Here is a 57,063-nt window from a genome sequence, read left to right as displayed (position 1 = left end):
CACCGCCGAGCAGGAGCTGGGCGAATACCGCGAGACCAACGCCGAAGACGTGGCCGACATGCTGAAGAACGCCAGCTCCGTCATCATCACCCCGGGCTACGGCATGGCGGTGGCGCAGGCCCAGTACCCGGTGGCCGAGATCACCCAGAAGCTGCGTGATCGCGGCGTCAAGGTGCGCTTCGGCATCCACCCGGTGGCCGGTCGTCTGCCTGGTCACATGAACGTGCTGCTGGCGGAAGCGAAAGTCCCCTATGACATCGTGCTGGAAATGGACGAGATCAACGATGACTTCGCCGACACCGACGTGGTGCTGGTGATCGGTGCCAACGACACCGTCAACCCGGCCGCCATGGAAGATCCGGGCAGCCCCATCGCCGGCATGCCGGTGCTGGAAGTGTGGAAGGCGCAGAATGTCATCGGCTTCAAGCGCTCCATGAACACTGGCTACGCCGGTGTCCAGAACCCGCTGTTCTTCAAGGAGAACACCCAGATGCTGTTTGGCGATGCCAAGGCCAGCGTCGAGGCCATCCTGAAGGCGCTGTAAGCGTTGACCGGATGAGACAAAAAGGGGGCTTCGGCCCCCTTTTTTTAGGTTCATCGCGGCTTTCCGGGGAAGGCCGCCTTGATTTTCAGAAAAAAGTATTCTGAGTCCCTAAATCCATATGCCATGCGCTTTATCACTTTGATCTTGTTGTTCACCCCTTCCAGCACACTCGTGTGCATCGGGTAGTTTGCACTCGCCAGGATCCCCCGCATATATTTCGATAAATTTCGACCAAATCGTTGCAGCGGCGCTAGCCCGCTTTCCTTCACCTGCCGCATCCAGCTCCGCCATCGTCGCCATCCTTCCCACACGCTCGGCGCATACCAGATGCCCTTCAACGCCTCTTTCAGCACGTACACCATCGCCAGCGGTTGATTCGCCGCCAACAGCTCCTGCAACTTCACATCCTGTTTTTCACTCAGCTTCGCCCGATTACGTAGCAGCAACCAACGCGCACTTTTGACCACTTTTCGCGCCGGTTTATCGCTTTTCAGTGCATTCGCCTGCTCCACTCGCACCCGGTCCACCACCTCTCGGCCATAGCGAGCCACCACGTGGAACAGGTCGTAGACCACCTCCGCCTGCGGGCAGTGTTGCTTCACCTCCAGGTCGAACGCCGTGTTCATGTCCATCGCCACCGCCTCAATCTGCTGGCATCGCTCGCCGAGCTGCTCGAAGAAGGGACGGATAGCGGCCCGACTGTTGCCGTGCCCCACCCACAGGACGCGGGTTCGCTCGGCATCCATGATCACGGTGGCATAGCGGTGTCCCTTGTGCAGGGCAAACTCATCCATCACCAGCCGCCGCACCTCCCCAAGTTCGATGGTGCCCACACTAGTCTGCAAACGGCGCTTGTCGATCTCCTTGATGGTGTGCCAACCGACCCCGGTGAGCTGGCTGACATGGCGGATGGGGAGGTACTGAACGAGCGCTTCAATCCAGCACTGCATGCGCCGGGTGAGGCGGGAGCCAGAGGGGAGCCAGTCGATATGTTCACTGACGCGACCACAGCGCAGACAGTCGACGCGGCGAACAGGCAGTTGTAACCAGACTTGTCGGTCAAATAGGTCTCGCTCACGCACCCGGCGGATACGTTGGTCGTGGATCAATGGCGTGGGTTGCAGGCATCGGCGACAACGGGGCAAGAAGTCGGCGCGAGGCTCAAGGGTAAACAGGGTGTGATGGTTGGCAGAAAGCGCTTGGGCGATGACGGTATAACCTGGCCAGAAGGAGGTAATATCAATATGATGCACGGCGACAGCAGGGTGATGGTGGTGGTGTGTTTGGCGACAACCAGTTTACCAGCACCCTGTCTGTCAACTTCCACTTTCCCAGGATCCCGCGAAGAACCTTTTTTTAGGCGCTGTCCCAATTACATGTTGAAAGGCTAACCTTGAAGTAGGTCATCACCCTGAGGGCCTCCATCATGGATACCCAAGCCTTTCAACATCTACTGTCTCTCTTTCCACAGCTCACCATGCGCCAGCGTCGCCTCGCGCAACATGAACTCACTACCCCTCACCCAATCACCTCGCTGGCCGCTCAACTCCCCGCTTGTCGATGTCGCCCTCACTGTCAGGCCGAGGCTACGCAGTTGGCTCCCTGGGGTTGGAGTCGAGGGCTGCGTCGTTATCGCTGCAAGCAGTGTCTGCTCACCAGTTCCGTTCTCACCAAGACGCCTCTGGCTCGACTTCGCAAGGCACAATGTTGGGAAGACTACGCCCAGGCCCTCATCGACGGTCTGACCGTCCGACAGGCTGCCGTCCGCTGCGGAGTCTGTAAAAACACCGCCTTCTTGTGGCGTCACCGCTTCCTGAAAGCCATGGCGAGTCACCAGGCGGCACGGGAAGGGGGTATCGTCGAGGTTGATGAGACCTTCTTCTTGGAGTCGTTTAAAGGGCAACGTGGTTTGCCCCGCCCGGCCCGCCACCGTGGGGGCAAAGGCCGTACCCGAGGCACAGGGCCGGATTACATCCCGGTGATGGTGGTTCAGGACCGGGCTGGTCACCATGCGGATTTTCAGTTGGAGAAAATGAATGCCGAGACGGTGATAGCTGTTTTGACACCCCTTGTCTCGTCAGATGCGGTGTTGTGTAGCGACGGCTCCGGGGTGTATGCCAGTTTCAGCAAAGCGCAGGGAGTGACCCATCAGGTCGTGCGCAATCGCCAAGGCGAGCGTGTGGTTGGCGCGTACCATATCCAGCATGTAAACGGATATCACCGTCGGTTGAAAGAGTGGATGGAGCGGTTCCATGGGGTAGCGACCCACTATCTGAGAAATTATCTGGGTTGGCGAAGGATGTTGGAGCGCTACGGGCGGGAAGTGAATGTGCCACGTTGCTTGCATGAGGCGCTGGGGCGCCCCATGCAACACGTAATTGGGACATAGCCTTTTTTTATGACCAGAGTGGATGACCGTGGCAGGGAACAGACAGGCGGTGGTGCCTGCCTGTCCGGACTGACTGGCGAGCCCTGGCTCAATTAAAGTTGAGCAAAAGCACCAAAAAACCACCTTGAAGGCCTCTCATGGGGCCTTTTTGTCATTTCAGTCGTGATTTTGCTCACATTTTGTGGTGTTGTCTCACCAGTCGGGCATAATGCCCGCGCAAAAAGCGGATTTGCTCAATTTTATTTGAGTCCGCTTTGAATATCCTTACCCAACGTTGACCGGATGACCCCATGACCGAGGTAGCTCCCTTGCGCGACGCCAGCACACTGACCGATGAAGAGCGCCATCTGATTGCCAGCTTCGAGCCTGCGGTGGCGGCGCTGTCCGCCCTGTTTGGCCCGGGTTGCGAGGTGGTGCTGCACGCCTTTGACAGCCTGCATGCCTCCGTCATCAAGATTGCCAACGGCCACATCACCGGCCGCCAGGAGGGAGCGCCGGTCACCGATTTTGCGCTCGACAAGTTGCACAGTGCCGCCGGCAGCCAGTGGAGCAGCTATTTTTCCCGCACCCGGGAGGGCACCCTGCTGAAGTCCTCGTCCATCACCATCAGCAACCGCGAGGGCAAACCCATCGGCATGCTGTGCGTGAATTTCAGCCTGGACACGCCCCTTGGCAGCCTGCTCGACACCTTTGCCCCGCCCGCAGTGCCCCCTGCCCACGGCACCGAAACCTTCGCCAGCTCGGTGGATGATCTGGTGGCGCAGGTGATCGCCAAGGTGGACAGGGATCCCGGGCTGGGCAGCAACGTGCGCAACAAGGCGATCGTGCACCGGCTCTACGACATGGGCATCTTCGAGATCAAGGATGCCGCCCAACTGGTGGCCGAACTGCTCGGTATCTCCCGCCATACCGTTTACCTGCATATCCGCAATCACAAGGCGGAACTGGCCGAACAACAATGACGAGCCCGCACGCGGGCGACATGAACATGAGACACATCGCAATGAACGCACAATGGACCGACTTTATTACCCTGCTCAAGCGTGAAGTGGTGCCGGCCCTCGGCTGCACCGAGCCCATGTCGGTCGCCCTGGCGGCGGCCAACTGCCGCAAGCTGCTGGGCCAGGTACCGACCCGCACCCGCGTCTGGGTCAGCGGCAATCTGTTCAAGAACGGCATGGGGGTCGGGGTGCCCGGCACCGGCATGATCGGCCTGCCGGTGGCCGCTGCCGTCGGCATCACCGGTGGCAACCCGGATGCCGGGCTGGAGGTGCTCAAGAGCCTCACGCCGGATCAGGTCGAGGCGGCCAAGGGGCTGCTGCCCACCATAGAGGTGGATGTGAAGGATGTGCCCGACGTGCTCTACGCCGAGGTGCTGGCCGAAGTGGAGGGGCACAGCGCCCGGGTGGTGATCTGTACCGACCATACCCGCATCGTGCTGATGGAGAAGGATGGCGAGGTGCTGATGGTGCAGGACAGTGCCCCCGGGGTGCAGATCCAGCCAGCCAAGGCCGGCAAGCCCGCCATGACCCTGAAGGAGATCGTGGCCTTCGCCCTGGAGGTGCCGCTGGCCGAGATCGACTTCATCCGCGAGGCGGCCACCATGAACCAGGCGCTGGCGGACGAAGGGCTGCAGGGCTATGGCCTGCGCATCGGCAAGATCCTCACCGACCAGGTTGAACGCAAGCTGCTTTCCGACGATCTGATGACCCTGGCCATGCGCCTGTCGTCTGCAGCCTCCGATGCGCGGATGGATGGCGCCATGCTGCCCGCCATGTCCAATTCCGGTTCCGGCAACCAGGGCATTGCCGCCACCATGCCGGTGGTCGCCGCGGCCCGCTTCCTCAAGGCCGATGACGAGCAGCTAGCCCGTGCCCTGGTGATGAGCCACCTGGTGGCCATCTACATCAAAGCCTACCAGAACAAGCTCTCCGCCCTGTGTGCCGCCAGTACCGCCGCCATGGGATCGGGGGCCGCCATCACCTGGCTGCTGGGGGGCCAGTTCGAGCAGATCAGCCACTGCATCAACAACATGATTGGGGATGTTTCCGGCATCATCTGCGACGGCGCCGGCAGCGCCTGCTCCATGAAGGTCTCCACCTCCACCTCGGCGGCGGTGAAATCCTCGCTGATGGCCATCAACAATCTGCGCGTGCCCCAGAGCGAGGGGATCGTCTCGGACGATGTGGACCAGACCATCGCTAACCTGGGCCGCCTCTCCAGGGAGGGGATGCTGGATACCGACATCGAGATCATCAACATCATGCGGGCCAAGCAGCAGGGTAAGCACCAGTGACCCCGGAGTGCCGCCGTCGGCCATAAAAAAACCGGAGCCAGTGGCTCCGGTTTTTCATTGTCCGTTCGCTACTCAGCCGCGACCGAGACGGTTGTCCGGGTAGTTCTTGGCCAACACTTCGCGGGCATGCTGGGCCAGGGTCGGCATCTTCAGGGTGTCATAGGCGTTGACCATGATTTCCAGTGCCTTCTCGGTTTCCACCGTGTCGGGATAGGTCTCGACGATCAGCTTGGCGCGGTTGGCGGCGGCGATCAGGGCGTCACGCTTGACGTAGTACTCGGCTACCCCCAGGTCATAGCGGGCAAGACGGTTCTTCAGGCCGATCATGCGGGCACGGGCATCGGCTGCATAGCTGCTGTTGGGGTAGTTCTGCAGCAGGGTCTTGAAGTCCTGGAAGGCCTGACGGGCGTAGGAGGGGTCCTTGTCATCCCGATTGATGCCGAGGAAATCCTGGAAGAAGTTGTAATCCGCCGCCATGTTGGTCAGGCCGCGCATATAGAAGACGTAATCGATGTTCTTGTGCGCCGGGTTCAGGCGGATAAAACGGTCGATGTTGGCGATCGCCTGGGCGGTATCATCCTGCTTGTAGTAGGCATAGATGAGATCGAGCTGAACCTGGTTGGAGTAGGCACCGAACGGGTAACGAGAGTCCAGCGCTTCCAGCAGTTCGATGGCATTGAGGTAGTTGCCGGTATCCAGTTTGATGCGGGCTTTCTGGTACAGAACTTCCGGCGGTTCGTCGGGAACCTTGGGTTTGGTGCTGGAACAGCCAGTGATCAGAGTAGCGACCAAGGCGAGCGACATCAGCAGGTGAGACTTCTTTCCCATCAACAACATCCGGTCCATTTCCACGAAATTGGCAAAGTATCCGTTATGCTTGGCTAAAAGAAAAGCTAGAATACCCGGATTATTTCGAATTGATACCCCCGCTCAAGAGACCATACATGAGCCAGCATATTGAACTGACAGGCGAATTTCAGGATCACCAATTCGGGCAACGACTCGACCAGGCCCTGGCCGAATTGTTTCCCGACTACTCCCGGACCCGCATCAAGGAGTGGATTTTACAGGACAGAGTGACCCTGGACGGTCAGGTTGCCAATACCCCGCGCGAGAAAGTGGTGGCCGGGCAGCAGGTACATGTGAATGTGGAACTGGCAGACGACACCCGCTGGGATGCCCAGAACATAGAGCTGAACATCGTTTATGAAGATGAACACATCCTGGTGATCGACAAGCCGGCCGGCCTGGTGGTTCACCCGGGCGCCGGTACGCCGGACGGCACCGTGCTCAACGCCCTGCTGCACCGCTACCCCGGCATCGCCGAGGTCCCCCGTGCCGGTATCGTGCACCGTCTGGACAAAGACACCACGGGGTTGATGGTGGTGGCCAAGACCATTCCCGCCCAGACCCACCTGGCGGAAGCCCTGCAGGCACGCCAGATCACTCGTGAGTACGAGGCGATTGCCATCGGTCACATGACCGCCGGCGGCACCGTCGATGCCCCCATCGGTCGTCACCCGACCCAGCGTACCCACATGGCCGTAGTGCCCAACGGGCGCGAGTCCGTCACCCACTACCGGGTGCACGAGAAGTTCCGTGGTCACACCCGTCTGCGGTTGCGGCTGGAGACCGGCCGTACGCACCAGATCCGTGTCCACATGGCCCACATCAAGCATCCGCTGGTGGGGGATCCCGCCTACGGCGGTCGTCTGCGTCTGCTGCGCAACGCCACCCCCGAACTGACCGAGGCCCTGCGAGGTTTCCACCGTCAGGCGCTGCACGCCACCATGCTGAAGCTGGCGCACCCCATCACGGGTGAAGTGATGGAGTGGCACTCCCCCACGCCGCAGGACATGGTGGCGCTGATGGAAGTGCTGCGGGCGGATACCCTGGCCAATCCTGACGATCTGGTCTGGAACTGATCCCGAGGGCGGCCTTGCGACGATTCCTGCCGTAACCTGCCCTCCATGATCTGATGCGGGGCCCCTTGACTGGTTGCAGCCAAGGGGCCCCGTTTTCATATGAACGAAAGGAGCCACAGATGAACTGGATCACACCCGACTGGCCCGCGCCGGGCAATGTCAGGGCTCTCTCGACCACCCGGGACGGCGGCACCAGCGAAGGGGTCTTTGCCGGTCTGAACCTCGGGGCCCATGTGGGCGATGCACCGGCCAGGGTCGAGGTCAACCGCGCCCGACTGCAACAGGTGGCGGGGATCCCCGGCACTCTCAACTGGCTCAACCAGGTACATGGCATCGCCGTCCATCCGGTGAGCGACCGTTATGAGCGCGCACCGGATGCCGATGCCGCCTGTACGCATGAGGCGGGGCAGGCCTGCATTGTGATGACCGCCGACTGCCTGCCGGTGCTGTTCTGCGATCGGGCAGGCACCGTAGTGGCGGCGGCCCATGCCGGTTGGCGCGGATTGCTGGGGGGCGTATTGGAGGCAAGCATCGCCACCATGGGCTGCGAGCCTGGCGAGATCCTGGCCTGGCTGGGCCCGGCCATCGGTCCCGCCGCGTTCGAAGTGGGTGGCGAAGTGCGTGAGGCCTTCATGGCGGAGCAGGCCGAGGCGGCGGCTGCGTTCGCCCCTTCGTCCATCGAGGGGAAATGGCTGGCGGACATCTACCAGCTGGCCCGACTGCGCCTCGCCCGCGCCGGTGTCACCGCCATCTATGGCGGCGAATACTGCACTTTCAGCGACAGCGAGCGCTTCTACTCCTATCGCCGCGACGGGCAGACGGGTCGCATGGCCTCCCTTGTGTGGCTGGAAAAATAGCCGAAGAGGCGCTCGCGAGTGGCCGCAAGCGCCTCTTCACTCCTTGGTGATGGCCCTTTGGCGACCATGTCTTGCTGCCGAGCAGGCTCAGGGTGCAGGCTGCCATTGCGAGGTCGTTTTCCCTCGGCCACCGCTATTGAGGAAAAAATAAACAGCCACCCCTTGAAATTGCCCTTCAAGACCACATCTTCCTTGTCAGAAAGCGATGTTGTTGCCGCGCATGCGGCGTCTGTCTTGAAGGGGGAGTGCAATGCGCCTCGATCGCCTGACCAGCAAATTCCAGATTGCCATTTCCGATGCCCAGTCTCTTGCACTGGGTCGTGACCACCAATTCATCGAACCCGTCCATCTGATGAGCGCCTTGCTCAATCAGGACGGCGGATCCATTCGTCCGCTGCTCACCCTGACCGGGCTCGACATCAATACCCTGCGCTCGCGCCTCGGCGAGGAGCTGGATCGCCTGCCCCGCGTCAGTGGGGTGGAAGGGGACGTACAGCTCTCCAACGGCCTCGGCCGCCTGCTCAACGTCTGCGACAAGCTGGCCCAGCAGCGCAAGGATCAGTTCATCTCGTCCGAGCTGTTCGTGCTGGCGGCCCTGGACGAGAAGGGGACGCTGGGCGAGCTGCTGCGTGCCCAGGGGCTGACCAAGGAAAAACTCGAGGCAGCCATCGACAAGGTCCGTGGCGGCAAGAAGGTGGAGGATGCCAACGCCGAGGAGAATCGCCAGGCGCTGGAGAAGTACACCATCGATCTCACCGAGCGGGCCGAACTCGGCAAGCTCGACCCGGTGATCGGCCGGGATGACGAAATTCGCCGCACCATCCAGGTGCTGCAACGCCGCACCAAGAACAACCCGGTGCTGATCGGCGCACCCGGCGTCGGCAAGACCGCCATCGTCGAGGGGCTGGCCCAGCGCATCATCAATGGCGAAGTGCCGGAAGGGCTCAAGAACAAGCGGGTGCTCTCCCTGGACATGGGGGCCCTGGTGGCCGGAGCCAAGTATCGCGGCGAGTTCGAGGAGCGGCTCAAAGCGGTTCTGAACGATCTGGCCAAGGAGGAGGGCAGCGTCATCCTCTTCGTGGACGAACTGCACACCATGGTCGGTGCCGGCAAGGGCGAGGGTGCCATGGATGCGGGCAACATGCTCAAGCCCGCCCTGGCCCGCGGCGAGCTGCACTGCGTCGGGGCCACCACCCTCGATGAGTACAGGCAGTACGTGGAGAAGGATGCCGCGCTGGAGCGCCGTTTCCAGAAGGTGCTGGTGGAGGAGCCCTCGGTGGAGGACACCATCGCCATCCTGCGTGGCCTGAAGGAGCGCTACGAGCTGCACCACCATGTGCAGATCACCGACCCCGCCATCGTCGCGGCGGCCCAGCTCTCCCACCGCTACATCGCGGATCGCCAGCTGCCTGACAAGGCCATCGACCTCATCGACGAGGCGGCGGCCAGCATCCGGCTCCAGATCGACTCCAAGCCGGAATCCCTGGACCGGCTCGAGCGGCGCATCATCCAGCTCAAGCTGGAGCAGCAGGCGCTGATGAAGGAGGACGATGACGCCAGCCGCAAGCGCCTCGATCTGCTCAATCAGGAGCTGACGGAAAAAGAGCGGGAATACAACGAGCTGGAAGAGGTGTGGAAGGCCGAGAAGGCTGCCCTCGCCGGGACTCAGCACATCAAGGCGGCACTGGAGCAGGCCCGTCAGGATCTCGAGGTGGCGCGCCGCGCAGGGGACTTGGGCCGCATGTCCGAGTTGCAGTACGGCCGCATCCCCGAGCTGGAGAAACAGCTGGATCTCGCCACCCAGGCCGAGATGCAGGAGACCAGCCTGCTGCGCAACCGGGTCACCGACGTGGAGATCGCCGACGTCCTGGCCCGCTGGACTGGCATTCCGGTGGCCCGCATGCTGGAAGGGGAACGGGAGAAGCTGCTGCGGATGGAGGATCAGCTGCACAGCCGGGTGATCGGCCAGGAAGAGGCGGTGGACGCCGTCTCCAACGCCATTCGTCGCTCTCGTGCCGGGCTGTCCGACCCGAACCGCCCCATCGGCTCCTTCCTCTTCCTCGGCCCCACCGGGGTGGGCAAGACCGAGCTGTGCAAGGCGCTGGCGGAGTTCCTGTTCGATACCCAGGACGCCATGGTGCGGATCGACATGTCCGAGTTCATGGAGAAACACAGCGTGGCCCGTCTGGTGGGGGCGCCTCCGGGATACGTGGGTTATGAAGAAGGCGGTTATCTGACCGAGGCGGTGCGTCGTCGCCCCTACTCGGTGATCCTGCTGGACGAGGTGGAGAAGGCGCATCCCGATGTCTTCAACATCCTGTTGCAGGTGCTGGACGATGGCCGCCTGACCGACGGTCAGGGGCGTACCGTGGACTTCCGCAACACGGTCGTCATCATGACCTCCAACCTCGGGTCGGATCTCATCCAGGAGCACCACTCCGAGAAGGATTACGACGAGATGAAGACCATGCTGATGGAGGTGCTGACCCGCAGCTTCCGGCCGGAGTTCATCAACCGGATCGACGAGACCGTGGTGTTCCACCCGCTCGGTGAGGAGCACATCAAGTCCATCGCCCGCATCCAGCTCAAGAGCCTGATGAGCCGTCTGGAGTCCCAGGGCTTCGAGGTGGAGGTGAGCGAGGAGCTGCTGACCAAGCTGGTCCACGCCGGGTTCGATCCCGTCTACGGGGCGCGCCCCCTCAAGCGGGCGATCCAGCAGAAGGTGGAGAACCCGCTGGCCCAGGCCCTGCTCAGCGGTCGGGTCATCCCGGGCAAGACACTGCGGCTGGGGGCCGACAGCAACGGCCTCACCATGACCCAGTAATGGGATTGTCGATGAAAAACGCAGGCCTCGTGCCTGCGTTTTGTTTTCTGAGGGATTGAGATGCTGACGTTTTCCGTGCTGGTGGATGACGACGTTCATCTGCCTGGCTGTCTGCCCGAGCGAGGGTTGGCGCTGCTGCTGGAGTGTGACGGCCTCAGGGTGCTGTTCGACAGCGGCCGTGGCCGGGCGCTGTGCCACAACGCCGCCGTGATGGGGATCGATCTCGCCTCTCTCACCCATGTGGTGCTCTCTCACGGTCATTACGACCATGTGGGCGGGGTCGGCTCGCTGCCCGCCTATCCAAGACCCATCCCGCTCATCGCCTGTCCGGACGTGTTCTGCGAGCGGGGCTACTTCCTGTCGCTGCCCTTCTGGCGGCGCAACCTCTATCGCCTGTCGGGGGCGCTGGCTCGGGAGTCGCTGCCGGCCAGAGGCTTGCTTCCCCACTGCTCGTCCGAGCCGGTGTGGCTCTCGGATCGTTTGGTGTTCCTCGGCAGCATTGTGCGGCGCGACCGGGCTGCGCCTTCGCTGCTCGGCTACATAGTGCGGGGTGGGCGGGTGGAGAAAGACCTCATCAGCGACGACTCGGCGCTGGCCTACAAGAGCGAGCAGGGGCTCATCGTCTTTATCGGCTGCGGTCACGCCGGGGTCGAGAACATCATCGAGTGGGCCAAGGAGGTGTGTGGTGACGAGCGGATCCACGCCGTCATCGGCGGCCTGCACCTGAAGTTTTCCGGCCCAGAGCGGGCGGTGGCGCTCGGAGCCTATCTGCAGGAAGAGGCGGTGGAGCGGTTGTTTGCCTGCCACTGCACCGGCAGCAGAAAGGCGGGGTTGCCGCGGCAGCACCAGATCGGGGCGGGTTTTGAGCACAGTTTTTCGGCGTAAAAAAAACGGCAATCCGAAGATTGCCGGGAGGAATGTATTCGATGCGATCTGACGTGGGTTGAGCGGATCGCAGGGGCAAGCCCCAGGGTCGGCAGGTACAGTCAGCGACCATGCCCGCCTTACAGTCAGTCGGGATACGCTCTCCACCCCGGCTGACCAGCTTCGCTATCGCGTCTGTCCCGCGCCGTGTTGCCGCGATAGGAGGACAGATGCAATCAAATCAATTCGTTACAGCATGTCTGGGATGGCAGCCTTCATTTCAGATGGCCAGACGCCGACCTGTACCTGACCGATGTGCTCTTTTTGCAGCAGCAGCATGGCCAGACGGGATTGGCCGATGCCGCCGCCGATGGTCTGCGGCATGCGTGCTGCCAGCAGATCCTGGTGCCAGTCGTATTGCAGGCGATCCTCGTCCCCGGTGATGGCCAGCTGACGGCGCAGGGCCTCTGCGTCCACCCGGATCCCCATGGAGGAGATCTCGAAGCTGTCTTCCAGCACCGGGTTCCACACCAGGATGTCACCGTTCAGACCCGCCAGCCCCAGCTCGCTCTCGCTGCTCCAGTCGTCGTAGTCCGGGGCACGGACGTCGTGGCGTTCGCCGTGAGAGAGGACGCCACCGATACCGATGAGGAAGACCGCTCCCAGCTCTTTGGCGATGGCGCGCTCGCGTCCCTTGGCATCGAGGTCCGGGTAGCGGGTCAGCAGCTCTTCACTGTGCAGGAACTGGATATCCGCCGGCAGGAAGGGGGTCAGCTCATGCTCGGCACAGACCGCGCGCTCGGTGGCCTTGATGGCGGCCCAGATGCCGCGCACCGTCTCCTGCAGATAGGCCAGATCCCGGCGCTCGCCCGGCATTACCTTCTCCCAGTCCCACTGGTCGACGTAGACGGAGTGAATGGGGCTGAGACGATCCTCGTCCGGACGCAGTGCCTTCATGTGGGTGTAGATGCCTTCACCCGGGCCGAAACCGAAGCGACCCAGAGTCTGGCGCTTCCACTTGGCCAGGGAGTGGACCACTTCATAGCTGTGCTCCGGCAGGGTTTTCACCTTGACCTGCACTGCATGCTCGCAGCCGGAGAGGTTGTCCTGGGTGCCGTCACCGACCCGGCTCAGAATGGGGGCTTGTACCTCCATCAGGCCGAGTTGCAGTGCGAGTTGGCGGGAGAACATCTCTTTGACGAAGCTGATCTGCTGTTGGCTGCGGATGTAGTGCTGTTTCATGCTGAATTACCTGTCGTGAATCCGTTGAATGCGGTGATTCTTCAACAGAATGCCAACTAAATTCAATATTCGATAATTGAAATAGGCTTTGTGTGTTTTTTTCTTCAAAATAAGCCATCAATTAATGATGAATCATTAAAAGGAGCGCAAAAAAGTGTCAGAAAATTATCGGATCGATAATCTCGATCAGGCCATCCTCTCCGCCCTGATGGAGAATGCGCGCCTGCCTTACGCCGAGCTGGCCAAACAACTGCTGGTGAGCCCGGGCACCATCCACGTGCGGGTAGAGAAGATGAAGCAGGCGGGCATCATCGAGGGAACGCGGGTGCAGGTGAACCCCAAGAAGCTGGGCTACGACGTCTGCTGCTTCATCGGGATCAACCTCAAGAGCGCCAAGGATTACCCGTCGGCCCTGGCCAAACTGCAGGCGCTGGACGAGGTGGTGGAGGCCTACTACACCACGGGCCACTACAGCATCTTCATGAAGGTGATGACCCGTTCCATCGACGAGTTGCAGACGGTACTGATCCACAAGATCCAGACCATCGACGAGATCCAGTCCACCGAGACGCTGATTTCGCTGCAAAACCCGATCCTGCGGGATGTGAAGCCCTGAGTCGGGTGGTCTGAGGGGGGCGTAGAGATCCCTCTCCCGTGCGAGACCCTGTTCGCGCAGCAGAATGCGACCCTGTGGGCTATGACACCCTGACCGGTGGATCAGGGTTCGATATAGGGGATGCCGTATTTGTCGTAGAGGGCTTTGAGCCGGCCGTCCCGCTTCATGTGCAGCAGTTCGGCATCATAGGCGGCCATCAGGGCCGGGGTGTCGGCATCGGCCCGGGAGCGGGTCCAGACATTGAAGTAGGGGCTGGTCTTGAGGGGCTTTGGCAGGTAGTCGAGCTTGCCTTCCAGTCCCTCCTCTCTTATCTGGGTGAAGGCGGTGACCAGGGACATGGGCACCACGTCGATGCGACCGGCGATGAGTTTGCGCAGTTGCAGCTGGTTGATGGGGATCTCCTGGAAGTGATAGCTCGGGTCTGTCATGGCCGCCGCGAGCTCGGGGGTATAGGAGAAATCCCGGGTGACACCGATACGCCAGGGTTTGAGATCCGTCAGATGGTCATAATGGATCCGGCCTGCGGACTCCTTGCGTATGAAGAAGTGCCAGCTATGGAGCATATGGGCCTGTTTGGGGTAGAGCAGATAGGCCTCCCGCTCCGGTTTGTAGGAGTGGGTCAGCAGCAGGTCATAGAAGCCGCTTTCGGCATTGCGGGTGAGCCTGGCCCCCGAATCGATGAGCTCAATCCTGATGGGGGTATGGAGCGTGCCGAAGATGGCGGTGACGAGATCCACATCCAGCCCGCGCGGGTGTCCCTGTGCATCCAGCCACTTGAGAGGGGGCTCCAGGATGCCACCAATGACCAGCTCCCTGGCTGACAGCCAGCAGGGCAGCAGCAAGCAGAATACGAGCAAGCGTCGCACGTTACATCTCCTGAGCACTCGGGACGGGGTCGCATCCGGCAGGGACTGTGACCGGCACCTATCTAACTAGAGACGACCACGGATGGCAAACCCTGAAATGGGGAGGGGACAAACGAACGGTGCCGGTGGGAGGGGGGGCGGGCTGTCTCGACAGGCCGCCCCGTGGCAGAGTCGGGCGGGATGGACCAGCCACTCGCCAGCTGTGGGCGGGAGGGTAGTCGGCATGACACGTGTGCGAGGTGGCCTGCCTCAGGTTGCCTGACACTGTTTCATCTGGGTGTTGAGGGCCTGCATCACCTGACGACGGCTGATGATGCCCGTCACCTTGCCTCCCTCCATCACTGGATAGACCTTGGGTCTGGCCCCGGCCATCTGGCGGGCGAGATCCACGATGTTGTCATCGGGAGAGACGAACAGCGGGGCCCGGCTCATCAGATCTTCGACCAGAGTACGGGTGTCGCAGTGATAGCTGCCCGTGAGCAGGGCGGGAATGCAATCCTGCTCGGAGAGAAATCCGACGAGGTGCTGATGGTCATCCAGTACCGGCAGGCCCCCCAGGTTTGCCCGATGGAGTCTGTCCAGCGCCTCGGCCAGACCGAGGCCGGGGTGCAGTGAGTGGGTCAATGGCTGTATATGATCGCGAATTTGTAGCATGATGGTGGCTCCATGGGGGTCGATGGGGCCACTATGCCCGGTGGCCGTGAAAGGGGGCCAATGGGTTTTGCCTCGGACATCGATAGGTCATGGCCGATGAATGGGCCCTCCGTGCGATCCTGCATGGATCGGGGAGGGCGACAACCACAAGGAGAGGGTATGCGTGCATTGGTAACGGGCTGTGGCCGTCGCCTGGGATTCTATCTGTGCGAGCAGCTGGTGGCCGCTGGCTGGCAGGTGACGGGCAGCTATCGCAGCGAACGGCCCGAGCTGGATCGTCTGCGAGATGTGGGCGTCGAGCTGGTACAGGCGGACTTCACCCGGGAAGAGGAGGTGGGCGCCGTGGTGACGGCGCTGGCGGCCCATGAGGATCTTGCCCTGATCATCCACAATGCCTCCGCCTTCGAGCCCCAGGCTGCGGATCCTGCGGTGCAGCTGGCCCAGTTTGATCAGTTCTACCGGGTACACATGGCGGCTCCCTTCCAGCTCAACCGGGCGCTGGCCCCCGCCCTTGCTCGCCAGCCCAACGGGGGCATCATCCACATCACCGATATCTACATCCATGCCCCGGCGCCCCAGTTTGCCGCCTACGTGGCCACCAAGGCGGGAGCCCATTCCCTGGCCATGAGCTTTGCCCGCGAACTGGCACCCGCCGTGCGGGTCAACACCATAGAGCCTGGCCCCATCCTGTTTCTCGACGAGCACGGGGATGACTGGCGCCAGCAGGTGCTTGCGAAGACGCCGCTGGCGCGGGAAGGGGGCCTGGAGCCCATCTGGCAGGCGGTACAGATGCTGATGAAGAACGACTACATGACCGGGGCCAGCATCCGGGTGGACGGGGGGCGCGCCCTCGCCGTCATCTAGGGCAAGGCGGGCCGCCATGACATGAGGCGCCTTTGGGCGCCTCATGTGTGTGAACGGCTCAAGGGTGCCGGATGGCGGCGTGCCGGGAAGGGGGGCCGGGGTGGCCGTTGCCGGGAAGCAGGGCCTCGTCTTGCTGGCAGAGATGGATGGGGGCCTGGCCGATGCGCTGCTTCGCAAACACCTTGCTGCCCGGCAGGCCGAGGGTCACCTTGCCGGAGTCCACACTGCCGCCCTGATACATCTCCGCCAGCAGATCCCCCAGGTAGGCATCCACCCCGGCCTCGGCGAAGTCATCCCGTTCGCCGCAGGCCAGTATGTCGATGTCCAGTGGCCTGTCCGCCACCTTGCACAGGGGGTTGCTGCGATCCCGGCCATGGGCCAGCTCCATGGTGACAAACTCGGTCTTGAGCTGGACGGGGGAGAGGTCGCTCTGGACGACGAACAGGCAGTTGAGGAAGTCGTGGCGCGAATGCATGCCCACGGGCTTGGTCTGGATGACGGAACTCAGGTGAAGGCGACCAAAGCGGGCCAGCAATTCGGCGATGGCCTGACTGACGTGCAGGGCGGGGTCGAGATTGGATCCAATGCTACAGAGGTAAAACATGCTTTCCATTCCTTGGGTTGGGCTCGTCTGAAATATATACGCAGCTCACGGTTATGGGATTCACTATGAATTAACATGTCGTTATCTGTTGTGATCCAACGCTGATTGGCAGAAAGGAGGTTTGCATGAGCGTAGAAATGAAATGGGCACTGTTGGCCGCGTCAGGGGCCCTTGCCATGATCATTGTCATCTGTGTGGCGTCCGTCGGCCTGGCGTGAATCCGGCCTCGGTGAGCAATCAAACCGGCTTTATGGCCGGTTTTGCTTTTTGGGGCAGTGCGGATATGCTGGCTCCCCCATGACGAATCGAGACCGCAGAAGATGACCAAGGTTCGGCCCCGCTCCCTGCTCCAGGTAGTACTGATGGGCTTCGTGCTGGTGCTGATGCCCCTGGGGGGCATGATCTGGCACGACAGTCAGGCTCTCTCCCACCTGGGCCAGCTCACCAGCGACGAGATGGAACGTGCGGTGCGGGACACTCGCCGGGCGACGCTGCTCTCCACTCAGGCCATCGATCTGGAGCGCACCCTGCGCCGCTATGCGGTCCTGGGTGATGACCGCATCCTGGCCAGTTATCGGCAGCAGCTGGTGCGCTACCGGGAACTGCTCGCGACCCATCAGGACTCCATTCCGGATGCCGAGGTCTACGGGGATCTCGAGGCGGCGCTGGTCTGGCTCGACGGCCTGCAGGATCTGCGCAAGGCCAGGCAGGAGGCGACCAGCCCCCGTTTCACCGACTTCAACGAACTGAACCAGCAACTGGAGGTGGTCACCCGCAGCCAGGTGGATGATCACGTGACCCGCATGCGGGGCGCCATCGTGGAGCTGAAACAGCAGATCTGGTGGGTCAGCGGCTTCGTGGTCGGGCTCAGCCTGCTGTTGGTACTGCTCTTTACCTACCTCATCATCCATCCGGTACGTCAGATTGAGTCGCGGATCCTGAGTCTGGGCGCAGGCGTTGAGCCGGATCAGCGCCCGGTGGATGGCCCGGCCGAACTGGTGCTGCTGGGGGAGCGGATCAGCTGGCTGCACGACAAGCTCAAAGAGTTGGAACAGCAGAAATACCAGTTCCTGCGCCACGTATCCCACGAGCTGAAAACCCCCCTTGCCGTGCTGCGGGAGGGGGCTGATCTGCTCTCGGAGCAGCTGGTGGGGCCCCTCAACGGGGATCAGCAGGAGATCTGCCAGATGCTGGAGGAGAACAGCCGCCGTCTGCAGACCCTGATCGAGCGGCTGCTCGACTTCAATCGCCTCAGCCAGCAGGAGGTGTTCACCCTGTCCGAGGTGCCCCTGGCGCCCTTGTTGTCAGACTTGTCCGAAGAGTACCGGCTCGCGCTGGAATCCAAGCAAATCAGTGTACACTTGCCGCCCGAGCCCATCAGCCTGCGGGCAGAGCCCTACCGCCTGCGACTCATCCTCGACAATCTATTTTCCAACGCGGTCAGCTATGGAGCCAGGGGCGGACAGATCTGGATCCGCGCCGGGGCGGGGGCGGGCGGCGGCTGGCTGGAGGTGGCCAACGAAGGGCCTGTCATCCCGCCAGACGAGCGGGAGCGCATCTTCGAGCCCTTTGAACAGGGCAGCATAGTGCGCCAGGGATTGCTGAAAGGCTCCGGCATGGGCCTCTCCATTGCCCGTGAGTCTGCCATGAGTCTGGGCGGCGAGCTCAGGCTGATCGAGGATGCCCAGGCGGATGTCTGTTTCCGGCTGGATTTGAACGTGCGCCCGAGCTGACGGGCGTGGCGGCGACCCCGCAGGTGCGGGTGGCGCCTTGACACCGAATATTGAGAGGAGCGGGCAGGTGCCTGTTCCCCACCAGGATCTGAAGTGACATTCAAGATGAAACGATTTGTGATTCCCGTATTGATGATAGGCCTGCTCGCTGGCTGTTCCCTGCTGCCTTCTACCAGCCTCACCGAGCCTTCCCAGGAGGCGATCGCCAGGCGGATGGAGTTTGCCAACAAGGAGATGCAGGTGCGCCTGCAATACTCGGACTGGCTGTTGGCCAGCCATCCCCAGCAGCGGATGCAGGAGCGCCAGCGACTGGCCGGCGCCACCGACCTCGAGAGCCGGGTCAGCCTGGCCATGGTCAACACCCACCCGTCCGAATCGGTGGCCAGCCGCCGGGCCGGGCTGGATCAGCTGAAGGCTCTGTTGCCGGAGCTCGGTCTCGATGCCCAGGCCTTCCTGCGCAGCTGGATCGCCCTCGGGGAGGAGCTGCTGGTGCGAGACAGCCGCCGCGACGATCAGAGTCAGGAGGTGAAGCGTCTGCGCCAGCAGATAGAGCAGCTCTCCGCCATCGACGAGCAGCTCAACCAGCGTAAGCTCAATGGGGGAGGTCAGCCATGACAGCTTCGGACCGCGCCGCAATGACCGCGTTTTTCGCCAAGAGGGGGTGAGAGCATGAGCCGTATTCTGCTGGTGGACGATGATGCCAGCCTGCTCAAGCTGATGAGCATGCGCCTGCGCAGCCAGGGTTACGAGGTGGATACCGCCGACAGCGCCGAAGGAGCGCTGGACAGGCTGCGCCAGCAACGGGCCGACCTGGTGCTGAGCGATCTGCGCATGGGGGGCATGGACGGGCTGGCGCTGTTCGAGCGGATCCAGTCCCAGTGGCTCGGCATGCCGGTGATCATCATGACCGCCCACGGCACCATTCCCGACGCCATCCAGGCGACCCGCTCCGGGGTGTTCAGCTTCCTCACCAAGCCCATCGACAAGGACGAGCTGCTGGTCACCATAGAACATGCTCTCAGCCTGACCCGTCCGAAGCAGCAGCAGGAGTGGCAGTCCCTCATCCAGACCCGCAACCCGCAGATGGAGCAGTTGCTGATCCAGGCGAGCAGCATCGCCACCATGGACGTGCCCGTGCTGATCCTGGGCCCCTCCGGCGCCGGCAAGGGGGTGATGACCCAGGCGCTGCACCAGGCCAGCCACCGCCGCGACAAGCCGCTGCATACCATCAACTGTGCGGCTCTGCCCTGGCCCGTGCTGGACTTGCAGCTGTTTGGCGAGGATGGCCAGTCCGGCCTGTTTGCCGAGGCCAAAGGCGGCACCCTCTTCCTCGACGAGATAGGGGATCTGTCGGAGTCACTCCAGGCCAAGTTGCTCCAGGTGCTGGCGGAGTATGGTCAGGGCACCCCCGAGGTGCGGGTCATCAGCTCCAGCCATCAGGATCTGGTGACCGCCATGGAAGAGGGGCGTTTTCGCGAGGATCTCTTCTACCGCCTCAACGTGGCCAACATCACCCTGCCGCCGCTGAGCGCCCGCAGCGAGGATATCCCCCTGCTGGCCCGTCAGGCGCTGGACGATTACCGCAACCGTCACCCCGATTGTGCCGCCCTCGGCTTCTCGCCGGAGGCGCTGGCCCTGCTGGCCGCGGCGGCCTGGCCCGGCAACGTGCGCCAGCTCTGCGGAGTGGTGGAGCAGCTCGCCAGCCTCTGCTGCAGCCCGGTGATAGGCGCGGCCATGGTGGAGTCGGCCCTGAGTGGCGGTGGTGGCGGCATTCCCTCGTTCAACGAGGCGCGGGCCGAGTTTGAAAAGGAGTACCTGATCCGCCTGCTGCGCACCACGGAGGGGAACGTGACCCTGGCGGCCAACATGGCGGGGAGAAACCGCACCGACTTCTACAAGCTGCTGAATCGGCACGGCATCGAGGCGGCCAACTTCAAGTCGAAGGGGTAAATGACAGAGGGGCGGCCCGTCGATGACGGGCCGCCCCTCTGGTTTCCGACCGAATCGGCCTCAGGCCGGGTCGCTGACGCCGCCGGTGGAGAGGGTCTTCTGGGAGAGCCAGAGGCCGCTCGCCTTCATCAGATAGCCAAACAGGGCGCCGATGATGAGGGAGGGCAGAATGAGCCGCCACTCGCCTGCGGCGCCGAAGGTGGCACAGCAACCGGCGAAGGTGCCGGGAATGTAGGCGAGCCACTGCTGCCTGGCCTGCACGCACATCAGGGTGGCCACCACCCCTGTCATCAGATAACCCGCCATGCCGGCCCCCCACCAGGTCTCCCCGTGGATCAGCAGGAGTGCCCACAGCATGCCGGTGGTGTTGCACAGCAAGGTCTGTAACAGCGCCTTGTAACCGCCACTCGAGGCGAAGTAGCTGGTGCAGCCGAGGAAGCCGACCCAGGAGATGAGACCGAGTGCGGCGGCCAGTCCACCCCAGACGGCGGAGAGGATCCCGGTCGTGATGGCGATGGCGAACAGTGGGCTCATGGCGTGACTCTCAGTGGTTGAATCCGGAAAAGGAGGCAGCCTACTCCGCGGTGGAGCGGCAGCAAGCGGGGGCCGGATTGTGTGTGATCCCGGTCACTCTTTGCAACTCTGGAATACGCTTGCGCTCGCGAAAAAAATTCATTGGAGGCGCCGCAGACCTTGTTCCATAGTTAGAGGCCCTGTCCTGCTCATGGAGTGAGTCTGATGGTGCCAAACGTGATCGTTCCTCTGCTGGTGTTCGTAGTGCTCTTCCTGGCCGGTACCATGGCCAAGGCACTGCCCCTTTACCAACTCATGTAATTCTGTGTGAAATAAAATTCGGCCGGGGCGGGTCTTATGGTTGTCAACCTCATCGTCCCGGGAGTTTTTTCATGTTGATCAAGCGCCGTACTTCTCATCACCCCACCGAACAGGATGTCACGCCGGAAACCGTCTATCAGGATCGTCGCCGCATCCTGAAAGGGCTGGGCCTGGGCGTCGGTGCCGCCACCCTGGCGTTTCCGGTGAAGGCCAGCCTGCTGGATCTCTTCGCACCGGACAAGCCAGCCACCGTGGCCCCCACCAGACCCCTCGACATCCGTGCCGCGACCCGGCCAGAGGGATTGATCCTCACCCCGGAGGAGAAGGCCACCACCCACAACAATTTCTACGAGCTGGGGACCGACAAGGGGGATCCGGCCCGCAACGGCCATTACCTCAAGCCCGAGCCCTGGACCCTGAAGGTGGAAGGGGAGGTAGCCAAACCCTTCACCCTGGATGTGTGGGATCTTATCAACAAGAGCACGCTGGAGGAGCGCATCTATCGGCTGCGCTGCGTGGAGGCCTGGTCCATGGTGTTGCCCTGGAGCGGCATTGCGCTGGCGGATCTGATCCGCCGTGCCGAGCCCACCAGTCGCGCCAAGTTCGTGGCCTTCGAGACGCTCTATGACCCTGAACAGTTGCCGGGGCAGGCCTCCCGTGCTCTGGGGGGCGGCATCGATTATCCCTATGTGGAGGGCTTGCGCCTCGACGAGGCCATGCACCCCCTCTCCTTCCTCGCCATGGGGCTCTATGGCAAAACCCTGCCCGCCCAGAACGGGGCTCCCATCCGGCTGGTGGTGCCCTGGAAGTACGGCTTCAAGAGCATCAAGAGCATCGTCTCCATCCGCCTGGTGGAGGAGATGCCCCCCACCACCTGGAACCTGCTGGCCCCCAACGAATATGGCTTCTACGCCAACGTCAACCCGAACGTGGATCACCCGCGCTGGAGCCAGGCGAGCGAGCGTTTCATCGGCGAGGGGGGCATCTTCGGGGCCAAGCGCCAGCCGACCCTGATGTTCAATGGCTACGGCGACGAGGTGGCGTCCCTCTATCAGGGGATGGATCTGCGTAGATGGTATTGAGACTGACGCGCTGTCCGAATGATCTCTTGCCCCCTTTTCCCCTGGTGGGCGAGGGGATGAGAAGCGGGAAAAACATGACGGGAACTGCAATATGACGCCGAGACTGAAAACAGCCCATATCAACGGCTTGCGGGCGCTGGTGCACCTTGGTTCGCTCGGCTTTCTGCTCTGGCTGGGCTATGCCGTGCCAGCCGGGCTGCTGGGGGGGGATCCGGTCCAGGGGCTGACCCATTACCTTGGCAAGGGGGCCCTTCACCTGCTGTTGCTGACCCTGCTGGTGTCGCCGCTCGCCAAGCGCTGGCGCCAGGGGCAGCTCATCAAGTTGCGCCGCCCCCTCGGGCTCTGGTGCGCCGCTTGGGCGTCCCTGCACTTCATGGTCTGGCTGGGGCTGGATCTGCAGTTCGACTGGGGGCTGATTGGCGGCGAGCTGGTGAAGCGCAGCTACATAGTGGTGGGCATGGTGGCGCTGCTGCTGTTGCTGGCGCTCGGCATCACCTCGATCCCGGCCCTGTTGCGGCGCATGGGGCCTGCCTGGCAGAAGCTGCACAACTGGATCTACGGGGTGGCTCTGCTGGTGCCGGTACACTACTGGTGGTCGGTCAAGAGCGGGTGGCAGGAGCCCCTCATCTATCTGGTGCTTGCCTGCGCCTTGCTGTGGCCCCGTCGGGAAAAGCTGCTGCGCCCCTGGCGCAGGCGAGCGCAAGTGGCCGGGAGGGAGGCGGCGCAACAGTCGTCACGCCCATAGCAAAAGAGGCCTATTCGGCCTCTTTTTTGGTGATCTCGCCGGTGTTGGCATCGACCTGCAACTGGACGCGCTGATCGTCGGCATCCAGGGTATCGACCTCGAATTTCTCCCCTTCCAGCTCCACTTCCCGAATGTCGTGATACCCTTGTGCCAGCAACAACTTGACCAGTCCGGCCATGTCGAGACGTGTCTGCGCCGCCCAGCCAAAGGTGGAAAAGAGGCACAAGATCAGCAGGATACTGCGTGGGATCATATTCATTCCGGATTCATGGCTGGCACACTATAAACGGCATTATGTTAGGTTTTGAGAGATGAATCACCCATGAATAGCGCGCTGCCCCTGCTTGGATTGCTGCTGCCGATGCTGGTTCAGGCGGCCCAGCCGAACGAGGCCTTGCTGCAACAGGCGGTCAGCGAGGGGCGGGTCCGCCCTTTTCATGAGTTGATGGAGGTGGCCTCCCGCCTGCCGGTGCGCGTGCTGCGCGTCGATCTGGGTGAGGAGGATGGCGTCTGGCTCTACGAGCTCAGGCTCATCGACGAGGAGAACAGCGTCATCAAGGTGGGCTATCGGGCTGACAACCTGGAGATGGTGTGGCTCAAGGGCCACCATCTGGAGCGCCTGTTCGCTCCGCGCCCGCCCCCGGAAGAGGAGTAACGGCGTGAGTCCGCGAACCTACCGCCGTCCGGTTCGTCCCCCCAACCGTTGCCGGTGCCGGCACAACCCTGTTTTGGATACCCATGTATGCGCATTCTGATAGTTGAAGATGAAAAGATCCTCGCGGGCCAGCTGGCGGAACAGCTGCGTCTGTCCGGTTTCGTCACCGATCTCTGCCACGATGGCAACGAGGCGGGCTTTCTCGGCGAGACCGAACCCTATGACGCCATCATCCTGGATCTCGGCCTGCCCGGTCGCGACGGCCTGAGCGTACTGAAGGAGTGGCGCAGCAAGGGGATGGACACCCCGGTGCTGGTGCTGACCGCCCGTGGACAGTTGCACGAGAAGATTGAAGGGCTCAACGCCGGGGCGGACGACTACCTCACCAAGCCCTTCCAGGTGGCGGAGCTGGTGGCGAGGGTGCAGGCGCTGGTGCGCCGGGCGGCGGGGAACGCCAGCTCCATCCTCGAGATCGGTGGCGTGCGTCTCGACATGGCGGCTTCCCAGGTGTGGTACGAAGGAACCCCCATCAAGCTCACCGCCCACGAGTTCCGGGTGCTGGGCTACCTGATGCAGCACAGGGGCAAGGTGGTGTCCCGCAGTGAGTTGATCGACCACATCTATGCCCAGGATTTCGATCGCGACTCCAACACCGTGGAGGTGTTCATCGGCCGCATCCGCAAGAAGACCCACGCCGATCTCATCGAGACGGTGCGCGGCCTCGGCTACCGGATCAACGAATGACACCCTCGCAACCGATGGCGGGGTGGGTTGAATGAGGCTGGTACGCACCCTGCGAGGTCGGCTGGTGGTGATCGCCATGGTCTGGTGCGGTCTCTTCCTGTTCGCCACCGGCTTCAGCCTGCAGACCATGATGCGCAACTACTGGCAGGAGGCGGAGGCCGATGGCTTGCGCCTGCAGCTCTACGATCTGCTCTCCCGCCTCGAGATCCAGCCGGACGGCCTGCCCGTGGTCACCGAGCCTATGGCCGACCCCCGTTATCGCCAGCCCTACTCCGGCTACTACTGGCAACTGGAGCTGGGGGAGACGGTGGTCAGTCGCTCCCGCTCCCTGTGGGATGCCCATTTGAGCGCCCACGGCCTGAAGTCGGCCTTCGGCGATCCGGACCTCTTCGTCGGCAAGGGGCCCAACAAGGAGCCCCTGCTCATCATGACCCGTACCGTGCTGCTGCCGGGGTCTGATCGGGTCTTCACCCTGGTGATGGCCAAGGACAGCAGCGCCCTGACCCAGACCCTGAAGAAGACCCGTATCAGCCTGTTCCTCGGCCTCGGCTTCGCCGCCACCGGCCTGGTGCTCGGCTTTATGTTCCAGATCCTCTACGGCCTGCGCCCGCTGCACCTGCTGCGCCGCGAGCTGAGCCGCGTCCATCAGGGTCATCAGGAGGGGTTCCGGCTGCGCTACCCCCTGGAGATCCAGCCGCTGGTGGAGGACATCAACCGCCTGCTGCACCACTATGGCGAGCTGCTGCAACGAGCCCGCTCCCACACCGGCAACCTGGCCCACGCCCTCAAGACGCCGCTCAGCATCATGCGCAACCAGGTGACCCAGTTGCCGCCGGAGGATCAAGCCGCCCTCGGCGAGCAGCTCGACCAGATCCAGCGCCACATCGACTACCACCTCGGCAAGGCGCGAGTGACCGGCGCCGCCAAGATCCTCGGGGTGTCGACCCCGGTGCGGGCCCGGGTGGAGTACATCTGCCGCGCCTTCTCCCGCCTCTATCCCGGCAAGACGGTGGACTTGCAGGTGCCGGTCAATCTGGCGGTCGGGGTGGAGGAGCAGGACTTCGACGAGATGGTGGGCAACCTGCTGGAGAACGCCTTCAAGTGGTCCGCCAGCGAGCTGCGCATCTCCAGCGCCGAGCTGGGGGGCTGGATCACCCTGCGCATCGAGGACGACGGTCCCGGCATGAGTGAAGATCAGATCGCCAAGGCGGTGCTGCGGGGGGTGCGCCTCGACGAGAAGGTGCCGGGTTCGGGCCTTGGCCTCAACATCGTCTCGGATCTCGCGGAAGCCTATCGCGGCAGTCTCATCATGGGGCGGGCCGAGCTGGGGGGGCTCGCCGCTTCCCTCTCCCTGCCCAAGGTGGCCAGGGTCGAGTGACGGGGCTCCCCGTCGGGGGGCCCCTTTTGTGCCGCCGTGCTGGCAAGGGGGGCGGCACCCGGCATAAGATACGTCTCTTGTTTCAGGTGTAGGAAGGGTAGCAATGACTGACGATCCTTGGGCTTTGTGCCATCTCGATGATTCGTTCGATGCCTCGGTGCTGGGCACCAAGGGGGCCCAGATCCAGTGGTTCGAGGACAGGGATGCCCTGATCCAGTTCCTGCTGGAGGACTTTGTCGACCTGCTGGCCGACGTGGGCGAGCTGGACGAGGATCAGACCGAGAGCGCCCGCGAGCGCTTCACCCTGCTGGTGGAGCAGAGCCTGGATGATCGCACCCTGATGGATGCCATCAACGATCTCGCCTCCGGCCTGCGCCGCATCGCCTGGCTGGGGCCTCTCTCCGAACTGGCGGAGTTGAGCGACGACTTCGCAAGCGGGTTGCGTGCCTTCTTCTGGAGCCAGTATGACGGTGACGAGGATGACCCAGAGGCCTGGGTGCCGGAAGATCTCTGGCCCCAGCTGGTGGAGTGTGCGGAAGAATATATGGTTGAGGGCGACTTCTGATCCCCTTGCCAGCACCCTGGCAGCAAGGCGGGTGGAGTGTGCCGAAGAGTACATGGTGGAAGGAGACTTCTGAGCCACCTTGTCCGCGCTCTGGCTGCAAGGCGGGTGGAGTATGCGGAAGAGTATATGGTTGAGGGTGACTCTGATTCTGAGCCACACCACAAACTGCGATAAGAAAACGGCGCCTTGATGGCGCCGTTTTTGTTGCTCAGTCCTCTACTCAGCCGTTGGCCGGTACCTCGTGCGCCGTGTTGGCGAGCACTGGCCCGATATACTTCTCGATCTGCAATTGGGCCATGTGGCCGCAGTTGCCTTGCGCCAGGCTGGACGAGCCCTCGTCGAAGGTGAGGCAGTTGACGTTGCCGTTCTTGCAGATGCTGCCCGCTTCCCCCGGCTTGGCCGGATCGTACCAAGCCCCTTCGCAGATCCGCACCACGCCCTGACGCACATCTTCGGAGAGCAGGGCGCCCACCAGGATCTGGCCGCGCTCGTTGAAGGCCCGCACCAGATCGCCATCCTGGATGCCGCGCGCCTTGGCGTCGTCAGGATGGATCATGATCGCCTCCCGATCGGCGATGGCGAACTTGTCCCGCAGCGGGGTGTTGTCGAGCTGGGAGTGCAGCCGCTGGGTCGGGTGGGAGGTGTTGAGCGACAGCGGATAGCGCGCCGCCACCTCGCTCTTCACCCACTCCTTGGGCTCATACCACTTGGGATGACCGGTGCAGTCGGCATAACCCATCCCCGCCACCGTGTTGGAGAAGATCTCGATCTTGCCGGACGGGGTACCGAGCGGGTTGAGCAGCGGGTTCTCGCGAAAATCGGCGTGACGGATCCACTGGCGGTTGGCTTCCGGGATCGGGAAGCGGATGTAGTTGTTGGACTCCCAGAACATGTTGAACGGTGGCAGCGCCACCCGGGCGCCACGGGCCTGCGCCGCCATGCCGTCGTACATCTGCTTGAGCCACAGCATCTCGTCCTTCCCTTCGGTGTACTGCTCCTGCACGCCCAGCTTGGCGGCGATGGCGCTGAAGATGTCGAAGTCGTTGCGGGCTTCAAACTGGGGGGGGACGCACTGGTGCATGGGGAAGACGTAGCGCTGGGAGTAGTCGCCCCCCATCTCCAGGTCGTTGCGCTCGTAGCTGGTGGTGGCCGGCAGTACGATGTCGGCGTGCTTGGCAGTCGCCGTCCAGTAGGGCTCGTGGACGATCACGGTCTGGGGTTTGCGCCACGCCTGCAGCAGGTTGTTGGTGTCCTGATGGTGGTGGAAGGGGTTGCCGCCCGCCACGTAGACCAGCTTGATGTCCGGATAGGTCACCTTGCGGCCGTTGAAGTCGATGGTCTTGCCCGGGTTGGCGAGGCAGTCGGCGATGCGGGCCACCGGGATGGGGGCCGGGCTGTTCTTCGGTGCGCTGCCAGCGGAGATGCCCGCCAGAATGCCGCCCTTGGCGGTGGGGCTGCCACCGGAGGAGTAGTGGTAACTGAAGCCGTAGCCGCCCCCCGGCAGGCCGATCTGGCCCAGCATGGCGGCCAGAGTGACCAGCATCCAGTTGGGCTGCTCCCCGTGGTGCTGACGCTGCATGCCCCAGCCCGCCATGATCATGGTGCGCTTGGCGGCCATGTCGAGGGCCAGCTGGCGGATCACCTTGGCCTCGACGCCGCAGATGGCGCTCGCCCACTCGGCGCTCTTCGGCTGACCGTCATCCTTGCCGAGCAGGTAGGCGAGGAAGGTGTCGAAGCCGACGGTGTAGCGATCGAGGAAGGCCTGATCGTGCTTCTTCTCGCTGTAGAGGGTGTGAGCGACACCCAACATCATGGCCACGTCGGTATAGGCGTTCGGGGCAATCCACTCGGCATTGGCCTGCTTGGCGGTCTCGTTGTAGACGGGGTCGATGCTGATGACCCGGGTGCCTTTCTCTTTCAGCGCCTTGAAGCCGGCCTGCCCCTCGTGATCCGGCATGTTCCAGCTGTTCTTCAGGGTCACTTGGGCGTTGACCCCCCAGAGCACCACCAGTTCGGCGTGCTCCACCACGTTGGGCCAGGCGGTCTGCTGTTCGTACACCTCGATGGAGCCCATCACGTGGGACATGATCACCTGGGCCGCGCCGGTGGAGTAGTCCCCGGCATAACCGGTGAAGCCGCCCGAGAGGTTCATCAGGCGGTGCAGCAGGGTGCGGCTGTTGTGGAACATGCCGACACTCTTCCAGCCGTAGGAACCGGCGTGGATCGCCTGGGGGCCGAAATCAGACTGAACGCGCTGGATCTCGCCGGCCACCAGTTCGATGGCCTTCTCCCAGCTCACCCGTACCCACTCGTCGGCTCCGCGCAGCTCCGGTCTGGCACCCGGGCCGTGCTCCAGCCAGCTCTTGCGCACCATGGGGTACTTGATGCGGTTCTTGGCGTGGACCTGGAACGGCGCCATGTCGATGAGGTCATTCGGTGCCGGATCGTCGGCCACCGGCTGGACCCGCACCATGCGGCCCTCGGAGACGATGGCCTCGAAGGCCCCCCAGTGGGCGCCGGTCAGGATGCCTTTCTGGGCGGGCACCAGGGTGGGGAACTGCTCAAGGGCCGTGCTGACGGCCTTGGCCAGGGCGCTTTTCGGGAAGAGACCAGCCAGCAGGGGCAGGGCGGCACAGGCCCCCAGCCCCTTGAGCAGAGTACGGCGGGAGAGGTTGGTTTGTTGGTCATTGAAAAAAGTCATGGGAGAGTCCTCTGTTCCTGCCTTAATGGGCCGCGCTCATGTCGCTGGCGTGTTTCTGCACGTATTGGGTGAGCATGCGCGCCTGCTCCGGGGTGAGGGAGGTACGGGACTCCATCCCCTTGATGACGCCGATCCACTGGTTGGCGTTGAAGTGATCCAGCGCGGTGAGGCCGTGACAGCCGGTGCAGTTGTTGGACATCAGGGTGGAGGCGTATTGCCACAGCTTGCCCTGGTCGCCGATGAGCTGGCTCTGGTCGACCCAGGCGGTCAGGCTGACCTGATGCCAGGTGAGGTTGGTGGCGCTGTCGGTCTCGCTCTTGCCGGTCACGAGGGCTTTTCTGACGGCTTCGCCGACCAGCACGCTCAGGATCCGTTTGCCGGGGGCGGCGTAGAACACCTCGCTCACCCCGTCCTGCTGCCAGCCGTCGATGCGCACCTGGGCGCGGCCGTTGTCGTTGGCCAGCACTTCCACCTGGGTGGAGGGCATCAGGGTGCCTTCGTCAGTCTTGGCGCCAGCATCCAGATAGAGCGGGGTGGTGGCGATGGCATAGCGGGTGGTGACGGTTACCGGGGTCTGTGCCGCGGCGGCGGCCAGTTCGCTGGCACCGGCGGCGGCCAGGCCGCTCATGTCCGGCATGATGTGGGCAACGCCGCGGTGACAGTCGATGCAGGTCTGACCCTCCTTGATAGCGACCGGGTGCTCGGCGCGGGCATTGGGGCGTTGGGCCAGGATGTCCATGGCGGCGTAGCTGTGGCAACTGCGACAGGTGGCGGAGTCATTGGCCTTGAGCTGATCCCACACGGTCTGGGCCATGCGCAGCTTGTGGGCCTCGTATTTCTCCGGGGTGTCGAGGGTGCCGATCGCCTCGTGATAGATGTCCTTCACGGCGCGGATCTTGGTCCAGAGATAGGCGGCGGGTTCACTGGGGATGTGGCAGTCGGCGCACTCGGCGCGGATCCCCTTCACGTTCTGGAAGTGGACGCTGCCCTGATATTCGGCGAGCGGGGTCTGCATGGAGTGGCAGGAGACGCAGAACTCGGTGGAGCTGGTCTTGTGCAGCACGGTGACGGTGACGCCCAGTGCGGCGATCCCCAGCAGGGCCCCGAGCAGCAGAAGCCAGAACCAGGTCTTTCTCAACAGTTTTCCAAGCATGGTGACGGTGTCCTTCGAATTCGGGTATTACCAATATAGTAGTAGTACCAAGATTCGATGGGTTGACCTCGGTCATGATTTTTATTTCGACATGTAAGTAATTTTTGGTTTTGTTTTTTGTTTGGGCATGCTTTTTTGAATTTTAATCGCACTTTTACCCTTCAACGGGAGCGGGATGTCCTGTGATGGGGGCGATGCCCAAGCCGGGGCGGGGAGGCCGCGCACCACCCCGGGGCTTGGGGTTTGCGGTGAGAGGATTGTATACTGTTCACATATACAGTATTCAGGTGTATCCATCATGCGACTCTTTATCGCCGAGAAACCCAGCCTTGGCCGTGCCATCGCCGATGTCCTCCCCAAACCGCACAAGAAGGGGGAGGGTTTCATCGAGACGGCGCAGGGAGACGTGGTGACCTGGTGCATCGGCCACCTGCTGGAGCAGGCCGAGCCCGATGCCTACGATGCCGCCTACAAGCAGTGGCGCATGGAATCCCTTCCCATTGTCCCGACCCAGTGGCAGCTGGTGGCCAAACCCAAGACCAAGGCCCAGCTGGCCGTCATCAAGGGGCTCATCAAGCAGGCGGAGTGCGTGGTCAACGCCGGTGACCCGGACAGGGAAGGGCAACTGCTGGTGGACGAGGTGATCGACTTTCTCGGCTATCCCAAGACCAAACCGGTTCAGCGCTGCCTCATCAGCGATCTCAATCCCCCCGCCGTGCGCCGCGCCCTCGACAAGCTCAGGGACAACAAGGAGTTCGTGCCGCTGGCGGTGTCGGCGCTGGCCCGTAGCCGTGCCGACTGGCTCTATGGCATCAACATGACCCGGGCTTATACCCTGCTTGGCCGCAAGGGGGGCTGCAGCGAACTGCTGTCGGTCGGCCGGGTACAGACCCCCTTGCTCGGTCTGGTGGTGCGCCGGGATCTCGAGATCGAGGCCTTCGTTCCCAAGCCGTTCTACGAGGTGATGGCCCATCTGCTGACCCAGGGCAACGAACGTTTCACCGCCAGGTGGCTGCCATCGGAGGCCTGCCTGCCCTGGCAGGATGAGGAGGGCCGGGTGCTCAACCGGGCGCTGGCCGCCAAGGTGGTGGAGCGGATCCAGGGGCAACCCGCCCGGGTGGAGGCGGTGGAGGAGCAGGCGCGCAGGCAGGCGGCGCCGCTCCCCTACAACCTCTCCAGCCTGCAGATCGACGCGGCCAAGCGCTTTGGCATGGATGCCAAGCGGGTGCTGGATATCTGCCAGAGCCTCTACGAGCGGCACAAGCTCATCACCTATCCCAGATCCGACAGCCGCCATCTGCCGAGCGAGCACTTCAACCGGGCCGGCCAGGTGCGGGAGGCCATCGCCAGCACGGCCCCTGCGCTGGCCAGGGCGGTCGCCGAAGCGGATGGCAGGATCCGCAGCAAGGCGTGGAACGACAGCAAGGTGGATGCCCACCACGCCATCATTCCCACCGAGAAGAGGGGGAACGAGGGGAGCCTGGGGGCCGACGAGGCGAAGCTTTACGGCCTGATTGCCCGCCAGTATCTGCTGCAGTTCTACCCGCCGTTCGAGTACAACGACAGCAAGGTGTTGCTGCGCATCGCCGGAGGGCTGTTCCAGGCCAAGGCGCGCCGCATCCTCAAGGCGGGCTGGAAGGCGCTGCTCGGAGTGGAAGAGGATGACGAGGAGGAGGCGGGAACCCTGCCTGCCCTGAAAGAGGGGGAGGAACTGCTGTGCGAGCGGGGGGAGCTGCTGGAGAAGATGACCCAGCCCCCCAAGCCGTTTACCGATGCCACCCTGCTGGCCGCGATGACCGGCATCGCCCGTTATGTGCAGGATCCCGAGATCCGCAAGACCCTGCGGGAGACCGATGGCCTCGGCACCGAGGCGACCCGGGCCGGGATCATCGATCTGCTGTTCAAGCGCCGCTTCCTGGTGCGCCAGGGCAAGAGCATCAAGGCCACCCCGACCGGGCGAGCCCTGGTCCAGGCGCTGCCCGCGACCGCAACGACACCGGACATGACGGCACTGTGGGAGCAGAGTCTGGGGCAGATCGCCGAACGTCACGGCAGCTACCAGCAGTTCATGGGGCCGCTCACCGAGCAGCTCAACGGCCTGATCGAGGGGGCGCGGCAGGATTCCGGCGCCAGCTTCAGCGCACTGCCCAAGGCGGCGCTCGGTGACAGCAAGCACCGCTTTGTTCGCCGCAAGCGGACTGCGTCCACCGCCGCACGCCCCCGCACGAGCAAGAGTGCTGGCAAGAGTACGGGAAAGAGCTCTGGCAAGGGGACGACCAGGGGCAAGGCGGCCTGAGGCTGGCGCGCGCCGTGATCACATAGAAAAGAAAGAGGGGCCGGAGGCCCCTCTTTGTATGGATTAGATGGCTTACCCCGTGTAGACGCTTTCTTCCGGATAACGGATGCGGGTCTCCACCGGACGGGCCAGCATGATGGCCAGGGTGAGGGGCCCCAGACGGCCACAGATCATCACCAGCACCAGGATCAGCTTGCCCGGCTCGCTCAGTGAGGCGGTGATGCCGGTGGACAGACCCACAGTGGCAAAGGCCGAGATGGTCTCGAACATGATCTTGTCGAAGGGTTGCGACTCCGTGAGCATCAGCAGGAACATCGCCAGCATCAGCACCATGGTACTGACGATGATGATGGCCAGGGAGCGGGTCACTATCTGGGGTGACAGGGTGCGGCCGAAGGCGGTGACATGGGGGCGCTTGGTCAGAAACGCCCGGGTCGCCAGCAGGACGACGGCAAAGGTGGTGACCTTGATACCGCCACCGGTGGAGGTCGCCCCGGCACCGATGAACATCAGCATCATCATGAACAGCAGGGAAGCCGGCACCATCTGGCCGATATCCACCGTGTTGAAGCCCGCCGTGCGCGCGGTGGCCGACTGGAAGAAGGCGGCCAGCCACTGGCTCCCGAAGGAGGCGTTGCCCAGGGTGCCCGGGTTGTTGTGCTCCAGCAGCCAGAACATCAGGGTCCCCAGCAGCAGCAGGGCAGGGGTCATCAGCAGCATCAGCTTGCTGTGCAGTTTCAGCTTGCGCCAGCGGCGGTTGCGCACCAGGTCGACGATGACGGTGAAGCCGATCCCCCCCAGGATCAGCAGAGCCGGTATGGTCAGGCTGATGAGGGGGTCATCCCGGTAGTCCATGAGGTTGTTGGCAAACAGTGAGAAGCCGGCGTTGTTGAAGGCCGACACCGCGTGGAAGAAGCTGACGTAGAGGCCGTGGCCCCAGCCCATGTCAGGCACCCAGCGAATGGCCATGATGGCGGTGCCGATCAGCTGGGCAATCAGGGCGAACAGGACGATGCGCTTCACCAGCTGGACGATGTTGACGGACCCCTCCTGGCCCAGCGCCTCCTTGGCCAGCACCTGTTGGCGCAGCCCGACCCGCTTGCTGAACATGGCGATGAGCAGCAGTGTCATGGTCATCTGGCCGAGACCGCCAATCTCCATCAATATCAACAGGATGATCTGCCCCTGCAGGGTGAAGGCGGTGCCGGTATCCACCACCCCGAGGCCGGTCACGCTGATGGCTGACGTGGCGGTGAACAGGGCGTTGATGACGGTGACCTCACCCTTGTGGCTGGAGGGCTGGACCAGAAACACGGTGCCGACCAGCAGGATGATGAGGAAACTGCCCAGGATGAGCTTGGCCTCGCTCCAGCGGGAGTTGTCTTCCCGGTGCAGGGTGAAGGCGTAGTTGCTGCGCCAGTTGATCATAGGGTGTCGAGCCAGTGATCGATGGCGTGCTTGTTGCCGGCCAGGATCAGGATGTCACCCAGTTGCAGCTCCATCTTGCCGGTCAGGACGTTGTGGAGTACCTCGCCACGCTTGATGGCCAGCAGCTGGAAATCGCTTTGCTGCAGCAGGTGCAAATCGGCCAGGGTGCGGGTGTTTTGCTGCAGGCCGATCACGAACTCGGTCAGCACCATGTCGTGACCCAGCTCCAGGTAGTCGAACAGCCGGTTGTCCAGCATGCTCTGGGCTACCCGGCGGCCCATGTCCCACTCAGGGTTGATCACCTTGTCCGCGCCCACCTTCTGCAAGATCTTGGCGTGGAACTTGTCGCGGGCCTTGACCCAGACCTTCTTCACGCCCGCCTCTTTCAGCACCAGCGTGGTCAGGATGCTGGTCTCCAGGTTGTCGCCGATGGCGACAAAGACGATGTCGAAATTCGCCAGGCCCAGTTCGGCGACCGTGGCCTCGTCGGTGGCATCGGCCACGATGACGTGGTTGCAGAGGGTGGCTATCTGGCGGGTCTTGCTCTCGTCGATGTCGATGGCCAGTACCTCGGCATTCTGGCGCTGCAACTCTTCACACAAGGCGCTGCCAAACAGGCCCAGGCCGATGACGGCGAATTGATTGTTCATGCATGCTTCCTCAGCGGGATGAAGGGGTTACTCTACTCCAGCGCCGTGAGTCCGAAAAGTGTCCGGGTTTTTTGTCCCGGGGGATCTGGGGTAAACTGCGCCCTTGTCCTTGTCGGAACACACAGATGAAACTCACCCCCCACGCCTCCCTGTCGACCCTCAACACTCTGGGCCTGGACGCACACTGCCTCTGGCTGGCCGATGTGACCCGGCCGGATGAGCTCGTGCAACTGCGGACCAACCCGGAGTTGGCCACCTTGCCGCGCCTGGTGCTGGGAGGAGGAAGCAACATCCTGTTCTGCGATGACTTTGCCGGTCTGGTGGTCCACAACGGCCTGAAAGGGATCACGCTGCACGAGGAGGCCGAGCACTGGCTGCTGCACGTGGCGGCAGGTGAAAACTGGCACGAGCTGGTATGCCACGCCCTGCAACAGGGCTGGCACGGGCTGGAGAACCTGGCACTCATTCCCGGGACGGTCGGGGCGGCCCCGGTACAGAACATCGGTGCCTACGGGGTCGAGCTGGCCAGCGTCTGTGCCTACGTGGAGGCGTTCAACTGGCAGAGTGGCGAGGTTGAGCGCATCGCGGCGGCCGACTGCCGGTTCGGTTACCGTGACAGCATCTTCAAACACGACTATCAGGACTCCCACTTCATCACCGCCGTCGGTCTGCGCCTGCCCAAGGCATGGCGCCCGGTCGCCGGTTATGGCCCGCTGGCGGCGCTGGGAGATGCTCCTTCGCCACAGGCCATCTTCGACACCGTCTGTGCCACCCGCATGGTCAAGCTGCCGGATCCGGCTGTGCTGGGCAACGCGGGCAGTTTCTTCAAAAACCCTGTGGTGCCCGCCGCCCTGGCGAAGACCCTGAAACAGCAATACCCGCAGATGCCCAGCTACCCCGCAGCAGAAGGGCAGGCCAAGCTGGCGGCTGGCTGGCTCATCGATCAGTGCGGTCTCAAGGGGTTTGCCATCGGTCGTGCCGCCGTCCATCAGGAGCAGGCGCTGGTGCTGGTGAATCTGGGGGGCGCCAGCGCCATGGAGCTCATCGCGCTGGCGGCCCATGTCCGCGACAGTGTGGAGCACCAGTTCGGTGTGGTGCTGGAACATGAGGTGCGCTTCATGGGGCGCCTGGGTGAAACCTGGCTCGACGAGGTACTGGCATGACCCTGACCCCCATCAGACAGACCCTGATCACCCTGCTCAGCGACGGCCAGTTTCATTCCGGCGAGCAGCTGGGCGAGCGCCTTGGCATCAGCCGGGCGGCGGTGAGCAAGCACATGGCCGCGCTCAAGGATCTGGGGCTGGATCTCTTCAGCCTGACCGGCAAGGGCTATCGGCTGGCGGTGCCCATGGCCCTCTATGACGAGGGGCGGCTGCAGGCAGAGGCACCGATGGCGCCAGTGCACTGCTTCCCTGTCATCGACTCCACCAACCAGTACCTGCTGGAGCGGGTCAACACCCTGAGCTCCGGGGAAAGCTGTCTGGCCGAGTGCCAGACCGCCGGGCGGGGACGTCGTGGCAAACCCTGGGTTTCTCCCTTCGGTTGCCAGCTGATCCTGAGCATGTACTGGCGGCTTGAGCAGGGCATGGCGGCCGCCATGGGACTGAGTCTCGCGGTCGGGGTGGCCGTGGTGCAGGCACTGGAGTCCCTCGGTTATCCGGGAGTTGAGCTCAAGTGGCCCAATGATCTCTACTATCAGGGCCGCAAGCTGGCAGGCATTCTGGTGGAGATGAGCGGCAGCGCCGGCGCCAGCTGCCATCTGGTGATCGGGGTCGGCCTCAATCTGGCGATGCCGAGTCGGGAGGGGGAGAAGATCGATCAGGCCTGGTCCGAGCTGCGCCATATCCAGCCCGAGCTGGTGGATCGCAACGAGCTGGCCGCCTGCGTGCTGCTGCACCTGCAGCAGGCCATGCAGACCTTCGAACAGACGGGACTGGCGAGTTTCGTCGAGAGCTGGAACCGGCTCGACCACTTCGCCGGCCAGCCGGTGAAGCTGCTGATGGGAGAGCAGGTGATCCGCGGGATTGCCCGGGGGATCGACGAACGCGGAGCCCTGCGTCTGGAGACGGAAGAGGGGCTCAAGTTCTATCTGGGAGGGGAACTCTCCTTGCGGCGGGGGGACTGAGCCCATACGCTCATGACGACTGAATGAAAGAGGGGGCCTGCGGGCCCCCTCTTTCATGTATGCACTGCGACAGTGGTCACTTGCGCAGCTTGATCTGCTCGATGGCGTGCTCGTTGCCCTTGGTGAGGATGAGGTTGGCCCGCTCCCGGGTCGGCAAGATGTTCTCTTGCAGATTCAGGTAGTTGATATCCTGCCAGATGTTGTTGGCGATCTCGGTCGCCTCGCTTTCGGCCAGCTTGGCGTAGTGGTGGAAATAGGAGTCGGGATCCGAGAAGGCGCCGCTGCGGAATTTGAGAAAACGATCGATGTACCAGGTGCGCAGCAGCTCGGCATCGGCATCCACATAGATGGAAAAGTCGACGAAGTCCGACACGAACACGCGATGAGGGTCCTGGGGATAGTCCATGCCGCTTTGCAGCACATTAAGCCCTTCCAGGATCAGGATGTCCGGCTGCTCCACCACCTTCTTCTCGTCGGGCAGGATGTCATAGATGAGGTGGGAGTAGACGGGGGCCTCGACCTTCTCGTGGCCGGCGCGGATATTGGCGACAAACTCCACCAGATGGCGGATGTCATAAGACTCGGGGAACCCCTTGCGGCGCATCAGGCCACGGGCTTCCAGCTCCTTGTTGGGAAACAGGAAGCCGTCGGTGGTGACCAGCTCCACCCTGGGGTGCTCCGGCCAGCGCTCCAGCAGTGCCTGAAGGATACGGGCCGTGGTGCTCTTTCCCCCCGCCACGCTGCCGGCGATGCTGATGATATAGGTGCCCTTGCCGCGGGACTGACCGAGAAACTGCTCCAGCACCCGGCTGCGGCGCTGCTTGGCCTTGACGTAGAGATTGAGGAGACGGGAGAGGGGCAGATAGATCTCTTCCACTTCCCGCAATGACACCTTCTCGTTGATCCCGCGCAGGGTCTGCAGATCGTGCTCGGTCAGGGTCAGGGGGACCGCATCGCGCAATAACGCCCATTGTTCGCGGGTGAATTGCAAATAGGGGTTATGCTCTGTCGTCATGGTGTCATCACTGTTTCTTGGGCAGGGCGACCATACACCAAGGGATCGGGAGCGACAAGGGACGCGTCCGGTCGGGACGGAGAAGGAGCGTTTTTTTGCCTGGATCCCGGCATAAATGCACATTTTGCAAGGTGCAATGGTTGCATCCCCAAAATCCTTACCATAAAATGCGCGACGCTTGGATGTCTGTCGTCTATTTGCCCAGCAAAAGCGACAAAAACAACGGGTGCAAGCAGAATTACCGTTGTGGCATTTATGCAACTGGAGGGGTTCCCGAGCGGCCAAAGGGATCAGACTGTAAATCTGACGGCTCTGCCTTCGAAGGTTCGAATCCTTCTCCCTCCACCATATTTCTCTGCGGTTTGAGTTCTTTGGGTTAGAGAAATGCGGGCATCGTATAATGGCTATTACCTCAGCCTTCCAAGCTGATGATGCGGGTTCGATTCCCGCTGCCCGCTCCAAGATGCTGATATGGCTCAGGTAATTCTGAGAGCCACACCTTAGGGTGAGTTCGGCAATCGAACCAGCCTGTCAGCACCAACCTCTCTACTCCCCTTGATTCAAATCCATCATATAAACTGTTCTGTGGTTAGCTTGCCACCGCGTACTCAGCGTTAGTTTAGAGGGACGATCATGTCTAAAGAAAAATTTGAGCGTAATAAACCGCACGTTAACGTGGGTACCATCGGCCACGTTGACCACGGTAAAACCACCCTGACCGCCGCCATCACCAACGTGCTGGCCAAGCACTTCGGTGGTAAAGCTTTCGCCTTCGACCAGATCGACAAGGCGCCGGAAGAGCGTGAGCGTGGTATCACCATCAACACCTCCCACGTAGAATACGACACTGCTACCCGCCACTACGCTCACGTAGATTGCCCGGGTCACGCCGACTACGTTAAAAACATGATCACCGGTGCTGCCCAGATGGACGGCGCAATCCTGGTAGTAGCAGCGACTGACGGCCCGATGCCGCAGACTCGTGAGCACATCCTGCTGGGTCGTCAGGTAGGCGTTCCGTACATCATCGTGTTCATGAACAAGTGCGACATGGTAGATGACGAAGAGCTGCTGGAACTGGTCGAGATGGAAGTTCGCGAACTGCTGTCCGAGTACGACTTCCCGGGTGATGACCTGCCGGTAGTACGTGGTTCCGCACTGAAAGCGCTGGAAGGCGAAGCTCAGTGGGAAGAGAAGATCCTGGAACTGGCTGGCCACCTGGACACCTACATTCCGGAGCCGGAGCGTGCCATCGACCAGCCGTTCCTGATGCCTATCGAAGACGTCTTCTCCATCGCAGGCCGTGGTACCGTAGTTACCGGTCGTGTAGAGCGCGGTATCGTCAAGGTTGGTGAAGAAGTGGAAATCGTTGGTATCAAAGATACCACCAAGACCACCTGTACCGGAGTTGAAATGTTCCGCAAACTGCTGGACGAAGGTCGTGCAGGTGAGAACGTTGGCGCACTGCTGCGTGGCGTGAAGCGTGAAGACGTAGAGCGTGGTCAGGTACTGGCCAAGCCGGGCACCATCAAGCCGCACACCAAGTTTGAATCTGAAGTGTACGTGCTGTCCAAAGAAGAAGGTGGTCGTCATACCCCGTTCTTCAAGGGCTACCGTCCGCAGTTCTACTTCCGTACTACCGACGTGACCGGTACCATCGAACTGCCGGAAGGCGTAGAGATGGTCATGCCGGGCGACAACATCAAGATGGTTGTTACCCTGATTGCCCCGATCGCGATGGACGACGGCCTGCGTTTCGCCATCCGTGAAGGTGGCCGTACCGTAGGTGCTGGTGTTGTAGCCAAAGTTATCGCTTAATCTTGGCTTACATAAATAAAGCAAAGCCCCTATAATAGGGGCTTTCTTATGCAGGGGCGTAGTTCGAATTGGTAGAACAGCGGTCTCCAAAACCGATGGTTGCGGGTTCGAGTCCTGCCGCCCCTGCCATATACCTCGTCTCGTACGGGGCTTTTGTGTCTTTGGTTACGTCAGATACAGGTGGGTTGTATGAGTGTTAGTTCTGAGGGTCAGGGCGGAAGCAAGGATACCCTGCTTTGGGGCCTGGTTTTCATCATCCTGGCGGCCGCTGTAGTGGGCAATTACCTGCTGAGCGACGTTATTGCTGCCGTCCGCGCCCTGGGTGTGGTCGTTGTCATCGCCGCTGCCGGTGCAGTGGCCCTGCAAACCACCAAGGGCAAGGCAACGCTGGCGTTTGCCCGTGAGTCTCGCCTGGAAGTCCGCAAGGTCGTATGGCCGACCCGTCAGGAAGCCATTCAGACAACCCTGATTGTGCTGGCGGTGACTGCCGTGATGGGGCTGCTGCTGTTCGTGTTGGACGGCGCCTTGGTCTGGTTGGTCAACCTGATTACCGGTGTGTAAGGATAAGCCATGACTGAACAACGTGAACAGCGTATGAGATGGTATGTCGTGCAGGCATTTTCCGGCTACGAAGGCCGTGTTGCCAAATCCCTGCGTGAACATATCAAGATGCATGGCATGGAAGAGCTGTTTGGTGAAGTGCTGGTCCCGACCGAAGAAGTGGTCGAGATGCGTGCTGGCCAGAAGCGCAAGAGTGAGCGCAAATTTTTCCCGGGATACGTCCTGGTCCAGATGGTGATGGATGAAACCACATGGCACCTGGTACGCAATGTACCACGTGTAATGGGTTTCATCGGCGGTACCTCCGATCGCCCTGCTCCTATCTCCGATAAGGAAGCGGATGCCATCCTCAATCGTCTGCAAGATGCCCACGACAAGCCGCGTCCGAAAACCCTGTTTGAACCGGGTGAGATGGTCCGGGTTGCCGATGGTCCGTTCGCCGACTTCAACGGTACCGTTGAAGAGGTGGACTACGAAAAGAGCCGCGTGAAGGTCTCCGTACTGATCTTCGGCCGCTCAACGCCGGTAGAACTGGATTTTGGTCAGGTCGAAAAAGGCTGATTAATCTCTGTACGTTTAACGGTTGTCAGGGGCAGCGATTATCTCTATAATTCGCTGCCCCTTTATTTGTTGGGGAGCCGTTTGCAGGAGCATGTCTCCGAGGCGTTAGAACCCATTTTTGAGGTATTTTTGTAATGGCTAAGAAAGTCACAGCTTATATCAAGCTGCAAGTTAAGGCTGGCAGTGCTAACCCCAGCCCTCCCGTTGGTCCCGCTCTGGGTCAGCACGGCGTGAACATCATGGAATTCTGTAAGGCGTTCAACGCCCGTACAGAAAAGCTGGAAAAAGGTTCTCCGACTCCGGTCGTGATCACCGTTTACAGCGACCGTTCCTTCACCTTCGAAACCAAGACTCCGCCCGCTTCCTTCCTGCTGAAGAAAGCCGCTGGTATCCAGTCTGGTTCTGCCAAGCCGAACAAAGACAAGGTTGGTAAGGTGACTGTGGCTCAGCTGCAAGAAATCGCCAAGACCAAAGAGCCGGATATGACTGGTGCCGATCTGGATGCAAAAGTACGTTGCATCGCCGGTTCCGCTCGTTCCATGGGCCTGGTAGTGGAGGAGTAAGACAATGGCTAAACTGTCCAAGCGTATGCGCGTTATTCGCGAAAAAGTTGACGGTACCAAAGAGTACTCCATCAACGAAGCCATTGCCCTGCTGAAAGAACTGGCTACTGCCAAGTTCGTTGAAAGCGTTGACGTTGCCGTTAACCTGGGTATCGATGCTCGTAAATCCGATCAGAACGTACGTGGTGCAACTGTACTGCCGCACGGTACCGGTCGTGACATCCGTGTCGCCGTGTTCACCCAGGGTGCCAACGCCGAAGCCGCCAAGGCTGCCGGTGCTGAACTGGTTGGTATGGACGACCTGGCCGAGCTGGTCAAGAAAGGCGAGATGAACTTCGACGTCGTCATCGCATCCCCGGATGCCATGCGTGTTGTTGGTCAACTGGGTCAAATCCTGGGCCCGCGCGGTCTGATGCCGAACCCGAAAGTGGGTACCGTCACTCCGAACGTAGCCGAAGCCGTCAAGAACGCCAAGGCTGGTCAGGTTCGTTACCGTAACGACAAGAACGGTATCATTCATACCACTCTGGGCAAGGTCTCTTTCAACGAAGTTCAGCTGAAAGAAAACCTGGAAGCGCTGCTGGTTGCCTTGAAGAAGGCCAAGCCGTCCTCCGCCAAGGGTGTATTCATCAAGAAAGTCAGCATCTCCACCACCATGGGTGCCGGTGTTGCCGTAGACCAAGCTTCCCTGGAAGCTCAGGCCTAATTGATGGGTTTTACAAGGCGCAAAATTTAATCTATAATTTTGCGCCTTGATTGGTTGGGGGTTTCGACCTCCGTCCAAGACCGCAGGAGGCCGCAAAGCCTTAATTCTTCCTGCGTAGACGGTGCCGGAAACCCAGCGAGAAAGATTCTTTCTCTTCTGGAATCCTGCTACCGCATCGTTCCCCTCTGTTGTAAAGGTAGGGGGGATGTGTCAGTACTGGGTCAACAGACCCGGATTCAATCCAGGAGTTAAGCCAATGGCATTGGGACTCGAAGACAAAAAGGCAATTGTTGCTGAAGTCAACGAAGCTGCCAAAGGCGCTCTTTCTGCAGTTGTAGCCGATTCTCGCGGCGTCACTGTAGACAAGATGACCGTCCTGCGTAAGACCGCTCGTGAAGCTGGTGTGTACATGCGCGTTGTGCGTAACACCCTGCTGCGTCGCGCGGTAGAAGGTACCGAATACGAGTGCCTGAACGACGCATTTACCGGTCCTACCTTGATTGCTTTCTCTAACGAACACCCGGGCGCTGCCGCTCGTCTGTTCAAAGAGTTTGCCAAAGCGAACCAAAAGTTCGAAATCAAGGCTGGCGCTTTTAACGGTGAGTTTATCGCCGCAGCACAAATTGATCGTCTGGCCACGCTGCCGACTTACGAAGAAGCAATTGCGAAGTTGATGGCTACCATGAAGGAAGCCTCTGCTGGCAAGCTGGTTCGTACTATCGCTGCTGTTCGCGACCAGAAACAAGCTGCTGCTTGATTCTCGCCTATCTAGGCTGTTTGAGTTTATTCAACATCAGGAATTTTTGTCATGTCTATCACTAAAGACCAAATCATCGAAGCCGTTGCTTCCATGTCCGTAATGGAAGTTGTTGAGCTGATCGAAGCTATGGAAGAGAAGTTCGGTGTTTCTGCCGCTGCTGCCGTCATGGCCGGCCCGGCTGCTGCTGAAGCAGTAGAAGAGAAGACCGAGTTCGACGTAGTTCTGACTGCTGCTGGCGCCAACAAAGTTGCCGTCATCAAGGCCGTTCGTGGCGCTACCGGTCTGGGCCTGAAAGAAGCCAAGGACCTGGTAGAAGCTGCTCCGACCAATCTGAAAGAAGCCGTGTCCAAGGACGAAGCTGAAGCTCTGAAGAAAGAGCTGGAAGCTGCCGGTGCTTCTGTTGAGATCAAATAATCTGCATTTATGTAGATTAGCCTGATAAAACAGGCTAGGGCTGGTGAATTTTTGTTCACCAGCCTTTTTGCGCTGTAGACTGAGAGCATTTCACACCGTTTACGACTCTCGGTGCACCAGCAATCCGGACCGCTTCATCGTCCGGGCCAACACAAAACGGTGTTGAGACAGAGCTGTCCCGCGGGACAGAGTGGGTCACTTATCAGCGAGCTGAGGAACCCTATGGTTTACTCTTATACCGAAAAAAAACGCATTCGTAAGGACTTCGGTAAGCGAGACCAGGTACTGGACACGCCTTATCTGTTGTCCATTCAGCTGGACTCCTTCAAGCAGTTCATCGAGGCCGACCCGGAAGGTGAATATGGCCTAGAGGCCGCTTTCCGTAGCGTTTTCCCGATCACCAGTTACTCCGGTAGTGCTGAGCTTCAGTATGTCAGCTATCGCCTGGGTGAGCCGGTATTTGACGTAAAAGAATGCCAGATCCGTGGAGTGACCTACTCCGCGCCGCTGCGTGTCAAGCTTCGTATGGTTCTGTACGACCGTGAAGCAGCTGCCGGCACCGTCAAAGATATCAAGGAACAAGAAGTATACATGGGCGAGATTCCGCTCATGACCGAGAACGGCACCTTTGTCATCAATGGTACCGAACGGGTCATCGTCTCCCAGCTGCACCGCAGCCCGGGCGTCTTCTTCGACCACGATAAAGGCAAAACACATTCATCCGGTAAGGTACTGTATAACGCCCGCGTTATCCCCTACCGTGGCTCCTGGCTGGACTTCGAGTTCGATGCGAAAGACAACCTGTTTGTCCGTATCGACCGTCGTCGCAAACTGCCGGCCTCCATTATTCTGCGCGCCCTGGACTTCAGTTCCGAAGAAATCCTGGCCACCTTCTTCGAGACCATCGGTTTCGAGGTCAAGGATGGCAAGTTGATGATGGATCTGGTGCCCGAGCGCCTGCGTGGCGAGACCGCGACCTTCGACATCATTGCCAATGGCGCCGTGGTGGTTGAAACCGGTCGTCGTGTCACTGCCCGTCACATCCGTCAGCTGGAAAAAGACGGCATCACCCAGATCGAGGTGCCGGTAGAGTATGTTGTTGGCAAAGTTGCAGCCAAGAACTACGCGCACCCGCAGACTGGTGAGATGGTTGTCACTGCCAACCAGGCGCTGAGCCTGGAAGCGGTTGCCAACCTGTCCCAAGCCGGCTTCAAGCACTTCGAGGTTCTGTTCACCAACGAACTGGATCACGGTGCCTACATGTCCGAGACCCTGCGTATCGACTCCAGCTCCAGCCGCCTGGAAGCTCTGGTCGAGATCTATCGCATGATGCGTCCGGGCGAGCCGCCCACTCGCGAAGCGGCCGAGCAGCTGTTCGAGAACCTGTTCTTCTCTTCCGAGCGCTACGACCTGTCTACCGTAGGTCGGATGAAGTTCAACCGCCGTCTGGGTCGTGAAGACGAGACTGGCGTTGGCGTGCTGACCAAGGACGATATCGTCGAGGTCATGAAGCGCCTGATCGACATCCGTAACGGGAACGACGAAGTGGACGATATCGACCACCTTGGTAACCGTCGTATTCGTTCCGTCGGTGAAATGGCCGAGAACCAGTTCCGTGTCGGTCTGGTCCGTGTCGAGCGTGCGGTGAAGGAGCGCCTGTCTCTGGGCGATCTGGACACCCTGATGCCGCAGGATCTGATCAACGCCAAGCCGATCTCCGCCGCGGTCAAAGAGTTCTTCGGTTCCAGCCAGCTGTCCCAGTTCATGGACCAGAACAACCCGCTGTCCGAAGTGACCCACAAGCGCCGTATCTCCGCGCTGGGCCCGGGCGGTCTGACCCGTGAGCGTGCCGGTTTCGAAGTTCGAGACGTACACCCGACCCACTACGGTCGTCTGTGCCCCATCGAAACGCCGGAAGGTCCGAACATCGGTCTGATCAACTCGCTGTCCGTCTACTCCCGCACCAACGAGTACGGTTTCCTCGAGACCCCGTACCGCAAGGTGATCGACGGTGTGATCACCGACGAAGTGGATTACCTGTCTGCGATTGAAGAAGGCAAGTACGTGATCGCACAGGCCAACGCCGCGACCACCGAAGATGGCCGTCTGAAAGATGAATTGATCCCGTGCCGTCACAAGGGTGAATCCACCTTTATGAACGCCGACCAGATCCAGTATATGGACGTGAGCCCGCAACAGATCGTCTCTGTGGCAGCGGCCTTGATCCCGTTCCTGGAACACGATGACGCGAACCGCGCATTGATGGGTTCAAACATGCAACGTCAGGCCGTACCGACCCTGCGCGCTGACAAGCCGCTGGTAGGTACCGGTATGGAACGCGCCGTGGCCGTTGACTCCGGTGTAACCGTAGTGGCCAAGCGTGGCGGCATGATCGACTACGTCGACGCCTCCCGTATCGTTATCAAGGTCAATGAAGATGAGCTGCTGCCAGGCGAAGCCGGCATCGACATCTACAACCTGACCAAATACACCCGTTCCAACCAGAATACCTGTATCAACCAGCGCCCCTGCGTGATGCTGGGCGAGCCGGTGATGGCCGGTGACGTGCTGGCTGACGGCCCGTCCACCGACCTGGGTGAACTGGCGCTGGGTCAGAACCTGCGCGTCGCGTTCATGCCGTGGAACGGTTACAACTTCGAAGACTCGATCCTGGTGAACGAGCGCGTGGTTCAGGAAGATCGCCTGACCACCATCCACATCCAGGAACTGGCCTGTATCTCCCGCGACACCAAGCTGGGTCCGGAAGAGATCACTGCCGACATTCCGAACGTGGGTGAAGCCGCTCTGTCCAAGCTGGACGAGTCCGGTATCGTCTACGTGGGTGCCGAAGTGAAGGGCGGCGACATCCTGGTCGGCAAGGTGACCCCGAAGGGCGAAACCCAGCTGACCCCGGAAGAGAAGCTGCTGCGCGCCATCTTCGGTGAGAAGGCGTCCGACGTGAAGGACTCCTCCCTGCGCGTACCGAACGGTGTGTACGGTACCGTGGTTGACGTGCAAGTCTTTACCCGCGATGGCGTGGAAAAAGACAAGCGCGCCAAAGAAATCGAAGAGATGCAGCTGAAGGAAGCGAAGAAGGACTTGACCGAAGAGTTCAAGATCCTGGAAGACGGCATCTTCGGCCGCTCCCGCAACCTGCTGCTGGCCGCCGGTTACAGCGAAGATCGTCTGAACAAGCTCGAGCGTTCCAAGTGGTTTGAACTGGCCATCGAAGATGAAGCCAAGCAAATCGAACTGGAGCAGATCGCCGAACAGCACGTTGAGCTGAAGGCCGAGTTTGACAAGAAGTTCGAGAACAAACGTCGCAAGATCATCCAGGGTGACGATCTGGCGCCGGGCGTACTGAAAATCGTCAAGGTTTATCTGGCAGTCAAGCGTCGCATCCAGCCGGGTGACAAGATGGCGGGCCGTCACGGTAACAAGGGTGTTATCTCCAAGATCTGCCCGGTCGAGGACATGCCCCATGACGAATACGGCCGTCCGGTCGACATCGTACTGAACCCGCTGGGCGTACCGTCTCGTATGAACATCGGTCAGATCCTCGAAGTGCACCTGGGCCTCGCGGCCAAGGGTATCGGCGAGAAGATCGACCGCATGATCAAAGAGCAGCGCGAGCTGCACGAGATGCGTGAGTTCCTGCAGCAGGTCTATGACCTGGGTGAGAAGGACTCCCAGCAAGTGAACATCGCCGAGCTGTCCGACGACGACGTGCGTACCCTGGTGGGTAACCTGCGTAAGGGTCTGCCGGTCGCTACGCCGGTCTTTGATGGTGCCAAAGAGCGCGAAATCAAGGCCCTGCTGAAGCTGGCCGATCTGCCGGAATCCGGTCAGATCTCCCTGTTCGACGGTCGTACCGGTAACGCCTTCGAGCGTAAGGTCACCGTGGGTTACATGTACATGCTCAAGCTGAACCACCTGGTAGACGACAAGATGCACGCGCGTTCTACCGGTTCCTACAGCCTGGTTACCCAGCAGCCGCTGGGTGGTAAGGCGCAGTTCGGTGGTCAGCGGTTCGGTGAGATGGAAGTGTGGGCCCTGGAGGCTTACGGTGCGGCATATACCCTGCAGGAAATGCTGACCGTCAAGTCTGACGATGTGAACGGCCGTACCAAGATGTACAAGAACATCGTGGATGGCGACCACCGTATGGAGCCGGGCATGCCCGAATCCTTCAACGTACTGCTGAAGGAAATCCGCTCTCTGGGTATCAACATCGAGCTGGACGAAGAGTAAGAGCTCGCTCTTATTGTTCGAGAATTGACGTGGGCGCCCCGCTGTTTCGGCAGCAGGGGCGCCGAGGTTAGACTCCTGACAGGGGAAACACGTGAAAGACTTACTCAAGTTTTTGAAGGCTCAGACCAAGACCGAAGAGTTTGACAGTATCAAGATCGGTCTGGCCTCTCCTGACATGATCCGCTCCTGGTCATTCGGTGAGGTCAAAAAGCCTGAGACCATCAACTACCGGACTTTCAAGCCGGAGCGTGATGGTCTGTTCTGCGCCCGTATCTTCGGACCGGTGAAGGACTACGAGTGTCTGTGCGGCAAGTACAAGCGCCTGAAACACCGTGGTGTGATCTGTGAGAAGTGCGGCGTAGAAGTGACCCAGACCAAGGTCCGTCGTGAGCGCATGGGCCACATCGAGCTGGCCAGCCCGACTGCCCACATCTGGTTCCTGAAGTCCCTGCCGTCCCGTATCGGTCTGCTGCTGGACATGACCCTGCGTGACATCGAGCGCGTGCTGTATTTCGAATCCTATGTAGTGATCGAACCCGGCATGACCAACCTCGAGCGCAGCCAGATGCTGTCCGAAGAGAACTATCTGGACGCACTGGAAGAGTGGGGCGACGAATTCGACGCCAAGATGGGTGCCGAGGCCATTCTGGCCCTGCTGCGCGCCATCGATCTGGAAGGCGAAGTCAAAGCCATGCGTGAGGAGCTGGATCAGACCAACTCCGAAACCAAGCGCAAGAAGACCACCAAGCGTCTGAAGCTGATGGAAGCCTTCCTGCAATCCGGCAACAAGCCGGAGTGGATGATCATGACAGTGCTGCCCGTGCTGCCGCCGGACCTGCGTCCGCTGGTACCGCTGGACGGCGGTCGTTTCGCGACCTCCGATCTGAACGATCTGTACCGTCGCGTGATCAACCGTAACAACCGACTGAAGCGTCTGCTGGACCTGGCGGCTCCGGACATCATCGTGCGCAACGAAAAGCGCATGCTGCAAGAGTCCGTGGATGCCCTGCTGGATAACGGTCGTCGTGGTCGTGCCATTACCGGTTCCAACAAGCGCCCGCTGAAATCCCTGGCCGACATGATCAAGGGTAAGCAAGGTCGTTTCCGTCAGAACCTGCTGGGTAAGCGTGTCGACTACTCCGGTCGTTCCGTTATCACCGTAGGTCCGACTCTGCGTCTGCATCAGTGCGGTCTGCCGAAGAAGATGGCGCTGGAGCTGTTCAAGCCCTTCATCTATGGCAAGCTGGAATCCCGTGGCCTGGCGACCACCATCAAGGCCGCCAAGAAGATGGTGGAGCGCGAAGAAGCTGTCGTCTGGGACATCCTGGACGAAGTGATCCGCGAGCACCCGGTCCTGCTGAACCGTGCACCGACCCTGCACCGTCTGGGTATCCAGGCGTTCGAGCCGACCCTGATCGAAGGCAAGGCCATCCAGCTGCACCCGCTCGTCTGTGCCGCCTATAACGCGGACTTCGACGGTGACCAGATGGCGGTCCACGTACCGCTGACCCTGGAAGCCCAGCTGGAAGCGCGCGCGCTGATGATGTCCACCAATAACATCCTGTCGCCCGCCTCCGGTGAGCCGATCATCGTTCCTTCCCAGGACGTGGTCTTGGGTCTGTACTACATGACCCGTGCCCGCATCAATGCGAAGGGCGAAGGCATGGTGCTGTCCGGTCCGAAAGAGGCCGAGAAGGTGTACCGCGCCGGCCTGGCCGACCTGCACGCACGCGTCAAGTGCCGCATCACCGAGTACGTGAAGAACGAAGCCGGTGAACTGGTTGCCAAGACCGAGATGAAGAACACCACCGTTGGTCGTGCGATCCTGAGCCTGATCCTGCCGAAAGGCATGGAGTACGCCCTGATCGACGAGCCGAAGGTACTGACTGCCGCCGAACAGGCCGATCTGGATGCCAACCCGCAGAACTGGATCAAGTGCGTCTCCAACAAGGCGCTGGGCAAGAAGCTGATCTCTCGTCTGCTGAACACCTGCTACCGCAAGCAGGGCCTGAAGGACACCGTCATCTTCGCTGACCAGCTGATGTATACCGGTTTCCACTACGCGGCCCTGTCCGGTGCGTCCGTTGGTATCGATGACATGGTCATCCCGGATGCCAAGAAGGACATCATCGCCGCAGCCGAAGCCGAAGTTGCCGAGATCCAGGACCAGTTCCTGTCCGGTCTGGTGACCGCGGGCGAACGCTACAACAAGGTTATCGATATCTGGGCCAGCGCGAACGATCGCGTCTCCAAGGCCATGATGGATAACCTCTCCAAGGAGCGTAACGTCAACTCCCTGGGCGATGAGGAAGAGCAGGCCTCCTTCAACAGCATCTTCATGATGGCCGACTCCGGTGCGCGGGGTTCCGCCGCCCAGATCCGTCAGCTGGCCGGTATGCGTGGCCTGATGGCGAAGCCGGATGGCTCCATCATCGAAACGCCGATCGTGGCGAACTTCCGTGAAGGTCTGAACGTACTGCAGTACTTCATCTCCACTCACGGTGCTCGTAAAGGTCTGGCGGATACCGCACTGAAGACTGCGAACTCCGGCTACCTGACCCGTCGTCTGGTTGACGTGGCCCAGGACATGGTGATCACCGAGGACGATTGCGGCACTACCGACGGTCTGTGGATGACTCCGCTGATCGAGGGTGGCGACGTGGTCGAGCCGCTGCGTGAGCGCGTGCTGGGTCGTGTGGTGGCTGAAGACGTCATCAAGCCGGGTACCGAGGATGAAGTGCTGGTAGCGCGCAACACCCTGCTCGACGAGCAGCTGTGTGACCTGCTGGAGCGCAACTCCGTCGATCGCGTGAAGGTACGTTCTGCCATCACCTGTGAGACCGACTTCGGTAACTGTGCTCACTGCTACGGCCGTGATCTGGCCCGTGGTCACCTGGTTAACAAGGGTGAGGCTGTCGGTGTTATCGCCGCCCAGTCCATCGGTGAGCCGGGTACCCAGCTGACGATGCGTACCTTCCACATCGGTGGTGCCGCATCCCGAGCGGCTGCCGAGAGCAGCATCCAGGTCAAGAACACCGGTAGCATCAAGCTGCAGAACGCCAAGTTCGTTCTGAACAACTCTGACAAGCTGGTTATCACCTCTCGTTCTACCGAGCTGACCATCATGGACGAGATGGGCCGTACCAAGGAAAGCCACAAGCTGCCTTACGGTTCCGTGTTGGAAGTGAAGGATGGCGAGGCCGTGAACGCCGGTGACACCGTGGCGAACTGGGACCCGCACACCCACCCGATCATCACCGAAGTAGCGGGTCGCCTGCACTTCGAGCACATGATCGATGGCGTGACCATCACTCGTCAGACCGACGAGCTGACCGGTCTCTCTTCCATCGTCGTGCTGGACGTCAACGAGCGTCCGAGCGCCGGTAAAGAGATGCGTCCGACCGTGAAACTGGTCGACCTGAACGGTAAGGATGTGATGATCCCGGGTACCGACGTGCCCGCCCAGTACTTCCTGCCGGGCAAGGCGATCGTGAACCTGGAAGATGGTGCCAACGTGGGCGTGGGTGACGCGGTTGCGCGTATCCCGCAAGAGTCCAGCGGTACCAAGGACATCACCGGTGGTCTGCCGCGCGTTGCGGATCTGTTCGAAGCACGCCAGCCGAAAGAGCCGGCCATCCTGGCCGAGATCTCCGGCACCATCTCCTTCGGGAAAGAGACCAAGGGCAAGCGCCGTCTGGTCATCACCCCGACCGACGGTGGCGAGATCTACGAAGAGATGATTCCGAAGTGGCGTCACCTCAACGTGTTCGAAGGTGAAAAGGTTGAGAAGGGTGAAGTACTAGCGGACGGTCCCGAGTCTGCTCACGACATCCTGCGTCTGCGCGGTATCAGCCCGGTCGCCAACTACATCGCCAACGAAGTGCAGGACGTTTACCGCCTGCAAGGCGTTAAGATCAACGACAAGCACATCGAAGTCATCGTTCGTCAGATGCTGCGTAAGTGCGAGATCCTGAGCGCCGGCGACACCGACCTGATCGAAGGCGAGCAGGTTGAAGTGGCTCGCGTGAAGATTGCCAACCGTAAACTGGTTGCCGAAGGCAAGACTCCGGCTACCTACCGTCATATCCTGATGGGTATTACCAAGGCATCTCTGAGCACCGAGTCCTTCATCTCCGCGGCTTCCTTCCAGGAAACCACCCGCGTGCTGACAGAAGCTGCCGTTGGCGGCAAACGCGACGAGCTGCGTGGCCTGAAAGAGAACGTGATCGTGGGTCGTCTGATCCCGGCTGGTACCGGCTTTGCCTACCACCACAGCCGGATCAACCAGCGTGCCGCCGCAGCCCGTGCTGTAGGTGTACCGCAGGTGACTGCCGATGAGGCTCAGCAAAACCTGGCAGATCTGCTGAACGCAGCTGACGGTTTTGACGAAGAGTAATCTTCCGCTGCCGTGATTGAAAAGGGCCCCTTCTAGGGGCCCTTTTTTCGTTCTGCGCCCGGCCGCCAGCCTGCACCGGGCTGGGGCAGGGGATGATCCAGTGCAAGGTTATAGAGCAAAAAATCAAAAAAAGTTGACATTGCCCCCCCGCAACTGAAAACTCGGGAAAGTTGAATGGGTATTACAGGGGTAGAACATGGCTGTCGGTATCGAGGAAGTACTGCTTCCCGAAGAGCAACTGAGCGGTCGCGCTTTTACAGACGAAGACAGGGAATTGTTGCGTTCATATGGGGGCCTCATCGAAGGCCTTGCCGATCTGTTCGGCAAGCACTGCGAGGTGGTGCTCCACTCCCTGGAAAATCTGCATGAGTCCGTGATCCAAATCGCGAATGGTTTCAATACGGGTCGTACGCTGGGGGCGCCGATCACCGATCTCGCCCTGCGGATGCTCAAGGATATCGAGAGCACGGGTCAGGATCACACCCAGAGTTATTTTGCCCGCAGTCGGACCGGTGCCTTGATGAAGTCGAGCACCATCGCCATCCGTAACCGCGACAAGCAGGTGATCGGCCTTATCTGCATCAACCTGCACATCAATGCACCTTTCCACGAGTTCGTGGCCGAATTCTTCCCGACGCCACAGCAGGTGGAGCGGCAATCACCGGAGACCTTCGCCAACAGCGTCGAAGAGCTGGTTGCCCAGACGGTGGACAACACCATCGACGAGATCAATCGTGATCCCTCCGTGGCCAACAATGCCAAGAACCGTTTTATCGTGACCCAGTTGTTCGAGAAGGGCATATTTGATATCAAGGATTCGATCAACCTGGTCGCCGACAAGCTGAATATTTCCAAACATACCGTGTATCTCTACATCCGACAGCGCAAGCAGGGTGAAGAAGAGAGCGAGTAAGCGCCATAGATAGGGGATAGATAACAATGGCTAAAGAAGTGATTGCAACCGACAAGGCGCCTGCCGCAATTGGCCCTTATGTCCAGGCTACCAAGCTGGGTGAGCTGGTCTTTACCTCCGGGCAGATCCCGCTCGATCCGGCCACCATGGACATCGTTGCCGGTGGCATCGAGGCTCAGGCAGAGCAGGTGATGAAGAATCTGGTCGCAGTCTTGAAAGCCGCAGGGGCCGATACCAGCAAGGTACTGAAGACCACCTGCTTCCTGAGTGACATGAACAACTTCGTGGCCTTCAACCAGGTGTATGCCCGCTACTTTGGCGAATCCGCTCCGGCACGTTCCTGTGTGGAAGTTGCTCGTCTGCCCAAGGATGTACTGGTCGAAGTCGAAGCCATCGCTTACGTCTGAGCCTGTGTCATTGGAAAAGCCCCTCCCAGGAGGGGCTTTTGCGTCTATGAGGTAGAATGGATGCACCGCTGTGCAGGAGTGCGATCATGAGTCTGAATTTTGCTCTGCTGGTCACCGGGCCCGCCTATGGCACCCAGACGGCCAGCACGGCCTATCGTTTTGCCCTGAGTCTGGTCGAGCAGGGACACCGCTTGTCCCACCTCTTCTTCTATCAGGAGGGGGTGTGCAATGCCAATGGCCTCCATGCGCCAGCCAGCGATGAGACCGACCTGGTGGCGTTGTGGCGCGAGTTGGCCATCCAGCAGGGCATCCGTATCGATGTGTGTGTGGCTGCGGCCATGCGCCGTGGCGTGCTGGATGAGCAGGAGGCCAAGGGAATGGGACGGGAGCATTTCAATCTGGAAGCGCCATTCTGCCTAAGCGGGCTCGGTCAGTTGGCGGAAGCCGCACTGACCGCTGATCGCTTCGTTCAGTTCTAGGGGGACAAAATGACCAGAATAGCGTTTATCTCACGGCGTGGTGCCCATGGTTCGGCGAGTGGTCGGGAGGGGCTGGATGCTCTGCTGGCCACCTCTGCATTGACGGAGTCCCTGGCACTCTTTCTGGTGGGGGATGGCGTGATGCAACTGGTGAGGGAGCAATCACCACACGCCATATTGCAGCGTCACTACGCCCCGACCTTCAAGATGCTGGAACTGTATGACATCGAGGAGATCTATGTCTGTGCGATGTCACTGGCTGAGCGAGGACTGACGGCGGCGGATCTGCTAATCCCAGTTATTTCGCTCTCTCCTGCGGAAATTCGCCGTAGCTGGGCGGGTTTCACCACCCACATCTGCTTCTGAGGTGCCCGTGATACAGCTGATATTGAACTCTCCCTTCATGAGCCAGGATCTCGAGTTGGCGTTGCGTTACCGCATGGAAGGGGATCTGGTGGTGTTGATGCAGGATGCCGTGATGGCGGCTGCTGCCCCCGGGTGGTGCAAGCGCTTGGCAGACGTCCCCCTTTACGTCATGAAGGAAGACTTGAAAGCGAGAGGCTTGTCATCCGGGATCGGGATGGAACTCGATATGCCGGGTTTGATCAGGTTGATCGCCGAGCACGGATCACCGCAGACCTGGGGCGGTTAGGCTTGGTTTTCCTTTTTATCTCAGTTGCTTAGCATAATGTCATTCGACTGTCATTTGCCATTTCGGTGTGCAAATTGTATAAATCTTGACTCCCCAGACAACAGGGCATAAAATTTCGCGTCCCCGTATCTGCGGGGAGGATTTTTCACACGTTTATGAAGTCATTATCAGGAGCCTTTTGATGGCAACTATTAACCAGTTGGTTCGCAAGCCACGCATCAAGCTCGTTGTGAAAAGCAACGTGCCGGCGCTGGAAGCGTGCCCTCAGAAGCGTGGCGTATGCACCCGTGTATACACCACCACCCCGAAGAAGCCTAACTCTGCACTGCGTAAAGTATGCCGTGTACGTCTGACCAACGGCTTCGAAGTCACCTCCTACATCGGTGGTGAAGGTCACAACCTGCAAGAGCACTCTGTTGTTCTGATCCGTGGCGGTCGTGTAAAAGACTTGCCAGGTGTTCGTTATCACACCGTTCGTGGTGCGTTGGACTGTGCCGGTGTTAAAGACCGTAAGCAGGCTCGCTCCAAGTATGGCGTGAAGCGTCCGAAAGCTTAATGGTTCTCCGTTAAGTAAGGCCAAACGTTAATTCGTTTCTAGTTAGATAACTTTCTAGTTTTGGGTAACCCCTGAAGTTACGGAGAATTTGAAATGCCAAGACGTCGTGTTGTTGGTCAGCGTAAAATCCTGCCGGATCCCAAGTTCGGATCTGAGCTGCTGGCTAAATTTGTCAACGTAGTAATGGTTGACGGTAAGAAATCTGTTGCAGAAGCCATCGTATATGGCGCCCTGGACATCATTGCCACCAAATCTGGCAAAGAGCACCTGGCCCTGTTCGAAGTCGCTCTGGACAACATTCGTCCGGCGGTCGAGGTTAAATCTCGTCGCGTCGGTGGTGCAACCTATCAGGTGCCGGTAGAAGTTCGTCCGGTACGTCGCAATGCTCTGGCAATGCGCTGGTTGGTTGATGCCGCTCGTAAACGTGGTGAAAAATCAATGGCTCAGCGTTTGGCTGGCGAGCTGCTGGATGCCGCTGACAATAAGGGTTCGTCTGTCAAGAAACGTGAAGACGTTCACCGTATGGCTGAAGCGAACAAGGCCTTCGCTCACTTCCGCTGGTAATCCGCTTGCGCAGGGTCTTCTGACTCTGCGCACCTTTAATTATCTGGGGACAAGCGCCCTAGTAAGAGGATGACAATGGCTCGTACAACCCCCATTGAGCGTTATCGTAATATCGGTATCTCCGCTCACATCGACGCCGGTAAGACTACTACTACCGAGCGCGTTCTGTTTTACACCGGTGTAAGTCACAAGATCGGTGAAGTTCACGATGGCGCCGCCACCATGGACTGGATGGAACAGGAACAAGAGCGTGGTATCACCATCACCTCCGCCGCGACCACCGCTTTCTGGTCCGGTATGGGTAAACAGTTCCAACCGCACCGTATCAACATCATCGATACCCCGGGCCACGTTGACTTTACTATCGAAGTAGAGCGTTCCATGCGTGTTCTGGATGGCGCCGTGATGGTGTACTGTGCCGTAGGTGGCGTACAGCCCCAGTCTGAAACCGTATGGCGTCAGGCTAACAAGTACAAGGTTCCCCGTATCGCGTTCGTCAACAAGATGGACCGTACCGGTGCCAACTTCCTGCGCTGCGTTGAGCACATCAAGACCCGTCTGAAAGGTAACCCGGTTCCTCTGCAACTGAACATCGGTTCCGAAGAGAACTTCAAGGGCGTTATCGACCTGGTCAAGATGAAAGCCATCAACTGGAGCGAAGCTGACCAGGGCGTATCCTTCGACTACGAAGACGTCCCGGCTGAGCTGCTGGAACAGGCGCAAGAAATGCGCATGAACCTGGTTGAAGCCGCTGCTGAAGCGTCTGAAGACCTGATGGAAAAATACCTGGGTGGTGAAGAACTGACTGAAGAAGAGATCAAGAAAGCTCTGCGTCAGCGTGTTCTGAACAACGAAATCATCCTGGTTACCTGTGGCTCCGCGTTCAAGAACAAGGGCGTACAGGCCATGCTGGATGCCGTGGTCGAGTACCTGCCGGCTCCGACCGACGTTGCTGCTATCGACGGTCTGAAGCTGGATGGCGAGACCAAGGACGAGCGTCACGCTTCCGATGACGAGCCGTTCTCTGCTCTGGCATTCAAGATTGCTACCGACCCGTTCGTGGGCAACCTGACCTTCTTCCGTGTTTACTCCGGTGTGGTCAACTCCGGTGACTCCGTGCTGAACTCCGTTAAAGAGAAGCGCGAGCGTTTCGGCCGTATCGTTCAGATGCACGCCAACAAGCGTGAAGAGATCAAAGAAGTTCGCGCAGGCGACATCGCTGCTGCCATCGGCCTGAAGGACGTCACCACCGGTGACACCCTGTGTGACGAAAGCGCACCGATCATCCTGGAGCGTATGGAATTCCCGGAACCGGTAATCTCCATCGCCGTTGAGCCGAAATCCAAGGCTGACCAAGAGAAGATGGGCCTGGCTCTGGGCCGTCTGGCTCAGGAAGATCCGTCCTTCCGCGTATGGACCGACGAAGAATCTGGCCAAACCATCATCGCCGGTATGGGTGAGCTGCACCTGGACATCATCGTTGACCGTATGCGTCGCGAGTTCAAGGTAGAAGCCAACGTAGGTAAGCCGCAGGTTGCCTACCGTGAAACCATCCGCAACACCGTCAAGGACATCGAAGGCAAGCATGCCAAGCAGTCCGGTGGTCGTGGTCAGTACGGTCACGTCGTTATCGACATGTACCCGCTGGAAGAAGGCAAAGCCTACGAATTCGTCAACGACATCAAGGGTGGCGTGATTCCGGGCGAATTCATCCCGGGTGTTGACAAGGGTATCCGCGAGCAGCTGAAGTCCGGCCCGCTGGCAGGCTATCCGGTAATGGATCTGGGTGTGCGTCTGCACTTCGGTTCCTACCATGATGTCGACTCTTCCGAACTGGCGTTCAAGATCGCTGCTTCTCTGGCG

Annotated in this window: 53 protein-coding genes and 3 tRNA genes (2 of these 56 cut by a window edge); 43 read left to right on the top strand and 13 right to left on the bottom strand. The window is 60.7% G+C overall.

Translation table 11 applies throughout. The annotated features are described in order from the left end of the window. Positions 1-544 carry the 3' portion of a Re/Si-specific NAD(P)(+) transhydrogenase subunit beta gene (gene pntB, locus I6L36_RS11535; RefSeq protein WP_010675995.1) on the top strand. The gene continues 941 nt to the left of window position 1, outside the view, so the window shows 544 of its 1,485 coding nt (coding positions 942-1,485); its start codon lies beyond the left edge, outside the window; its stop codon occupies positions 542-544. 50 nt (positions 545-594) lie between these two features. On the opposite strand, the gene I6L36_RS11530 is transcribed toward pntB, so the two are convergent. Continuing rightward, complete coding sequence (locus I6L36_RS11530) at positions 595-1,797, bottom strand: ISL3-like element ISAeme19 family transposase (RefSeq protein WP_080988673.1); 1,203 nt, start codon at positions 1,795-1,797, stop codon at positions 595-597. 173 nt (positions 1,798-1,970) lie between these two features. On the opposite strand from I6L36_RS11530, the gene I6L36_RS11525 reads away from it, so the two are divergent. The 3 genes from I6L36_RS11525 (at position 1,971) to I6L36_RS11515 (ending at position 5,229) form a co-directional block, all read left to right on the top strand. Next, complete coding sequence (locus I6L36_RS11525) at positions 1,971-2,933, top strand: IS1595 family transposase (RefSeq protein ID WP_111896592.1); 963 nt, start codon at positions 1,971-1,973, stop codon at positions 2,931-2,933. 290 nt (positions 2,934-3,223) lie between these two features. Beyond that, complete coding sequence (locus tag I6L36_RS11520; RefSeq protein ID WP_010675994.1) at positions 3,224-3,895, top strand: transcriptional regulator; 672 nt, start codon at positions 3,224-3,226, stop codon at positions 3,893-3,895. Between the two features lie 26 nt (positions 3,896-3,921). Then, a complete protein-coding gene (locus tag I6L36_RS11515; protein WP_049636093.1) occupies positions 3,922-5,229 on the top strand; it encodes a serine dehydratase subunit alpha family protein in 1,308 nt (435 codons plus the stop codon). Between the two features lie 72 nt (positions 5,230-5,301). Here I6L36_RS11515 and I6L36_RS11510 read toward each other — a convergent pair whose 3' ends face one another. Further along, positions 5,302-6,057: an outer membrane protein assembly factor BamD gene (locus I6L36_RS11510; RefSeq protein ID WP_039039695.1), complete on the bottom strand. Its 756-nt coding sequence runs from the start codon at positions 6,055-6,057 to the stop codon at positions 5,302-5,304. A gap of 116 nt (positions 6,058-6,173) precedes the next feature. On the opposite strand from I6L36_RS11510, the gene rluD reads away from it, so the two are divergent. The 4 genes from rluD to I6L36_RS11490 all read left to right on the top strand — a co-directional run bounded on the left by rluD (position 6,174) and on the right by I6L36_RS11490 (position 11,720). Beyond that, complete coding sequence (gene rluD, locus I6L36_RS11505) at positions 6,174-7,154, top strand: 23S rRNA pseudouridine(1911/1915/1917) synthase RluD (protein ID WP_053288034.1); 981 nt, start codon at positions 6,174-6,176, stop codon at positions 7,152-7,154. Positions 7,155-7,273: 119 nt separating this feature from the next. Then, a complete protein-coding gene (gene pgeF / locus I6L36_RS11500) occupies positions 7,274-8,011 on the top strand; it encodes a peptidoglycan editing factor PgeF (protein ID WP_053288035.1) in 738 nt (245 codons plus the stop codon). Positions 8,012-8,261: 250 nt separating this feature from the next. Next, on the top strand, positions 8,262-10,835 hold the full coding sequence (gene clpB / locus I6L36_RS11495) for an ATP-dependent chaperone ClpB (protein ID WP_041211934.1): 2,574 nt from the start codon (positions 8,262-8,264) through the stop codon (positions 10,833-10,835). Between the two features lie 60 nt (positions 10,836-10,895). Continuing rightward, complete coding sequence (locus tag I6L36_RS11490; protein ID WP_053288036.1) at positions 10,896-11,720, top strand: MBL fold metallo-hydrolase; 825 nt, start codon at positions 10,896-10,898, stop codon at positions 11,718-11,720. 228 nt (positions 11,721-11,948) lie between these two features. On the opposite strand, the gene asnA is transcribed toward I6L36_RS11490, so the two are convergent. After that, positions 11,949-12,941: an aspartate--ammonia ligase gene (gene asnA, locus I6L36_RS11485; protein ID WP_216986691.1), complete on the bottom strand. Its 993-nt coding sequence runs from the start codon at positions 12,939-12,941 to the stop codon at positions 11,949-11,951. 154 nt (positions 12,942-13,095) lie between these two features. On the opposite strand from asnA, the gene asnC reads away from it, so the two are divergent. After that, complete coding sequence (asnC, locus tag I6L36_RS11480) at positions 13,096-13,557, top strand: transcriptional regulator AsnC (protein ID WP_041214272.1); 462 nt, start codon at positions 13,096-13,098, stop codon at positions 13,555-13,557. 101 nt (positions 13,558-13,658) lie between these two features. On the opposite strand, the gene I6L36_RS11475 is transcribed toward asnC, so the two are convergent. Beyond that, entirely contained in the window at positions 13,659-14,423 is a 765-nt protein-coding gene (locus tag I6L36_RS11475; protein WP_039039620.1) for an ABC transporter substrate-binding protein, read from the bottom strand. Positions 14,424-14,672: 249 nt separating this feature from the next. Beyond that, positions 14,673-15,077: a CBS domain-containing protein gene (locus tag I6L36_RS11470; protein ID WP_109113301.1), complete on the bottom strand. Its 405-nt coding sequence runs from the start codon at positions 15,075-15,077 to the stop codon at positions 14,673-14,675. Positions 15,078-15,236: 159 nt separating this feature from the next. Between I6L36_RS11470 and I6L36_RS11465 the strand changes: the two genes are divergently transcribed. Continuing rightward, positions 15,237-15,941 (top strand): SDR family oxidoreductase, encoded by a 705-nt coding sequence (locus I6L36_RS11465; protein WP_039039618.1) that lies wholly within the window; start codon positions 15,237-15,239, stop codon positions 15,939-15,941. A gap of 58 nt (positions 15,942-15,999) precedes the next feature. Here I6L36_RS11465 and folK read toward each other — a convergent pair whose 3' ends face one another. After that, entirely contained in the window at positions 16,000-16,545 is a 546-nt protein-coding gene (gene folK, locus I6L36_RS11460) for a 2-amino-4-hydroxy-6-hydroxymethyldihydropteridine diphosphokinase (RefSeq protein ID WP_041211930.1), read from the bottom strand. A 125-nt stretch (positions 16,546-16,670) separates the two neighbouring features. Here folK and I6L36_RS11455 point away from each other — a divergent pair, with 125 nt between their 5' ends. The 4 genes from I6L36_RS11455 to I6L36_RS11440 all read left to right on the top strand — a co-directional run bounded on the left by I6L36_RS11455 (position 16,671) and on the right by I6L36_RS11440 (position 20,228). Further along, positions 16,671-16,763 carry a YnhF family membrane protein gene (locus I6L36_RS11455; RefSeq protein WP_010675981.1) on the top strand — a complete coding sequence of 31 codons (93 nt, stop codon included), beginning with the start codon at positions 16,671-16,673 and terminating at the stop codon, positions 16,761-16,763. Positions 16,764-16,865: 102 nt separating this feature from the next. Beyond that, a complete protein-coding gene (locus I6L36_RS11450) occupies positions 16,866-18,278 on the top strand; it encodes a sensor histidine kinase KdpD (RefSeq protein WP_128342189.1) in 1,413 nt (470 codons plus the stop codon). A gap of 105 nt (positions 18,279-18,383) precedes the next feature. Next, positions 18,384-18,893: a hypothetical protein gene (locus I6L36_RS11445; RefSeq protein ID WP_039039694.1), complete on the top strand. Its 510-nt coding sequence runs from the start codon at positions 18,384-18,386 to the stop codon at positions 18,891-18,893. A gap of 54 nt (positions 18,894-18,947) precedes the next feature. Then, a complete protein-coding gene (locus I6L36_RS11440; RefSeq protein WP_041214273.1) occupies positions 18,948-20,228 on the top strand; it encodes a sigma 54-interacting transcriptional regulator in 1,281 nt (426 codons plus the stop codon). A 60-nt stretch (positions 20,229-20,288) separates the two neighbouring features. Here I6L36_RS11440 and I6L36_RS11435 read toward each other — a convergent pair whose 3' ends face one another. Beyond that, positions 20,289-20,762, bottom strand: a complete 474-nt coding sequence (locus I6L36_RS11435) for a DUF1097 domain-containing protein (protein WP_042014355.1) — start codon at positions 20,760-20,762, stop codon at positions 20,289-20,291. A 371-nt stretch (positions 20,763-21,133) separates the two neighbouring features. Between I6L36_RS11435 and msrP the strand changes: the two genes are divergently transcribed. Then, positions 21,134-22,144, top strand: coding sequence for a protein-methionine-sulfoxide reductase catalytic subunit MsrP (gene msrP / locus I6L36_RS11430; RefSeq protein ID WP_109112417.1), 1,011 nt, complete (start codon positions 21,134-21,136; stop codon positions 22,142-22,144). 91 nt (positions 22,145-22,235) lie between these two features. Next, entirely contained in the window at positions 22,236-22,889 is a 654-nt protein-coding gene (gene msrQ, locus I6L36_RS11425; protein WP_109112416.1) for a protein-methionine-sulfoxide reductase heme-binding subunit MsrQ, read from the top strand. A gap of 10 nt (positions 22,890-22,899) precedes the next feature. On the opposite strand, the gene I6L36_RS11420 is transcribed toward msrQ, so the two are convergent. Continuing rightward, on the bottom strand, positions 22,900-23,148 hold the full coding sequence (locus I6L36_RS11420) for a PepSY domain-containing protein (RefSeq protein ID WP_039039611.1): 249 nt from the start codon (positions 23,146-23,148) through the stop codon (positions 22,900-22,902). 63 nt (positions 23,149-23,211) lie between these two features. Between I6L36_RS11420 and I6L36_RS11415 the strand changes: the two genes are divergently transcribed. The 4 genes from I6L36_RS11415 to I6L36_RS11400 all read left to right on the top strand — a co-directional run bounded on the left by I6L36_RS11415 (position 23,212) and on the right by I6L36_RS11400 (position 26,231). Then, positions 23,212-23,544, top strand: a complete 333-nt coding sequence (locus I6L36_RS11415; RefSeq protein WP_010675972.1) for a PepSY domain-containing protein — start codon at positions 23,212-23,214, stop codon at positions 23,542-23,544. Between the two features lie 87 nt (positions 23,545-23,631). Beyond that, on the top strand, positions 23,632-24,288 hold the full coding sequence (locus I6L36_RS11410) for a response regulator transcription factor (RefSeq protein WP_005332666.1): 657 nt from the start codon (positions 23,632-23,634) through the stop codon (positions 24,286-24,288). 31 nt (positions 24,289-24,319) lie between these two features. Continuing rightward, positions 24,320-25,666: a sensor histidine kinase gene (locus I6L36_RS11405; RefSeq protein WP_052816185.1), complete on the top strand. Its 1,347-nt coding sequence runs from the start codon at positions 24,320-24,322 to the stop codon at positions 25,664-25,666. Positions 25,667-25,769: 103 nt separating this feature from the next. Further along, positions 25,770-26,231, top strand: a complete 462-nt coding sequence (locus I6L36_RS11400) for a hypothetical protein (RefSeq protein ID WP_010675970.1) — start codon at positions 25,770-25,772, stop codon at positions 26,229-26,231. Between the two features lie 220 nt (positions 26,232-26,451). Here I6L36_RS11400 and torA read toward each other — a convergent pair whose 3' ends face one another. Beyond that, entirely contained in the window at positions 26,452-28,932 is a 2,481-nt protein-coding gene (gene torA, locus I6L36_RS11395; RefSeq protein WP_109112415.1) for a trimethylamine-N-oxide reductase TorA, read from the bottom strand. Between the two features lie 22 nt (positions 28,933-28,954). After that, entirely contained in the window at positions 28,955-30,085 is a 1,131-nt protein-coding gene (locus I6L36_RS11390; RefSeq protein ID WP_109112414.1) for a NapC/NirT family cytochrome c, read from the bottom strand. 298 nt (positions 30,086-30,383) lie between these two features. Here I6L36_RS11390 and I6L36_RS11385 point away from each other — a divergent pair, with 298 nt between their 5' ends. After that, complete coding sequence (locus I6L36_RS11385; protein ID WP_109112413.1) at positions 30,384-32,381, top strand: DNA topoisomerase III; 1,998 nt, start codon at positions 30,384-30,386, stop codon at positions 32,379-32,381. A gap of 72 nt (positions 32,382-32,453) precedes the next feature. Here the strand turns inward: I6L36_RS11385 and I6L36_RS11380 are convergent, their stop codons facing one another. After that, positions 32,454-33,809 carry a TrkH family potassium uptake protein gene (locus I6L36_RS11380; RefSeq protein WP_109112412.1) on the bottom strand — a complete coding sequence of 452 codons (1,356 nt, stop codon included), beginning with the start codon at positions 33,807-33,809 and terminating at the stop codon, positions 32,454-32,456. Next, positions 33,806-34,459 (bottom strand): TrkA family potassium uptake protein, encoded by a 654-nt coding sequence (locus I6L36_RS11375; RefSeq protein WP_041211920.1) that lies wholly within the window; start codon positions 34,457-34,459, stop codon positions 33,806-33,808. The genes I6L36_RS11380 and I6L36_RS11375 overlap by 4 nt, the downstream gene beginning before the upstream one ends. A gap of 125 nt (positions 34,460-34,584) precedes the next feature. Between I6L36_RS11375 and murB the strand changes: the two genes are divergently transcribed. Together murB and birA are read left to right on the top strand one after the other, a co-directional pair. Continuing rightward, positions 34,585-35,622: a UDP-N-acetylmuramate dehydrogenase gene (murB, locus tag I6L36_RS11370; protein WP_109112411.1), complete on the top strand. Its 1,038-nt coding sequence runs from the start codon at positions 34,585-34,587 to the stop codon at positions 35,620-35,622. Continuing rightward, on the top strand, positions 35,619-36,584 hold the full coding sequence (gene birA, locus I6L36_RS11365; RefSeq protein ID WP_109112410.1) for a bifunctional biotin--[acetyl-CoA-carboxylase] ligase/biotin operon repressor BirA: 966 nt from the start codon (positions 35,619-35,621) through the stop codon (positions 36,582-36,584). The genes murB and birA overlap by 4 nt, the downstream gene beginning before the upstream one ends. A 76-nt stretch (positions 36,585-36,660) precedes the next feature. On the opposite strand, the gene coaA is transcribed toward birA, so the two are convergent. After that, the gene (gene coaA / locus I6L36_RS11360) at positions 36,661-37,599 is read right to left on the bottom strand and encodes a type I pantothenate kinase (protein ID WP_029314861.1); all 939 of its coding nucleotides are present in this window, start codon (positions 37,597-37,599) and stop codon (positions 36,661-36,663) included. A gap of 263 nt (positions 37,600-37,862) precedes the next feature. On the opposite strand from coaA, the gene I6L36_RS11355 reads away from it, so the two are divergent. The 20 genes from I6L36_RS11355 to fusA all read left to right on the top strand — a co-directional run. Next, positions 37,863-37,947 (top strand) — tRNA-Tyr (locus tag I6L36_RS11355). A gap of 38 nt (positions 37,948-37,985) precedes the next feature. Next, a tRNA-Gly gene (locus I6L36_RS11350) sits at positions 37,986-38,060 on the top strand. 172 nt (positions 38,061-38,232) lie between these two features. After that, a complete protein-coding gene (tuf, locus tag I6L36_RS11345) occupies positions 38,233-39,417 on the top strand; it encodes an elongation factor Tu (protein WP_005306325.1) in 1,185 nt (394 codons plus the stop codon). Positions 39,418-39,469: 52 nt separating this feature from the next. Next, positions 39,470-39,546 (top strand) — tRNA-Trp (locus tag I6L36_RS11340). A gap of 60 nt (positions 39,547-39,606) precedes the next feature. Continuing rightward, on the top strand, positions 39,607-39,978 hold the full coding sequence (secE, locus tag I6L36_RS11335; RefSeq protein WP_010675960.1) for a preprotein translocase subunit SecE: 372 nt from the start codon (positions 39,607-39,609) through the stop codon (positions 39,976-39,978). Between the two features lie 9 nt (positions 39,979-39,987). After that, positions 39,988-40,539 carry a transcription termination/antitermination protein NusG gene (nusG, locus tag I6L36_RS11330; RefSeq protein ID WP_010675959.1) on the top strand — a complete coding sequence of 184 codons (552 nt, stop codon included), beginning with the start codon at positions 39,988-39,990 and terminating at the stop codon, positions 40,537-40,539. A 134-nt stretch (positions 40,540-40,673) separates the two neighbouring features. Next, on the top strand, positions 40,674-41,102 hold the full coding sequence (gene rplK, locus I6L36_RS11325) for a 50S ribosomal protein L11 (RefSeq protein ID WP_005306313.1): 429 nt from the start codon (positions 40,674-40,676) through the stop codon (positions 41,100-41,102). Positions 41,103-41,106: 4 nt separating this feature from the next. After that, positions 41,107-41,808, top strand: a complete 702-nt coding sequence (rplA, locus tag I6L36_RS11320) for a 50S ribosomal protein L1 (RefSeq protein WP_010675958.1) — start codon at positions 41,107-41,109, stop codon at positions 41,806-41,808. A 256-nt stretch (positions 41,809-42,064) separates the two neighbouring features. Continuing rightward, entirely contained in the window at positions 42,065-42,565 is a 501-nt protein-coding gene (gene rplJ / locus I6L36_RS11315) for a 50S ribosomal protein L10 (RefSeq protein ID WP_005339895.1), read from the top strand. A gap of 51 nt (positions 42,566-42,616) precedes the next feature. Next, positions 42,617-42,982, top strand: coding sequence for a 50S ribosomal protein L7/L12 (gene rplL, locus I6L36_RS11310; RefSeq protein ID WP_010675957.1), 366 nt, complete (start codon positions 42,617-42,619; stop codon positions 42,980-42,982). A 222-nt stretch (positions 42,983-43,204) separates the two neighbouring features. Beyond that, a complete protein-coding gene (gene rpoB / locus I6L36_RS11305) occupies positions 43,205-47,233 on the top strand; it encodes a DNA-directed RNA polymerase subunit beta (RefSeq protein WP_043808756.1) in 4,029 nt (1,342 codons plus the stop codon). 91 nt (positions 47,234-47,324) lie between these two features. Continuing rightward, a complete protein-coding gene (rpoC, locus tag I6L36_RS11300; protein WP_043762502.1) occupies positions 47,325-51,629 on the top strand; it encodes a DNA-directed RNA polymerase subunit beta' in 4,305 nt (1,434 codons plus the stop codon). A gap of 196 nt (positions 51,630-51,825) precedes the next feature. Beyond that, positions 51,826-52,542: a transcriptional regulator gene (locus I6L36_RS11295; protein WP_010675954.1), complete on the top strand. Its 717-nt coding sequence runs from the start codon at positions 51,826-51,828 to the stop codon at positions 52,540-52,542. Between the two features lie 26 nt (positions 52,543-52,568). Then, positions 52,569-52,949, top strand: coding sequence for a RidA family protein (locus I6L36_RS11290; RefSeq protein ID WP_010675953.1), 381 nt, complete (start codon positions 52,569-52,571; stop codon positions 52,947-52,949). A gap of 86 nt (positions 52,950-53,035) precedes the next feature. Next, positions 53,036-53,428, top strand: a complete 393-nt coding sequence (tusD, locus tag I6L36_RS11285; RefSeq protein WP_010675952.1) for a sulfurtransferase complex subunit TusD — start codon at positions 53,036-53,038, stop codon at positions 53,426-53,428. Between the two features lie 9 nt (positions 53,429-53,437). Next, entirely contained in the window at positions 53,438-53,794 is a 357-nt protein-coding gene (gene tusC / locus I6L36_RS11280; RefSeq protein WP_109112498.1) for a sulfurtransferase complex subunit TusC, read from the top strand. Between the two features lie 7 nt (positions 53,795-53,801). Further along, entirely contained in the window at positions 53,802-54,080 is a 279-nt protein-coding gene (tusB, locus tag I6L36_RS11275; protein ID WP_109112497.1) for a sulfurtransferase complex subunit TusB, read from the top strand. 181 nt (positions 54,081-54,261) lie between these two features. Beyond that, positions 54,262-54,636 (top strand): 30S ribosomal protein S12, encoded by a 375-nt coding sequence (gene rpsL, locus I6L36_RS11270; protein WP_005306278.1) that lies wholly within the window; start codon positions 54,262-54,264, stop codon positions 54,634-54,636. A gap of 93 nt (positions 54,637-54,729) precedes the next feature. After that, entirely contained in the window at positions 54,730-55,200 is a 471-nt protein-coding gene (gene rpsG / locus I6L36_RS11265) for a 30S ribosomal protein S7 (protein ID WP_010675949.1), read from the top strand. 75 nt (positions 55,201-55,275) lie between these two features. After that, positions 55,276-57,063: the 5' portion of an elongation factor G gene (fusA, locus tag I6L36_RS11260; RefSeq protein WP_010675948.1), read on the top strand. Its footprint extends 318 nt past the window's final position; the window shows 1,788 of its 2,106 coding nt (coding positions 1-1,788); the start codon lies at positions 55,276-55,278; the stop codon falls past the right edge of the window.

The sequence above is a fragment of the Aeromonas sp. FDAARGOS 1406 genome, from assembly GCF_019048565.1.
Classification (GTDB): Bacteria; Pseudomonadota; Gammaproteobacteria; order Enterobacterales; family Aeromonadaceae; genus Aeromonas; species Aeromonas caviae.
The sequence above is the reverse complement of the archived record's forward strand: the minus strand, read 5'-3'. Positions and strand labels throughout refer to the sequence as shown.

Bases quoted from the DNA above. Each gene is read 5' to 3' on its own strand.
- I6L36_RS11525 (WP_111896592.1), top strand. From the start codon at position 1,971: ATGGATACCCAAGCCTTTCAACATCTACTGTCTCTCTTTCCACAGCTC.
- I6L36_RS11520 (WP_010675994.1), top strand. From the start codon at position 3,224: ATGACCGAGGTAGCTCCCTTGCGCGACGCCAGCACACTGACCGATGAA.
- I6L36_RS11515 (WP_049636093.1), top strand. From the start codon at position 3,922: ATGAGACACATCGCAATGAACGCACAATGGACCGACTTTATTACCCTG.
- I6L36_RS11510 (WP_039039695.1), bottom strand. From the start codon at position 6,057: ATGGGAAAGAAGTCTCACCTGCTGATGTCGCTCGCCTTGGTCGCTACT.
- rluD (WP_053288034.1), top strand. From the start codon at position 6,174: ATGAGCCAGCATATTGAACTGACAGGCGAATTTCAGGATCACCAATTC.
- pgeF (WP_053288035.1), top strand. From the start codon at position 7,274: ATGAACTGGATCACACCCGACTGGCCCGCGCCGGGCAATGTCAGGGCT.
- clpB (WP_041211934.1), top strand. From the start codon at position 8,262: ATGCGCCTCGATCGCCTGACCAGCAAATTCCAGATTGCCATTTCCGAT.
- I6L36_RS11490 (WP_053288036.1), top strand. From the start codon at position 10,896: ATGCTGACGTTTTCCGTGCTGGTGGATGACGACGTTCATCTGCCTGGC.
- asnA (WP_216986691.1), bottom strand. From the start codon at position 12,941: ATGAAACAGCACTACATCCGCAGCCAACAGCAGATCAGCTTCGTCAAA.
- I6L36_RS11470 (WP_109113301.1), bottom strand. From the start codon at position 15,077: ATGCTACAAATTCGCGATCATATACAGCCATTGACCCACTCACTGCAC.
- I6L36_RS11465 (WP_039039618.1), top strand. From the start codon at position 15,237: ATGCGTGCATTGGTAACGGGCTGTGGCCGTCGCCTGGGATTCTATCTG.
- folK (WP_041211930.1), bottom strand. From the start codon at position 16,545: ATGTTTTACCTCTGTAGCATTGGATCCAATCTCGACCCCGCCCTGCAC.
- I6L36_RS11455 (WP_010675981.1), top strand. From the start codon at position 16,671: ATGAGCGTAGAAATGAAATGGGCACTGTTGGCCGCGTCAGGGGCCCTT.
- I6L36_RS11450 (WP_128342189.1), top strand. From the start codon at position 16,866: ATGACCAAGGTTCGGCCCCGCTCCCTGCTCCAGGTAGTACTGATGGGC.
- I6L36_RS11445 (WP_039039694.1), top strand. From the start codon at position 18,384: ATGAAACGATTTGTGATTCCCGTATTGATGATAGGCCTGCTCGCTGGC.
- I6L36_RS11440 (WP_041214273.1), top strand. From the start codon at position 18,948: ATGAGCCGTATTCTGCTGGTGGACGATGATGCCAGCCTGCTCAAGCTG.
- I6L36_RS11435 (WP_042014355.1), bottom strand. From the start codon at position 20,762: ATGAGCCCACTGTTCGCCATCGCCATCACGACCGGGATCCTCTCCGCC.
- msrP (WP_109112417.1), top strand. From the start codon at position 21,134: ATGTTGATCAAGCGCCGTACTTCTCATCACCCCACCGAACAGGATGTC.
- msrQ (WP_109112416.1), top strand. From the start codon at position 22,236: ATGACGCCGAGACTGAAAACAGCCCATATCAACGGCTTGCGGGCGCTG.
- I6L36_RS11420 (WP_039039611.1), bottom strand. From the start codon at position 23,148: ATGAATATGATCCCACGCAGTATCCTGCTGATCTTGTGCCTCTTTTCC.
- I6L36_RS11415 (WP_010675972.1), top strand. From the start codon at position 23,212: ATGAATAGCGCGCTGCCCCTGCTTGGATTGCTGCTGCCGATGCTGGTT.
- I6L36_RS11410 (WP_005332666.1), top strand. From the start codon at position 23,632: ATGCGCATTCTGATAGTTGAAGATGAAAAGATCCTCGCGGGCCAGCTG.
- I6L36_RS11405 (WP_052816185.1), top strand. From the start codon at position 24,320: ATGAGGCTGGTACGCACCCTGCGAGGTCGGCTGGTGGTGATCGCCATG.
- I6L36_RS11400 (WP_010675970.1), top strand. From the start codon at position 25,770: ATGACTGACGATCCTTGGGCTTTGTGCCATCTCGATGATTCGTTCGAT.
- torA (WP_109112415.1), bottom strand. From the start codon at position 28,932: ATGACTTTTTTCAATGACCAACAAACCAACCTCTCCCGCCGTACTCTG.
- I6L36_RS11390 (WP_109112414.1), bottom strand. From the start codon at position 30,085: ATGCTTGGAAAACTGTTGAGAAAGACCTGGTTCTGGCTTCTGCTGCTC.
- I6L36_RS11385 (WP_109112413.1), top strand. From the start codon at position 30,384: ATGCGACTCTTTATCGCCGAGAAACCCAGCCTTGGCCGTGCCATCGCC.
- I6L36_RS11380 (WP_109112412.1), bottom strand. From the start codon at position 33,809: ATGATCAACTGGCGCAGCAACTACGCCTTCACCCTGCACCGGGAAGAC.
- I6L36_RS11375 (WP_041211920.1), bottom strand. From the start codon at position 34,459: ATGAACAATCAATTCGCCGTCATCGGCCTGGGCCTGTTTGGCAGCGCC.
- murB (WP_109112411.1), top strand. From the start codon at position 34,585: ATGAAACTCACCCCCCACGCCTCCCTGTCGACCCTCAACACTCTGGGC.
- birA (WP_109112410.1), top strand. From the start codon at position 35,619: ATGACCCTGACCCCCATCAGACAGACCCTGATCACCCTGCTCAGCGAC.
- coaA (WP_029314861.1), bottom strand. From the start codon at position 37,599: ATGACGACAGAGCATAACCCCTATTTGCAATTCACCCGCGAACAATGG.
- tuf (WP_005306325.1), top strand. From the start codon at position 38,233: ATGTCTAAAGAAAAATTTGAGCGTAATAAACCGCACGTTAACGTGGGT.
- secE (WP_010675960.1), top strand. From the start codon at position 39,607: ATGAGTGTTAGTTCTGAGGGTCAGGGCGGAAGCAAGGATACCCTGCTT.
- nusG (WP_010675959.1), top strand. From the start codon at position 39,988: ATGACTGAACAACGTGAACAGCGTATGAGATGGTATGTCGTGCAGGCA.
- rplK (WP_005306313.1), top strand. From the start codon at position 40,674: ATGGCTAAGAAAGTCACAGCTTATATCAAGCTGCAAGTTAAGGCTGGC.
- rplA (WP_010675958.1), top strand. From the start codon at position 41,107: ATGGCTAAACTGTCCAAGCGTATGCGCGTTATTCGCGAAAAAGTTGAC.
- rplJ (WP_005339895.1), top strand. From the start codon at position 42,065: ATGGCATTGGGACTCGAAGACAAAAAGGCAATTGTTGCTGAAGTCAAC.
- rplL (WP_010675957.1), top strand. From the start codon at position 42,617: ATGTCTATCACTAAAGACCAAATCATCGAAGCCGTTGCTTCCATGTCC.
- rpoB (WP_043808756.1), top strand. From the start codon at position 43,205: ATGGTTTACTCTTATACCGAAAAAAAACGCATTCGTAAGGACTTCGGT.
- I6L36_RS11295 (WP_010675954.1), top strand. From the start codon at position 51,826: ATGGCTGTCGGTATCGAGGAAGTACTGCTTCCCGAAGAGCAACTGAGC.
- I6L36_RS11290 (WP_010675953.1), top strand. From the start codon at position 52,569: ATGGCTAAAGAAGTGATTGCAACCGACAAGGCGCCTGCCGCAATTGGC.
- tusD (WP_010675952.1), top strand. From the start codon at position 53,036: ATGAGTCTGAATTTTGCTCTGCTGGTCACCGGGCCCGCCTATGGCACC.
- tusC (WP_109112498.1), top strand. From the start codon at position 53,438: ATGACCAGAATAGCGTTTATCTCACGGCGTGGTGCCCATGGTTCGGCG.
- rpsL (WP_005306278.1), top strand. From the start codon at position 54,262: ATGGCAACTATTAACCAGTTGGTTCGCAAGCCACGCATCAAGCTCGTT.
- rpsG (WP_010675949.1), top strand. From the start codon at position 54,730: ATGCCAAGACGTCGTGTTGTTGGTCAGCGTAAAATCCTGCCGGATCCC.